This window comes from Camelimonas sp. ID_303_24, from assembly GCF_053543495.1.
Genome location: NZ_JBLLJM010000033.1, coordinates 1 through 53,206 on the forward strand (window position 1 = coordinate 1; position 53,206 = coordinate 53,206).

Below are 53,206 nucleotides of genomic sequence, written 5' to 3' on the forward strand. Positions count from 1 at the left end.
GAGGTAACAAACGTAACGATCAGTAACCCATTGGAATATCGAAACACTCTCGCATCTGACCTCCCCATTCGGCTTGCATGTTTTCGTTCAGGCCGATGCATCCTGGAGCCCACGCCAGCGACATGCGCCTTATCTTTCGCGCAACCCGGGCGCGTGATTACCCCGCGTTCATCCGGAAATGTGCTTTACCGCCCTCCTCCCGCCTGCCAGGAATTCCTTCCGGGGCGCAGTTCCGGTGACGCGCGCCCTGTTAGCGAAAGGAGCAATCATGGCAGTGCTGGTTTCTGGCGGCGCAGGCTATATCGGCAGCCACATGGCGCACGCCCTGTGTGATGCTGGTGAGCGCGTCGTTGTGGTCGATGACCTGTCAACCGGCGAGCGCGCGGCTGCTCCCGAAGCGGCGACGTTCATCACGGCCGACATTTCCGATCAGGCCCGCATGGCGGATGTGCTGCGCCAGCATCAGGTCACGGCCATAGCCCATTTTGCCGCCCGCATCGTGGTGCCTGACAGCGTCGCGGATCCGCTGGGCTATTACCTCGCCAACACGGTCAAAACGCGCTCTCTTATAGAGACGGCGGTCGCCGGGGGCATCAGACATTTCATCTTCTCCTCCACCGCAGCCGTTTATGGCGACGCTGGCGACGGCGCTGTTGATGAAGACGCGCCGCTGGCCCCTGTCAGCCCCTATGGGCGGTCCAAACTCATGTCGGAATGGATGCTGCAGGACGCCGCCCGCGCCCATGGCCTGAAGTATGCCGCGCTGCGCTATTTCAATGTCGCCGGCGCCGATCCTCAGGGTCGAACCGGCCAATCCACGCCGAACGCAACGCACCTCATAAAGGTCGCCTGCCAGACGGCGCTCGGAAAGCGCGACCAGTTGCAGGTTTTCGGGACCGACTATCCCACGGCGGATGGATCATGCATCCGCGACTACATCCATGTTACCGACCTGGCGCAGGCCCACGTCCAGGCGCTGCGGCATCTGCGGAATGGCGGGGAAAGCTTCGTCGCCAATTGCGGCTATGGCCGGGGCCTCTCCGTGCTTGAGGTCATCCGCGCCGTCGAGCGCATCACGGGACGTCCCCTGCCGGTTGAAACCGCGCCGCGCCGCGCCGGTGATCCTGCCCGGATTGTCGCGAGCACGGCCCGCATCCAGAGCTTGCTGGACTGGCGGCCACTGCACGATTCCATCGACGAAATCGTGGGGTCCGCCCTCGCCTGGGAACAACGGCTGACAAATTCAGCATCCGGGTGAGATCCGGCATTGCGCAGCGGCAAGATGGCGCTTGCGGTTTCCACGCCCATGCCGACAATGCCATTTCAGCCAGTGCACATTCTGGGTAGCTGGCGCTCTGGAGACTTTGGCCATGACCCCGGAGACCGTGGGCGGACGATCCGCCAGCGAGCAAACCCAGCCCGCCGCTTCCGGTGCGGACGCCTCCACCGAAAGTCCGGCCAGACCTGCAGCTGATGCTTCGGCGCCCGTTGCGGAGGTCGAAATCAAACTGCTCTGTGATGCGCGCACGCTGAAGGCCGCCAGCCATGCATCCGTGCTTGCGCGACACGCTGCGGGTCCAGCTGAGACGACACAGCTGGAAGCGACTTATTTTGATACGCCCGACAACATCCTGCTGCGGCGCAAATGGGCGTTGCGCGTGCGCCGCGGCAAGGCTGGCGCCTATGTGATGACTCTGAAAACGCCTGGGGCGGACGATACGTCAGGAGCCTTTGGCCGCAACGAATGGAATGCGCCTGTTGGCAGCCCTGACCTGGACAGGGAGCAACTGGCGGCCTGGCTGGTCCGGGTCGGCGGCCAGGATGTGGACCTCAGCGCCCTGCGTCCACTGTTTTCAACGCTTGTGACCCGCCAGACGCAGCGGCTGCACACGCCAGACGGCATTGTCGAAATCGCGGCCGACAGCGGCGAGATCGTTTCTGGCGGCCGTAGCGCACCCATTTGTGAAATCGAGATGGAGCTGGTTTCCGGCGCCCCGGCGGTAATCTTCGAACTCGCAGAGGCCCTGACGCGTGAACATGCCTTGCGCCTGGCGATCCGCTCGAAGGCTGCCCGGGGCTACGATCTGGCGCTGGGCAGGGCGCCTGGCGCGGCCAGGGCCGAGCCAGTGGAAATCGACGCCGGAGCCAGCCTTGACGCGGCGCTGGGCGCGGCGCTGCACGCCATGTACGCCCACGCCATGAGCAATCTGGAGGCAGCGTCAGCTGGCGCGAGCCCGGAAGGCGTGCACCAGTTGCGCGTGGCGCTACGGCGCATCCGCTCGCTGCTGGGCGTGATCCATGGCATCGCCGCCCCAACAGGCCTGGCGGAGCTGCGGGCTGAAGCCAGATGGCTGATGGCGGAGCTGGGGCACGCCCGCAATCTCGACGTTTTCGCAACCGGCGTTCTACGTGAAGCCCAGACGGTTTGTGGAGCGGACGTGGACTTCACGGCGCTTGTCGACCATATCGACGCCATGCGAAGCCAGGCGCAGGAGCAGGCTCGCGCCGCCATCGCCTCCAGGCGTTGCGCCCTTTTTCTCATTGCGCTTGGCGGATGGATCGTCCGGCGCGGCTGGCGCGACGGCGTCGCCGATAATGTGATTGCCGAATTCGATGCGCCCGCCCGAAACGCAGCCCGCCGCATGTTCCGCCAACGCTACCGCAACGTCCGCAAGAAGGGGCGCGGCTTTGCGCGCCTCGATGCGGCCGCGCTGCACCGGGTCCGCCTCGCACTGAAAAAGCTGCGCTACATGGCGGAAGTGTTTCAGCCGTTCCTGGCCGGCGGGCGCCAAAACAGGCGCTTTGCAAAACGGCTGGCCCAGCTTCAGGATGCATTCGGCCATTACAACGATCTCCATGGCGCGGTCGTTTTGCTCCATGGCTTGCGACGCGAGAACGCCAGCATGGGCGACGAGCTGGCGCTCGCGGCGGGCGCGACGCTCGGCTGGCAAGCCGTCGCGCAGCAGGCGACGATGGCCGACCTGCGCCGCCAGTGGAAGAAGTTCCGCGTTGCCGGAACGCCTGGGGACTGAGCCATCATCACCGGGGGTTGTCATGGCTCCCGTCACAACGCAGGCGCCCGACGATGACAGACACGCCCCCTGGTTCTGCCCCCCTCCTGCCTGCAGCCACAGTTGAGGCGGCGTTGGAGAAAGCCGCGCTTCGGGCAGCCGTTGCGCTGGACCAGGCGTGGGGACCCGAGGCGCTGGGCGTGGCGATGCGTGAAACCGCGCACCAGTTCAACAATCTGCTCACCGTGCTCCAAAGCTCCGCAGAACTGCTGGGGATGCCAAATCTCCCCGAAGCGCGCCGGGGCCGCTATCTGCTCGCCATTCACGACGCCACCGACCGGGCCGCGAAACTCGTCGGCTCCTTGCAGACCCTGGCGCGCAGCGCTGCGCCGAAGCGCACCACGTTCGCCGTGGCTGATCGCCTCGCCGGGCGGGCGAAAGCCGCACCGGGCCTGTCCGTCTGCGCCGACGCGGCCGGCTTCGACGCCGCCATCGCAACCCTGGCAGCCAGCCTCCGGGCATCTGGCGCGCAGTCTGCGCCGGACATTCGCGTTGCGCTGGCCGACGGGCGACCTGCCTGGCATGATCTGCCGGTCAGCGTGGATCCGCACGTCACGATCACACTGTCGGGCGCTGCCGACAGCAGCGCCTTCACCAGCCATTTGCGCGCCATACTGGAAGCTGCGGAACTGGCGCCGGAATGGGTGCAGTTGTTCGCGTTTCTCGCCCGCAGCGCCGGAGCGCTGCATGTCCGGACCTCCGGCGAGGACGCGCCGGCGTTTGTGCTCTCGCTGCCGGCCACCAGAATGCCGGACGCGGCGTGACGCCTGGGAGCTTCGGCAGAGCGCCCGCCACAGGAAGCGGGCATGACCGCGCAAACAGCGCGCTCGACGGCCAGGTGAACTGGCGCTGGCTCAACGCCATGCGTGCGGCTCACTCGGCGTAAATCATGCGCCGGCTCATGCCGCCGTCCAGGGTCAGCGTTTCGCCGGTGATGAAACCGGCGCCGGCGAGAAACAGCACCGCGCCGGCCACATCCTCGGGCCGCCCCACCCGGCCAGCCGGATGCTGCTCATGATCGGCGGCGGCAAGATCGGGCGAGTCAGAAATCCACCCCGGCGCGATGGCGTTGACGCGGATACGCGGGCCAAGGCTGACGGCCAGCGCGTGGGTCAGCGCGACAACGCCGCCCTTCGCCGCAGCGTAAGCCTCGGTAAACGGCTCCGACATGAAAGCGCGGGTCGACGCCATATTGATAATGGCGGCGCCTTCCCGCAGCAGCGGCGCGGCGGCGCGCGTCATCAGGAAAACGCCTGTCAGATGGCTGTCTATGACGCGGCGCCATTTGTCGAGGGAAAGGTCGGCCACCGGACCAGTCACCGGCGCGGCGACGCCGGCGTTGTTTACCAGCAGGTCGAGGCTGGTCCACTCCAGTTCGGCGAAAGCGTCCGCGACGGCGTCCTCGTCGCTCACATCGCAGGGAACGAAGCGGGCATCCTCGCAGCCGCCATCTTCCAGGTCGAAATTGGCGACCTCCCAGCCGGCGGCGGCCAGGGCAGCGCATATGCCCGCGCCGATAAGACCCGAACCGCCCGTCACAATCGCCCTGCGCATCTGGTTCTCCGCAATACGCATTCCGCGCGCGTCACATCGTTCCCCAGGCGATGACGACTGGCAAGAGCCCAAAGACATGAGCCCAAAGACAGCTCCGCCAGACGGCGTCGCTGCTCATCCTTCATCACCGGCGACCTGCATCCGGCGTTCGCTCCGATATTGGCGCCGGCGCACCCTGTAACCGACGCCAGCGCCGGGGGGCGCGGCAGGTGATGAAGGCGGCGGCGCAGGCGCTGGTGCGCAGCCGCCGAGGCCGGCCCGACGCCCACCTGGCGAACCGCGCCCGGACCCCAGATCGCCGTTTGGTCATCGACGCGTTTGTTTTCCCTGTGATCCGCTGGGCTTCCGGCCTGCCGCCGGGCGGCGGCGACCTGCGGCATGTACCGGCGCGGCGCGACCAGCTGGCGGCGGACGCCAGCGTGCAAAAAGCCCTGGCGCGCGAAGCCGCCTGACCCGGGCCCGGTTTTTCGCGCCCGCGTCCCAACCCGATCGGCCCGCTGGACCGTAATTTGTCATCGCGCGCGCGGAACAACTGTTCCACGGCGCCGACCTGTGCCATCTTCGCGCAATAACAGATAACAGAATGTATCCGGGAGGAAATTGATGACCCAACCCACCAGGCGCCACGTCCTTGGCGGCGTGGCTGCGTTGTGCGCCATGCCGTTTGCGGGCAGGGCCTTCGCTGGCGATCTGACCGGCGTCACCGACAGCGAAATTACGATCGGCACCACCACGTCGCTGAGCGGGCCGGTGTCGGCGCTCGGCACGCAGGCGCGCTGCCAGGCCGCCTATTTCAATATGATCAACGAACAGGGCGGCATTGCGGGGCGCAAGATCCGCTTCATCATCTATGATGATGGCTTCAGCCCACCGAAGACGGTGGAGCAGACGCGGCGGCTGATCGAGAACGACCGCGTGGCGTTCCTCTTCGGCATGCTGGGCACGGCCCCCAATTCCGCCGTGGTCAAATACATCAACCAGAAGAAGACGCCGCACCTTTTCCTCGCGGTAAACGGCGACAAATGGGGCGACTACAAAAACCACCCCTGGACGATGGGCTTCGCGCCCAATGCCCGCATCGAGGCGCAGGTCTACACAAAATACGCGCTGCAACAGAACCCCAACGCCATCTTCGCGATTCTTTACCAGAACGACGATCTCGGCAAAGACTATGTCGCCGGCGTGCGCGACGTCCTCAAGGACAGGTTCGACACGCAGGCCAAAGCCATCTCCCATGAGGTCACGGATCCCACGATCGATTCGCAGCTGGTGGCGTTGCGGGCGACGGGAGCCAACGTGCTGCTCTCTGGCACGACCGCCAAATTCGTCGCCCAATCCATCCGCAAGGTGCATGAACTGCAATGGAAGCCCATGCATTTCATGGCCAACGGCGCGGCTTCCATCAAGGGCGTCATCAATCCGGCGGGGCCTGAACGCGCCCTCGGCGTGATTTCGTCCGGATATATGAAGGATGTAGCTGATCCCATGTGGGCTCAGGACAAGTCCATTATCGACTATATTGCCTTCATGAAAAAATACTTCCCGGAAGGCGACCCACTCGAAGGCTACAACCAGTACGCTTATCTGGTGTCCGAAGCGCTCATGACCGTGCTGCGCCAGTGCGGCAATGATCTTTCGCGGGAAAACGTCATGAAACAGGCGACCAATCTGAAAGACGTCGCCCTGCCCATGCTGCTGCCTGGCGTCCGCATCAATACCAGCCCCACCAACTACTTCCCCATCCGCGAAGTGCAGCTCATGCGCTTCGACGGCAAGGGCTGGCAACGCTTTGGCGAAGTTATCGAGGGCGCCGGCTAAAGCGCTTTCCGCCCGGAATGCGCGCAATACAAAAGAAACTGGAGCGGCTCCCGATTGATATCGATCGGGAGCCGCTCCAGGCCAGAACCACCGGCACTGAACCGGGCGCCTTCTGCGCAACGGCAGGGCGGCCCCTTCCGGCGAAACGCGCCGCCTGGTTTCAGGCGCCGGCCATGGCGGGCGCCGCCGCGCCCGCGCCGGCATCCCGGGGCGTCCCCACCGGCACGCCATCAACGGCGGCCATCAGCCCCAGCCAGGTTTCAGCCACCCCGCGCCAGGTAAACAGCCGCGCCCGCGCCCGCCCGGCCGCCACCATGGCCAGGCGCTCAAACGGATTTTCCAGCAGGCGAATGATCGCCGCGGTCCATCCATCGGGATTATCCGGATCGACGTGGATAGCCGCGCCGCCGCACACTTCCATCAACGCGTCGGCGGTGGAGGCGATGACCGGACAGCCCCGCGCCATGGCTTCCACGGCAGGCAGGCCAAATCCTTCGATCCGCGTCGGAAACACGAAACAGAGCGCCGCCTCCATGGCCGCCGCCAGCTCATCGTCGCTGATGCGCCCCAGGGCCACGATGTTCGGCCCATGGCGCAACGCTGCGGCGTCGCCAGCCTCGCCCGCCACCAGCACCTCGATGCCCCGCGCGGCGAGCGCCGGCGCGATCGCCCAGATCAGATCCATGTTCTTGTACGGCTGGTTGCGGCCGATGCAGAGCACGAACGGGCGGCGGTTGCGATAATCGCGCGGCGAGCGCGACGCCCGCCAGCGCAAAGCGTGATCGCAACCATTCCAGGCCACGGCGATCTTGTCTTCCGGGGCGACGCCGAGCGCCGCGAGTTGCCGGCGGGCATGCTGCGACACGGTGGCGACAGCGCGCACCCGGCGGCCAAGCACTGGCATGATGGCGCGATGCGCCAGGCGGAACATGCGTCCATAGCTCTCAGGCATCAGCCAGGTGTGGGCGTCGTGCATGCAGACGATCTGCCGCGACACCGCCACCGGCGCCAGGTTGCAGAAGCTCAGCAGGCCGCCTGGCGCATGACGCGGCAGCTGCAATTGCACCCAAACCTGGGGGAGCCGCGGGCGGCGGAACTCGGGGACGTGAACCGTCCGGATATGACGTAACGGCAGATCATGCCCGTCAACGGGCGTCGCCAGCGTCACCTCAAGCCCGTCGGCAAGCGGACCGCCCGCCGCCAGCAACTCGTCGATGGCTGTCGTCACCTCGCGCGCATAGCGCGCCACCCCGTTGGGCGACAGGGTCAGAAAATCGCCGTTTATAGTCCACTTGCGCATCGGGGGCATCGCGTCATCCGCTGTTCCTGCCCTGTGATCGGGTTGAATCGCGCGCCAGGCAAGCTGGCCTTGCGATGCCTGCTACGCCGGCCGGAACACGCCTGTCGCCGGAAGACGTAGAAAGGCCATCCCCCCTTACGTCCAATGCCAGCATGGCGAAATCCGGGGCTCGGGCCAACAGTGCGCACGTCGGCGCGCGTTGCGTCGTCAGGCGGGACGGACACTTATGGCGCGCACCTGGAAGATCAACGGTCGTTTTCTGGGGCAACCCCTGACGGGGGTTCAACGCTACGCCACAGAGATACTGGCGGCGATGGACCGCCTGATCCAGCAGCGTCATCCATTGACCGAGGACCTCGCCGTCGAAATCATCGCGCCAGGGGGCCTCGACAGCGCCATTTCCGGGGACCGCTTTCCCAACATACCGGTGCGGCGCGCCGGTCCCGGCTCAGGCCATCTGTGGGAACAGGCCATCCTGCCCGGCCAGGCGCGCGACGCTGGCCTGCTTTGCCTGTGCAATACGGCGCCGCTGCTGCACCCCAGAACCATCCTCTGCATTCACGATCTGAATACGCGGCTGTTTCCGCAGAGTTATTCCCTGCCCTTCCGCCTCTACCACCGCTATGTCACGCCCCTCGCGGCGCGGCGGGCGGCCCGCCTTGTCACCGTTTCGCATTACGCGGCCGGGCAGATCGCGGACTGGGGCCTCGCGGAGGTCGACCGCATCAGCGTGATCCCGAATGGTCACGAGCATGCGCTGCGCTGGACCCCACGCCACTCCGACGCAACCCGCAAGGCGGCGGGCGCCGACACCATTGTCGTCATCGGCAGCCCGGCGCCGCACAAGAATGTGGGCATGCTGCTGGCGCTGGCGCCGCGCCTTGAAGCCTTTGGCTTCAGGATAGCCCTTGTCGGCTCCCTGGATACCCGGGTGTTTCAGGGGAGCGGCGCGGCGGCGACCTCCAGCAATGTCATGGCGCTTGGGCGGCTGACCGACAACCAGATGGCGGCGCTGACAGGCAGCTCGCTCTGCCTCGCCTTTCCCTCCTTCGCCGAGGGCTTCGGCCTGCCGCCGCTTGAGGCAATGGCGCTTGGCTGCCCGGTCGTCACCTCGGACCGCGCCAGCATGCCGGAGATCTGTGGCGACGCCGTGCTGTATGCGGATCCCGATCAGCCGGAAGCTTGGCTGGAAGCCTTCCGCATGCTGCGCGCCGATCCTGGCCTGCGCTTCAAGCTGACGGGCATCGGCAAGGCGCGGGCGGCGCTGTTCAGCTGGACCGATTCGGCCCTCGCCTGGCTCGACCTGATGGCGAGGCTCGATGGCGTGAGCAACCCGGAGCAATTGCGGGATTGAGCGGGGACGGACGCAAACGTCTGCCCGATGCGCCGCAAGGGCGCGGCGAAAACAGCCTCACCGGACGCGCGGGGACTTTCTGATCTGACGCGGCGGGCGCGCTAACGCTCGCCGCGCGTGGCGTTCCTGGCCGTTTCCTGGGCCATGTCGAAGGCCCGCTGGATTCCGGCCTGAAAACGCGCGACGGAGAAGCGGTCGGCATTGTCGCGACAGGCGGCGGGCGCGAAGCGGGCGCGATCCGCCTCAAAGGCTTCAACGGCGCCAATAACCGCCGCCTCCTCCTGCCGGCTGAACAGCAGGCCCGTCGGATCATCCGTCTCGTCTGGCGTGCGCACGATGTCGACGGCGCCGCCGCGCCCGAAGGCGATCAGCGGCGTGCCGAGCAGTTGCGCTTCCGCCAGGGCGATGCCGAAATCTTCGCAGCCGCCGAATACCAACGCCCGCGCCCGCGCCACCGTCCGGAAATAGTCATCGCGCGGCAAAAAGCCGGTGAAAACGACGTTGGGGCCCGCCAGATCACGCAGGGTCCTGGCCTGCTGCCCCTCGCCCACCACCAGCAGACGCCGCTTCGGCATGGCGTTGAAAGCGCGAATGACGAGATCGGTGCGCTTGTAAGGCGCCAGGAACGAGGCCGTGACGTAATAATCGTCCTTCTCCGCGCTCCACGCCTCATCCGGCGCGCTGACCGGGGGAAACACCACTTCGGCGTCGCGCCCGTAGATCCGGCGGATGCGGGCGCGGACATAGCTGGAGTTGGCCGCCATCACGTCCGGCCCCCAGGCGGTGCGCGTATCCCAGTTTCGCAGGCGGTGCATCAGCACCCGGTAGAGCAACCCCTTGGGGCCGTTGCCCAGCCGGAGTTGCTCCATATAGGAAAATTGCTCGTCCCACGCGTAGCGCACCGGGCTGTGCACGTAACACAGGTGCGGCTGGTCCGGCCTGGTGATGACGCCGCGGGCGAAGGCCGCGGACGAAGAGATCACCGCGTCATGATTCGTGACGTCGAACTGCTCCATCAGCAGCGGGCAAAGCGGAAACAGATGACGGTAATATTTGCGCACGCCCGGCCAGCGATTGGCCGCCGACGTATGAAAGCGGACGCCGTCGAAATGCACCGCCCGGGTGTCGCTGTCCAGAAAATCGAACAATGTATACAGATCGCGGGCGCCAAAGGTCCTGCCCAGTTCAGCCAGCACGCGCTCGCCGCCCCGGAATGACGGGCACCAGTCGTGGACGAGGGCGATCGACTGGTCGCCCGGAAGGGGTCGCGGCTGCCGCCAGCCAGCCGCGCGCGCGCCCTGGACAACGCCGCGATTGTCGTTTCCAGGTTGTGTCGTCGCCGTCACTGGCATGGGAATCAAGGTCATGAACGCCTGCCGCGTCTGATCGCCAGATGCAGGGCCCGTCAGGACCCGGAGAATCCGGTTCTGGTCCACATCACGGATCGCGGAAGCCTTCGCAAACGCCCGGTGATCCGGCCCGCGCTTGCCGGCGCGGGTCCCCGAACTATCGGGATGACGGCGCATTGCCCAAACTCATCCAAAAGCGGGGTCTGCCGCCCGGGCATACAACTTTTGCGCCTTGCCAGCGTCGGTTGGCGCCTCGTCCGGACCCATTTCGGTACTCGGCCCGGTGACCGGCCGTGCGCACTTTGAGAGCAATCCGGGCGCCCACGCGCCGCAGCGTTATGCCGGAGCGCCAGTCGCCGGCGAAAGCCGCCTGAACGCACGCGGCGGGACGGGAGGCGCGGCGCGGGCGTCCGGAGGCTCCAGACCGGGTTTCGCACATGCAGGACACTGTCATATTCGCCATGATCAAGCCGCAGCGGCTGGCCGCCGGAACGCCGCACCGCCAGGCGCAGCGGCGACCTTTGTCCCGCCTGTCCCGCCAGATCATGCTCCAGGCGCCAGGCCCGGCGCATCCTGACGCGAACCCGCTGACGCCTGCGCCGGACAGCACCGGCATACACATTGAGACGCTGCGCCCCCTGCCGGCGCCATGGGGCAACCGCCGCGACCAGGCCGCCCCCCGACATACCCTCCAGCTTCAGGACACATGCTCATGAAACGGCGCGCCATCTGTTCCACCCTGGCGATCGCCGGCCTGCTTCAGGCCACGGCTTTCGCCGCCTCGCCGGCCCTGGCGGCCGACTATCTGCTGGGACCGCAGGACCGCCTTCGCGTGAAGGTGTACGAATGGCGCCCGGCCCAGGACAAGATTGTCGAGTGGGAAGGCCTGAACGACGAGTTTCTCGTCGGCGCCAACGGCAAGGTGTCCCTGCCGCTGGTGGGCGAAATCGACGCCGGCGGCCTCACGCCATCCGCCGTGGCCAATGCGGTCGGCGAGGCGTTGCGCAACCGCATGCAGCTGGTGCAAAAGCCCGACACCACGGTCGAAGTCATGCAGTACAGGCCGTTCTACATCACAGGCGACGTCATGAAGCCTGGCGAGTTCCCCTTCCGTCCGGACCTCACGGTGCTTCAGGCCCTGGCCCTTGCTGGCGGCGAGGTGCGCTCGATCGACTTCAACGCCCGGCAACGGGAAGCCATCTCGGCGCGCGGCGAACTCGAAAACCTCAACCTGGCCCGCACCGCGCTGCTGATGCGCCAGGCGCGGCTGAAGGCGGAAGCGGCCGAGGCCGACTCCTTCGCCATGCCGCCCGAGCTGGCGCAGGAAGGCTCCCGGGCGCGCGACGCCTTTGAGCAGGAAACGCTGATCTTCACGACCCGGCGCGACGCCTTTCGCACCCAGACGAACGCCCTGAAAAGTCTCAAGTCATTCCTGGAGAAAGAAGGGGAATCGCTGGCCGCGCAGCTCGACACCGAGGCCCGGCAGACCCAGCTGGTGCAGAAGGAGCTGGAGGGCGTCGCCAGCCTCGTCGGCAAGGGGCTTGCCGCCGCGCCGCGCCAGTTCGCCCTGGAGCGCACCATGGCGCAATTGCAAGGCGACAGGCTGCGGCTGGAAACCAGCATTCTGCGCGCCAGGCAAGAAGTGTCGCGCGCGGAAATCAGCCTGGTCGAACTGCGTAGCAAGCGCGAGGGTGAAATCGCCGTTGAACTGCGCGAAGCCGACCAGCGCCTGCGGGAGCTGGCAAACCGGCGCGTGGTCAATGAGGACCTGCTGCAGGAAGCCATGACCGGCGGCGCCAGCGGCGCGCGGCGCGACGCCATGCGGCAGGGACTGATCTTCACCCTGGTCCGCGCCGCGACGCCCGGAGAAACCGTCGTCGCGACGGAAAGCACGCCCGTCGGCCCTGGCGACATGGTCAAGGTCACCATGCCCTCGCCTCCGCAACGCGACCCTGCGGCAGCGGCGGCGGCGACCTATGGTTCACCCGCCGCGCCTGCAAGGGCCGCCAACCGCCCGGAGCGGGCGCCCGTGGCGCTCAACTGAGGGACGCGGCCATTTTGCGCAACGACGCCTGACTGGCGCAAACTCAAGCCTCACGAATGGAGTTTGCGCCGCGCTTCCAGACTGCGCATGCAGGGGGCGCCATACGGCGGCAACATCTCCCCCGTTCGGCGGCGCATCGCGTGACGCCACGGCGCCTTCGCCCATCTCACCCCATCGCCACGCCCGCCCTGCCTGCCCGCCACACCCGTGGCGGGCAGCGTCGTTGCGGACTGATTGCAAGAGGAACTGGAGCGCCCTGCGCCTGCCCTGGCGTTCGCTCCCGAAGCCCCTGGCCCGCCGCGCGTCAGGCGGCCCGGTTTCGGGCGCGGCCCGGAACGCGCGGGCAGGAGCAGGAGCTGTCATCCCTGACCCGGAGCCCGCGCCTTGCTGAAACGGAAATCAGGCCGGGTCGCGAGGGCGCTGGCGCATCCAGGACCCGCAGGCGCCATATCAGCCTGACGCGTCCTTGCGGACACGCCACGCCCGTCCGGAATGCGCTTCCCGAGGGTGAGGCCAAACGGCATCCGGCATGACGCCGCCCGATGCCAGGCTGGACAAGGATTGGACTTATTTGCAGGCGGCGGGACGCCCGATCCCCTCGCCGCCAGGGCAGCGCCAGCGCGCCATCCGGATCGCAGCGGCCGGCCGGTCAGCGACGTCTGGCGGCCCTGCCTGGATGCCCAGGTTGCACGGACGCACAAGGGAGGCCACGCCAGACAGTGCTGGCCGCTCCCTGGCAGTCGCAGCTCAGGCGGCCGCCTTGTTGAGGATCGAGCCGATAATGCGGCCGCCGGCGTCGCGCAATTCCTCCACCGCGTTCGCCGCCACATCCGCTGGCGTGCTTCCCCACTGCACCACCATCAGCAGGCCGCTGAGCAGCGGCGCCACGGCCATGGCGCCGGGGCTTTCCTCCATCGACGGCAGATCGACAATCACCAGATCATGCCCTGCGAGCGCATCTTCCAGACAACGCGACATGGCGCCTGATCCCAGCAGGGCGTCGAACGTGGCGCCGGCGCTGGCCTCCGCCGGCAACAGCGCCACGCCAGAGTTGGGCGCCATGACCACGCTGTCGCGCACGTGCGCCCGCCCCAGAAGGACATGAGCCAGGCCATTGCCGCTGTCGCTGAAGCCGGCGGCCCGGCTGATGGCGCCGCGCCGGAAATCCGCGTCGATCAGCAGAATCCGGAAACCTGATCCCGCCAGCAGGCAGGCCAGATTGCTGGCGATCGTGCTTTTGCCCTCGCCGCGCCGCGCCGAGGTGACGCCGATCACCCGCACATTCTCATGCCGCTCCAGCGTCGCCATCAGGGTCATGACATTGGCCATCGCCTGCTGGAAAGGATCAGGCCTGACGAAGTCCCATTTGCGAAACAGGGTGATCGCCTGCGAACGGCGACGGCTGATCAGGCGCAGCAGCAGGAAGCGCAGGCGCGCCCGCCAGCTGCGGCCCATCAGCCAGCTCCGGCGCAGGGCCGGGCGCCACTGCATGGGCAACAGGCCAAGACAAGGCGCCAGTAGCGCCTCGCGCGCCGCTGCTGTCGAGCGCAGGCTGGAGTCGAGGTTCCAGTGCAGCACCGCCGCTCCCACGCCGCCGAGCAGGCCCATGAGCATGCCCAGCGCCATGATCAGCTTGGTGCGCGGATGGCTCTTGCCCAGCGGCTTCGTCGCCGGCGTGAGCATGCGCGTCTCGATCAGCGGGTTGGACTGGCGCTGCACCGCCTCCGCATAGCCCTGAAGGGCGGTTTCATAGATCTTCCGGTAGGATTGCGCCGTCGTCTCAAGCTCATCCAGGGTGTTGCGATCAAATCGCACGTTCTGCTCCGCCCGCGCGTCGCCGGGACCTTGCGCTCCTGGCGCCTGATTCTGTCCCTGCGGCTGGCGGCGATAGATGCGGTAGTCGCGGCCGGCCTTGAACTCCTGCAGGGCCAGCGCCGCTTCGTTCATGTTCTGGCGCAATTGGGCGACGCGGCGCTCCAGCCATTCCGAGCCAACGCGGGCGGCTGCGGTGCGGGCATCCCGGGCGTCATCCACATAGGCTTCCGCGACCGCATTGGCGATTTTCGCGGCGAGGACCGGCTCGGGGCCCGTGAATGAAACGTCAATGACGTATGACAGGCCCTGACGGCGCACGTCGAGTTTCGGCGCGAAAACGCGAATCGCCACCTGCGTCGCCACCGTGGGCGATTCAATGCCACGCACCGCGCCGGCGAACATCGGCTCCTTTGTCAGATTGAGCCGGTTGATGACGAGTTCCGCAATGCGGTCCGAGCGCATCACCGCCATCTGGCTTTCAACCTGCGCCGCCTCAATCGAGCCCGACTGCTCCCGCGCCTCTTCACGGGAAAGCTGCACCGCCTTCGGATCAATCACCAGCTGGGCGGTCGCCGTGTAGGCGGCGGGCGTCATCAACGCCCATATGGCGCCGAGGATCAGCCCCGCGAACGCAGCGCCGCCGACCAGCGGTCCATAGCGGCGCAGCAGCGCGCCAATTTCACGCAATTCCAGGAACTCACGCCTGCCTGGCGCACGGGCCTGCTCCCGGCCGCCAGACTCGGGGACAACAGCGGGAATGTTTCTGCGGTCTGCAGCCATGACATCGTCCATCACCCATATGCGTGATCCCGTCACGGCTGGCGTGGGTGAGCCAGCCCTCCGACCAGGTCAATCGGCGCCGGCAAATTCTAGGTTCACCCCCTTCCACGCCAAACACGCCCAAACGAGGTAGGCGGTTGATGGACCAGGGCGCGTCAGCGGCGGGCGACGCCTTTCGCCAGGCGCACAGGGGGCGCAAGCTTTGACATGACCAGTCTCCGCGGGGGTTTCCCCAACCCCATGCGGCGGCTTCGCAACTTCTGATGAGACGACGTCGCGTCAGACTGACCAAAGGGATAGGAGCGTCTGCCCGTTTTGGCGCGGTGACTTCGTCCACCTGGCCATTGAACATAACGGACCGGGCGGCTGCGTCGTCGCAGCTCTCCCGCACTGGTCAACCACGGGTCTCCCAGGAGTCGCGCATGTTCTGCGTCCTGCTCAACCGCGCCATCCGGCGCGACCTGCAACTGGCGCGAGCCAACCGCCCGCGTCGCGGCCCGGGCGCGCCCGCCGGAGCACGCCAATGATTCCTTATGGCGTCCTGGGAACCGTGGACCGGCCTGGCGCCAATGGCGCCGCGACGGAAAACAGGGGGCATGGCGATGGCATGACAGTGCTGATCGAACCCCGCGCGCTGGTGCGCGAGTGCATTGCCCTTTCCCTGACGGCGTTCGACCCCGCCACGCCCATCGAGACTTATCCGGACGTCGCCACATGGGCGCTGGAAGGCGCGCCCCACGCGACCTCCCTGATCCTGTTTTGCAGCAGCGTCCCTCCCGGAGCCTCCCTGTCAGACCAGCTGTCGCCGCAGATCGCCGCGGCCCGCGAAGTTGCGCCTGACCTGCCGTTCGCGGTTTTCGCGGCCCATGACGATCCCCACCAGGCCAGCGAGATCATCCGTCTTGGCGCCCGGGGCTACCTTTCACCAGGCGTTTCCCTGGAAGTCACGGTGCATGCGCTCAAGCTCATACGCGCCGGAGGCGTCTATGTGCCCGCCAACCTTCTGGCCGCCGGCCGCCCCCACGACGCCGGCCCTTCCGACAAGCAACTGCTGAACCTGTTCTCCCCCCGGGAGCTGGAGGTCGCCCGCGCGATGCGCAAGGGCCAGCCAAACAAGGTGATCGCGGTGGAGCTGAACATGAGCGAAAGCACGGTCAAGGTTCATGTCCGCAATATCATCAAGAAGCTGAAGGTAAAAAACCGGACAGAAGTGGCGTTTCGCACGCAGGGCCTGTTCCTCGACGGCGCATGAACCACCGTCATCTTCAGTCTCGCCCTGCCTGGCGTCACTGTCCCGCCGGGCGTCATGAAACGGATCGATCAGTGCGTGAAATGGACCGGCCGCGAGCGCCGCATCTTCCCATACGTCAAATCAGCTTCAACGGGGCGCGCGCCCTGGCGCTCGTCCGGATCGCGGCGCGTGCTGGCGGCGTTCTGGCAATTTGTCTGATTGTCGGGCTGTCGCTGATTCCTGGCGACATGCAAACCCGCACGCCGCTGCCCAAGCAGGGCGAACATTTCCTCGCCTATTTCCTCACCGCCGCATGCATTGGCCTGGCCGTGGAACAGCCCCGCGCGCGCCTGTATCTGGCTGGCGTGCTGATGGCCCTTGCTGGCGCGTTGGAGATCAGCCAGGCCCTGGTGCCCGGGCGGACGCCCGGTATGGCGGATTTTTTGGGGAGTTGCCTTGGCGCATGGGCTGGCGTCGGCATGGCGGCCCTGATGACCGGACTGTTGCGCCGCCTCCCCGGCGGCGCCGGAAGGCCCTGATCCGCAACCCCGAGGCTCCGGACCTCAAGGCGCCTGGGCTTGTATCCGCGCTGGCGGGCCGGGCGCGCGCATCAGCTGCGCCCGGCAAGAACCCGCGCCGGCTCCGTCAACAGAAGCCCGCCGTCCTCGCCGGCTCCCTCAGAAGGTCGCCGCATCCGCCCGGACGAAAGTCAGACCGGAAAATGACGGCACGCAAAGCTGCGGATGGAAAGGGATGTCGCAGGACAGTTCGGGAACGTCCCAGGCGTCCACCAGGGCATAACCGTGACCTGTAACCGCCGCGATAAAGTCCTCCCTGCGCCACACGCGATATGGACAGACGGCAGGCCCAAAGTTCTGCAAGGTCCAGTAGCTCGCGTCATCTGACAACGACAGCTTGTTCAGCACGACGGCCCTGGGCCGCTTCGCCAGCGCACTTTCCAGCCTGCCAAGACCGTCAGCCATGTATTGCATGGCCCCGGCGGAGAAGAACACGTCACACGGCCCCGCCGCGTCGAGATCATCGACAAAAGTCACGTCGCGCAATTCGCCCGCTTCAACCAGGCTGGCGCCGAAACGCGCCACCGCTGGCGTTTCCACGACAGTCCAGCTGGTCCGCTCCGGCAGGGGGGCGCGCGCCGCATATATCCGCTGCGTGATGGCGGCGCCGCCGCCAAGGTCAACAACCCGGTCGCCCGGCCGCAACAGCTGCGACAACCAGAAAATCGCGGCGTAAACGCTGGGCTGTCGCGACAGCGGACCGTCAAATATCGCGGCGGCCGCGTCATTGTCCCAACCCGCCAGCCGGCCGGGCGGGATGGCTTCCATCGCCTCATCCCAGGAATCGTAACAGCCGCTGAACATGCCGCCGACGTCCCGCCGGTGCAACGCCCAGCGACCATAGGCGGCGCGGGCGCCAGGCAACTGGCCGATGAATCCGCCGACGCTGGTGCGGCACAATGAAATGCGCGCAACGGATGATAGCGCCGCCATAGATATCCCCCCAAAGATTGCCGAGAGCTCGCAGACCGGCGCGTCCCGGGACATTCCAGAGCACGGAAGCATTCCGCCTGGTCCGCTTCAGGACAGTTTTCCTGTATGCGCGCCGGTATGCGTGCGAGAAAAGACACAGCCCGCCGTCAGATCCGGACACAGGCTCCCAGCCGGTCAGACGCGCCCATCCGGCATGCCCGACCGGCGTATCCGTCAGGTGGTCGCGCCCAGGCTCTGGGTCAGGAACGCCACTTCAGTCCGGTTGCGCGCCTTGAGCTTCTTCATGATTGTGCGGACATGCACCTTGACCGTGCTCTCACACATGTTGAGTTCATAGGCGATCAGCTTGTTCGGCATGCCCTTGCGCAATGCGCGGGCAACCGCGAGCTGCTTTGGCGAGAAGAGGCCAGCCAGCTCCGCCGAGCCGGGCGCCTGCGCTGCCTGCGGACGCGCCGCCGAGGCAAGGCAGGAGGCCGGAATAAAGGCGCCGCCGGCCCGCACCAGGTCAAACACCCTGATGGTGGCCTTCAGGCCGAGGCTGGTGGGAATGAAGGCATTGGCGCCGACATCCATGACTTTCTGAACGAAATCCAGATCTTCATGATTTGACATCAGGGCCAGGGGCGCATCCGGCGAGGCCTGGCGAACCGCCGCGACCTGCCTGGCGATATCCTCAATGCCGCCCGAGGACGCCTCGTCCGCCGCGCGCCACAAAACCACGAGGTCTGTCGCCAGCACGGCATCGCTGCCAGCCCATTCCTCAACCGACCCAAAGGCCAGAAAGCGGGTTGCCGGCGCGACATTCTCGAGCGAAGCCAGCACACAATCCCGGAAGAAGATCCGCGGCTCGATCACCACCGTACATGGCGCAGCCGGCTCCATCGCATAATCTTCCGCCAGGTCAGCGCCGCGCGGGGCCGCCAAACCATTGCGCCGCCCGGCGTCGGGTCGCATTGCTGGCGACCAGCCATTCGTCATGGTGGGCCGCTTCCGGTCGTCGATCATTGCAGCAGTTTCTGTCACGGTTGCCTCCTGTCGCCGCCATACTCCCGATGCGCGCGCTTCACCCTCATTCGCGAGGCGCGTCAGCAACCGCAGGCGCAGATGTCCCGTCCCAAAAGCAGCAACTGCCCGGACTGAACGCATGACTGCACGCAGCAATTGCCAACATCGGAAACCCGTCCCACAACGAACGGATGCACGTCCCCGAATTGCCTGCACATGAGAAGATTTGTGTATTGATGAGATCATCCCGCCCCGGAGTTCCCGAAGGTCGACGCTGGATACCCATCCCCCTCTGTGTGCGCATCTGGCCTGTGTTGGCACTTTATCATCGTCAGAAACAGAAAGCACCGACGGAACCGTTTGTTCCATGCAGGACAACTGTCAAGTTGTAGGAAATTTGCCGTAACGGCCATGCTTCTGAGATATAAAACAGCATGAATTAGTACGAATAATTTGATACACCCTCACTGGTTGACAAGAAATATCTTGAGATCGCGAGAATTTTAATAAATAATTAATCTGGTTATGCAAATTATATTGATTGATTTTTTATAATCACGAATATGTTATCAGTCATCGTTTCATGCCGCGCCCCATCCAGCCCGCACGAAATCCGCCGCATAACAAAACGGTGATCGCTCTTTCTATTGAATCCGCGCAGACAAATCGGCAGGACGCGCACTACCCCCAGACGGTCAGGGCCCTATCCTTTAGGTGTTCACGTTTTCGTGATCATAGCCAAGTCAAAGCTTTTCAGCTGTTGGAAAATTTGACGCCATGCATTCGTAATAGTTGAAAAATAACGACTTTTCCGTAATTTTGCCTAAATATTTGTCAGGCAACCGAAGTTCCAGACACAAAAGCGGCGCCAATCAGGCATATTCGCGATCAATATACGACTTTTGACGTCAAGTCTGTCAATCAACATTCGAGCGCATACGTCCTTTTGCGCACATCAACATAACCCGCATGCAACGCATCGCGACGAGGCCACGCGCCTCCGGGCGCCGTTCGGCAATGTTCATGCATGCACAAGGCGTCAGGGCGCGGTGGTTCCCGCAGTTGCGCCGGTCATGGTCCCGGATCGGTCGATACGCCGCCAGACGCGCCAGACATGGCTCCGCAACGACATGGCCGCGCTGGCGCACGACAGCCCCTGTCCATACGGCTGGCAGCGCCAGGGCGCAGCATGTCTTGCCGCTGAGTTCAGATCAAAAGGAAGGCTTCCACAATGGGAGCCGGGCTGGCGTCGCATCTGCCCTGCCCAGACCGGGGACAGGACGCGCCCGCGCCTCAACGGGCCCGGCCGCCGCGCCTGCGGGCGCATCAAGGCGGCGGACGGCGGAGCGCCCTCCCCTGCAAGACGCGCGTTCTGCAAGGCGCAGGGCGCTCGTCACGGCCAGGCGACCGCCGCCGGTAATTCAGGCGATTGAAAGCAGGGCGGCGAGAGATCCCCACGCCATGGCGCAGCGGATGGCGAACTCCGGACTGACGGCGCCAAGTCCCATCAGCAGCGGCAGGCTCGCTGCAAGTTTGACCGGGTTCAGGGATGCAGGCAGAGGCTTGCCAAGCTCCTGATGGATGCGAATGCGCGAAACGCCCTCCCAATATGCCCGCTGCCTTACCCATGGAACCGTCATGCGTTCCGGGGAAATGCAATGGTCAACGCCAAACCGCGCATCATAGCGCACGCGCAGCCCTTCCTGGCGCAGGCGCTCGATCACGAACGATTCCTCGCCGCTTATCAGGCGCTTGCCGATCCTGCCAAGTCGCGTTGGAAAACCGCCAACCGCCTGCAACGCCGCGCGCCGGACCGCGAGATTGGCGCCAAATACGTTGAAGCCCGGCACGGGCCCCGATCCAGGCTGATCGGTGCATGACAACAGCTGTTTCCAGCGTTGACCGATGTGACCGTGCCTGACGTCCATGGGCCAGAGCGCCCGCACCTGACCGCCAATCGCCACGACATCGTCAGGCGCGGCGCGCAGGCAGGCCGCCAGCTCCTCCGCCCAGTCGGGGAAAGCGAGGATGTCATCATCGACATAGACAATCCATTGGCCCTGCGCCTGCGACGCGGCGAGGTTCCGCGCCCGCGACAATCCCGCCTCAGCACAGCGGACCAGTTCGGCCCCCGAGGCTGACGCTATCGCCCGGAGCGCTTCGGCTTCAGCCGGGGACGAGGCGCTGTCCACCAGCAGAACCGGAAACCCGGCCTGCGCCGCCTGGGCTGCGAGCGAAGCCAGACACGCCGCCACGCTCCCGGAGCGGTCGTGCGTGCAGATGGCGATAGTTGCCAGGGGCGCGCCCGCCATCATGCCCACGGCGCCTGAACCATGGGCGCAACATTGTCGACGCTCCATGAGAAACACTTGTGTTCCATCATAACCCCTGCGTGCATTGAGGCGCTTCCGACCAATATGGATGGGAATTGCTTCAGTTTTCCGTGTCTTGAGCGCGTTCTGATCGCCTTTACGACGCTGTCTGGCCCAGAAAGCGCTCCAGGCGACATGAAAGCGCATTGGTCACGCGCCCTGGCGGGCAACGCTGCCAATGAGGGTCCGCCAACGCTCGAAAATGGCAGCCTGCCCGAAGTTTTTCATATGCTCTGCCGCGCCTGCGTGGCGCAGCGCCCGCTCTTCTGCTGACATTCCGGCAATCGCCTGCATGCCTGCTGCAATCGACGCCGGATCGAGCGGATCGGCCTGCAACATGGTCGCGCCGCCGATTTCGGTCAGTATGCTCGAGGCGGAGACGAGGCACGGCAAGCCATACTCCGTTGCCTCGATGACAGGCATGCCAAACCCTTCCATGAGGCTCATCAGGACGAACCCCGCGGCGTGGCGATACAGCCAGCGCAGTTCAGCGTCCGTCCCGTATCCAGGCGCCATGACGCCTGGCGTGCGCTCCGCCAGCTGGCGGGCCGCTTCGGCTCCAGGCTCGTCGCCCCCAATCAGGACATAGCGCCAGCCTTTGCTGGCAAGACCACTGGCTGCGAAAGCCTCAATGCAGCGAACCTGGTTCTTGCGATCGCCAACGCTGCCTACCGTCAGGAGAAACGGGGCCGCAATGCCCGCGGGCTGCCGTTCGGGTCCGGCCTGCACCCCGGGACGGGTCGGAATGTAGATTACCTGGGATGACGCATAGTCCTCACCGTACAGGCGGTGAAACTCCTGTTGCGACGTTTTGCTGACGAACACCATGTGAGGGCGCGCCCGCTGGATGAGCCCATATGCATGGGCATACAGCCTGTCGACATTCGGCGCGTAGTACTGGGGATGGGTGACTGGACCGACGTCGTGACAGAGCACGATGTCCTGGCGCTCAAGGCGGTGGCGAACGACGCTGAGCGGGTCAAGATGCAATGTCGGATGCGGATCGCGCACCGCCGGCAACGGCGCCAGCAGCGCAGGCCGGAACACGCGCGCCAGCGTTTCCTCATGGGTTAGCCGTCCGGCCAGGCGCCGGATGAAATTATTGGCGGGGCAGGCGCGCAGACGCCCGTAATGCACGACGCCGACCTTGCCGCCCAGCGCGGCCATAATATCCCGCCCCAGAAACAGCTTCCCGGTGCGATCGTTCAGCGCCAGCGAAAAATCGACGTCTACCTGCATTCCGCGCTCCAGACGATCCGGGATCTGCTGCGGATCGCCCTGAAGTACCATGGGGCTTCTGATTTCCGGCACATATCAAAACGGGGAGTAAGTACGACGTGAGGGCAAAAAGGAGGGATACCGCCCCTATGACCGATGGCGTTTCGGTCATGCGGCCGGGAGGCGCGGCGGCTGGCGCCTGCCAGATGCCGGCGCTTTGAGGACAGCGCACAACGCGGCTATGTTATCGCGCCTGACGGCGATGCATCATGGAGCGCACAGTGACGTTGGACCAACCCGCTTCCCGGCGCGGCGTCTCCATCTGGCTATTCAGCCTTCAGGCCACGGCGCATGCGCGCGACATGCTCGCCAGCCTGCTGTCAGCGGACGAGCGGGAGCGCGCCGCGCGGTTCGTATATGACCTGCATCGCGACCGTTACATCGTCGCGCATGGCGCCATGCGCCGCATCCTGGGGGAGACGCTCGGCCGCCCTCCAGCAGACCTTGTCTTCGTCAACAACGCCTGGGGAAAGCCGGAGTTGGCCGGCGCCGGCGCGCCCTTCTTCAATCTCAGTCATACAGCGGACCTTGGGGCCCTCGCCATCGGCTGGCGTTGCCCCATCGGCGTCGATGTGGAGCAGGTGCGGCCCGTGGAGCAGGAGGTGGCGCGCCACTCCTTCTCGCTGGCGGAACAGGCCGAACTGTCGCGCCTGTCGCCGCAGGACTGGCTGCAGGGCTTCTATCGCTGCTGGACGCGCAAGGAAGCGGTGATCAAGGCGCTGGGGCTGGGCCTGGCGCAGCCGCTCGACGCCTTCGATGTCACGCTGGCGCCAGACGCTCCGCCACGGCTGCTGCGGCTGGCCGGGCAGCCCGAAGCGCCCTCACAATGGCAGCTTGTTCACTTCGCGCCGGCGGACGGCATTCTCGGCGCCTTCGCCGCGCCGTTGTCAGGCAACGAGCTCCGTTTCAGGAGCTGGGCGCCGGAAGGCGCCTTGCCTGGCGCCTCAGGCTGGGCCGCGACATAACGGTCGAAGAAAGCCAGCAGCCGCCCATTGATCTGGCGCCAGATTTCGGAACGGTCGCGCCTGGAGGGATGGAACGTCTGGGCAAAAGCCGGCATCAGCAGACGATCCGTAAAGTCCAGATGACTGGTTTCCTTGATGAAGAACGTGAAATTATCCGGCTTGGCAGCCTGCCGTTTCTGAAACGCCAGAACCTCGCCGTCCAGCATGCGGTCGAACCGGGCCGCGAGATCAGGCTGGTTCAGCTCCCCGGCGGTCGGCGGCTCGATATCCGCAGACAGGAAGAGATAAGGCGCCAGCACGCCAACGCGCGCGGCCTCGCCCAGAACCAGGCCATCGAGGTTGGCCACGGCGCGGATGCGCGGATCGGCGAGACTGAGCTCCAGGGCCGCGGCGCCGCCGAATGAAAAACCCGACGCGCCGATGCGGTTCGCGTCGATATGCGATCCGGTCAACGGATGCGCCAGCAGCGCGTCGAGCACATCCTGGCCAAAGCGCGCCTCGAGACCAGCCCGCTGCGCCGCCGGAGCCTGGGACGCCCTGAACGCTGCGGGCGACGTGACGTCGAATGACGCCGTCTGGAGCTTGCCGGCAACGCCCTCCCGCCTGTTCAGGTGAATAATGTCATCCAGCGCCGCCACCACGTAGCCGTGGCTGGCCAGTTCCGCCAGATTGAAGGAGGTTTCGGGCGCGCGCCCGAACCATGATGGAAAATGAACGATCAGCGGAAACGGCCGCTGCGCCTCCGCCCAGGGCGCATTTTCCGAGAAGGGCGCGGATGTCGGATTGCGGAGGCGAAGCCACGCCCGGTCGATAGACCCTGCCTGGGAGGCCGCCGCAGGATACCAGAGAACCACGGTCACGCGGCCCCAGGACGGCAACGTCAGGGCAACCTCACGACGGCCGACCGCGAACGGCCCGTCCGGCGCCGGGCGCGGCGCTCCCATGAACCAGAGCGCGCGCGCATATTCCTTGACCTGCAACGGCGCCGCCATCGCCATGGCGACGCCGGCAATGCCGACGGCCACGGTTGCCGCAACCACGGCCCTCCGGGTGACGCCGCCGCTGAATGGGCCATTGCCAGGCATGCTCTACCCCTGTGCGCGCCCTGCCGCGATCATGCGCCCGAAGTGCGTCACGATGCAGGCGGCGCCTGGATCATCGGGACCAGGTTTTGCGGGCGGCATGTGGTGAACCTGGATGGGCCCATCAATGACCGACTTCCACCCCAGCGTGCGATCAATGCCAGGCCACTTCGGCGTATCAGGGCCGAGGAACTGCATCACCGGGCCCCTGACGCCGCGCGGCTCGCAAGCGTCGCGCGCCTGCATCAGGGTCAGCAGGAAATCGTCATTGAATTCGGAGCCCGTGCGCGTCGGCTCCCTGTCGATCAGGCCCAGGCGGGCGGCCAGTTGCAGCACCCCGGTGCTGCGCGCCAGACGATAGTTGCCAAGAAACTCCACAAAGGTCTTTTCCCGCCTGAACACCCGCCGCAGATTCCACGAAACGTCGTTCAGCCGCACCAGTTGCCGGTTCAGAAAGTTCAGTCGCCGGGCGTAACCTGGATGCCATGCGTTGACGACGCACACCATTTCGACCTCGTCCCCGGCCTCGCGCAGCTGTCGCGCGATCTCGAGGGCCAGCACGCCATGGACGCAGAGGCCGAACAGGATGTAAGGCCCCTTTGGCTCGACCTGCCGGATCACCTCGATGTAAGCGGCGGCGATTTCGGGAAAGGTCTTGCCAGCAATGCCATGGGGCCTGCCTGGCTCGAACAGCCGCACGCCAAAAATGTGCCGGTCCTCGCCAAACTCACGGGCCAGGGCGAAGAGGGTCTCCACGCTGTTGATGCCGATGACCGGCGTCCTGGAGCCGCGGGGACTGACCTCCATGATGCGCCAGTCCTCATCATCTTCCTCCATCACCGGCGCCGGCGCACTGTCGAGTTCGACGCCAAGCCGCTCCGCCAGACCCGCGAGGGTCGGCTTCTGGAAGAACCGCGCCAGGCCGACGCGTTGCCCGAAGGCGTCGTGGATGCGCGCCACCAGACGGGCTGCCCGCATGGAATCGCCGCCCAGCTCGAAGAAACTGGCGCCCGGCGGCGGGTTATCGCTGCGCACGGCCTCGCGCCACAACTGCTTCAGACGCTCCGCCCGCGCGCTGTTGTCCACCGCCGGCCCGGATGGCGCACTGGCGTCCATGACCTCGACCCTGACAGATCTGGCGGACGCAACCCGGGGCGCCATCTCCCCGGCGCCCTGCGCCCCTCCCGGCAGGGAAAACGGCAGATCGGCCAGCTTCCGCGCCGGATCGGCGCTGACAGCCGCCAGCAATTCGACGAATGACCGCACCACCCAGGCGACGGTCGCCTCGTCGAACAGGTCCGGATCGTATTCACACTGGGCGCGCCAGCCGACCTCCCGCTCCACCAGATAGACGTCGAGATCGCGCTTGGCCCCTGGCGACAGGCTGGGGAAGCCCCGGAGCGCCATGGCGCCGGCGCGGGTGTCCTTGAGGAATGCGCTGTTCAGAACCTGGAAATTGACGCCATGCAGGGCGCCGCGGCGGTCGCTGGCTGGCAGGGTGATGCGGTCCGCCAGTTTCTCGAATGGCAGGACGCCATTCTCCAGCGCCTCGCCAACCGTCGCCAGCGTCTGGTCCAGCAGGTCGCAGAAGCGGGTTTCCGGCGCGCAGGCCATGCGCAGCGCCAGCGTATTGATGAACGGGCCGACGACAGTTTCGAGCTCCAGCTCATCGCGCCCGGCGATCTGGGTCGTGACCAGAATATCCTGGTGTCCGCTCCAGCGGTGCAGCAGGGCGGCGAAGGTCGCGAGGCCAAAGGCGAAGAAGGTCGCGCCCCGGGCCCGCGCCGTGGTCAGGGTCGCCTCCGCGACGTCAGCCGGCACCATCATGCCGAAGATGTCGCCGCGCCGGGTCGGATTGGCCGGCGGCGCGCGGTCTGTCGGAACCATGAAGTTCGACAGACCGTCCAGCTGCTTCAGCCAGTACTGCTCCGCCACCGCCGCGCCGCCAGCTTCCAGCCAGGCGTTCTGCCACGAGGCGAAGTCGCCAAACTGCATCGGCGCATCGGGCAGTTGCGGCGTCGCCCCCAGCGACAGGGCGTCGCAAATGGCGGCGAACTCCCGCACCAGCGTCAGGTTGGCCCAGCAGTCGCCCGCGAGATGATGCGTGGTCAGCAGCATATGGGCCCTGTCGTCCGCCTGCTGCAACACCGTTATCCGGAGCAGGGGCGGCTCGAACGGGTCGAAGGGCATGGCCGCTTCCTCCCGCCCCAGCCGCTCGCTCAACGCCTCCTGCTCCGACGGGGGGGCTCCACGCAGGTCGACATGCCGGATGCGGAATTGCGCATGGGGAAGCACGCGCTGCACCAGCTGCCCCTCCCGCTCGACGAACGCCGTGCGCAGCGCCTCGTGACGGTCGACCACCTGTTGCCAGGCGCGCTCCATCAGCGCAACCGATACCGGCCCTTCCAGGCGCCACCGCGCGGCGATGTTGAGGCACGGGTCGCCCGGATGTCGCTGGGCCCGACGCCAGTAATAGGACTGGGCGCAGGTCGCTCCGAATTCGAGTGGCTCAGGCAGGCTCAAGGCGGCGCTCCCCTGATGGCTCATGTTCATTGGATCACCTCCGGCGGAAATCGGCGAGGCGGGGCAGCGGACCCGCTGGCGCCGCCGCCATGTCGCCGGGCGTTGTGTCGATGGCTTCCGCGAGCGCGGCGATGGTGCGGCAGCGCAGCACGTCCCTGGCGGCCAGATTGACGCCAGCGCGGCGGGCGCGGGCGACAATCTGGAAGATCTGGATCGAATCCGCCCCCAGATCGAGGATGTCGGCGTCAATGCCGACGGCTTCGCCGCCGAGCACTTCCGACCAGACCCCGCACAGCAGTTTCTGCGTCGCGTTCTGCGGCGGCGCGACAACCCGGGCCGCCGGTTTTGCCGCCACGCGCTCCGGCTGCGGCAACGCCTTGCGGTTGAGCTTGCCATTGGCCGTCAGCGGCAGGGCGTCGAGACGGCTCCAGATCGCCGGAACCATATAGTCGGGCAGCGCCTGACGGGCTTTCTCGCGCAGCATCGTCTCATCGAGGGGCTGCCCCCCCGCCATCACCACCCAGGCGGCGAGGCGGCGCTCCGGCTCCACCCCCACCACGCCAGCCGCCGCGTCGGCGACGCCAGGGATGGCCCGCAGGGCGCTTTCGATATCCTCCAGCTCGATGCGGAAGCCGCGCAGCTTGATCTGCAAATCGCGACGGCCGAGGTGCTGGATGCGCCCGTCGGGCAGGCGCCGCGCCATGTCGCCGGTGAAGTACAGGCGCCGCGACGCGCCGTCTTCGAGCGTATGCGGACGGAAGGCGGCGGCGGTCAGGTCCGGCTGGCCGAAATAGCCATTGGCGAGGCCAAGTCCGCCGATCGCCAGTTCGCCCGCCGCGCCAGGCAGCGCCAGCTGGCCGCTGGCGTCGATGACATACAGCCCGGTGTTGAGCACCGGCGCGCCGATGGTGATGGGATCATCATCCGGCCGGACCTCGCCGGCGCTCGACCAGATCGTCGTCTCCGTCGGACCATAGACGTTCCAGAGCGCGCCGGCGCCGCCCGACAGCTCCCGGGCGAGATCGCGCGGCAATGGCTCGCCGCCGCACAGCATGGTCAGACCGGGCCATGGCTGGAAACCGGCCTCGGACAGCATGCGCCACAGCGACGGCGTCGCCTGGATATGGCTCGGCCGCTTCTCGGCGATCAGCCGCGCCAGGGCGAAACCGTCCTGCACCGCCTGGCGGTCGGCGATGATCACCCGCCCGCCCGTCACCAGCGGCATGAACAGCTCAAGCATGGCGATATCGAAGGTGGTGGTGGTCACCGCCAGCATCGAATCCGCCGCCGTGAACCCCGGGCGCTCCGCGAATGACCACAACAGGTTGGCGAGCGCCGCGTGGCCGATCTCCACGCCTTTCGGCGTCCCGGTCGAACCGGAGGTAAAGATGACGTAGGCGGCGGACGCATCAGCGCAATCCGGCAGCTGCGCCGCGCTGGCGTCCGGGGCCGCGCCGGCCCGCACGTCCACCAGCGGCGCGCCGCCGGCGATGCTGGCCCGCGCCGGGTCATCACAGACCAGGGCGCAGATGCGCGCGGCGTCGACCACCTGCTGCAACCGGGTTTCCGGATGCGCCGGATCAAGCGGCGTGAAGGCGTGGCCGGCCCGCATGGCGGCAAGCATGGCCACCACCATGGCCGGCGAGCGCTCCACCAGCACGCCAACCCGGCCGCCGCCGCCAGGCGCGACGGCGGCAACGCGCGCCGCCAGCGCGCCAGTCGCGGCGTCGAGCTGGCCATAGGTCATGATCTGGTCGCGCCAGATCAGGGCGATGGCGTCCGGATGGCGGGCCGCCATGTCCGCCACCTGCAGGGGAACCGGCCGCAGGTCGAGACCGTCGCGCGCGGTGGCGTTCAGGCCATTGACCAGTTGATCAACCGTTGCGGCGTCCATCAGGCGCAGGGCTTTCGCCGGCTGGGCCGCGTCAGCGACGATGGCGCGCAGCGCCTGCTCGAAGTGACCGATCCAGCGGGCGATGGTCGTCGCGTCATACAGCCCGGTGCTGTAGTCGCAGGCCAGCCGCAAGCCATCGGCGCCCTCAATGATGTTGAGGAAGATGTCGAAATTGACAAACGCCTTGGCGTTGGTGGCGACGCTGGCCGTCACCTCGCCAAAATCCAGCCCTTCGCCAACGCGCTCCAGGTTGAACTGCACCTGGGTCAGCGGCAGGCGGGAGGGATTGCGGGCGACGCCCAGCTCCCGCACCAGCGCGCCGAAGGTGTAGTCCTGATGCTCGTTCATATCGAGCATCGCTTTCTGCACGGTCTTGAGCAGGGCGGAGACCGGCTCCTCAGGATCGATCCGGGCGCGCAATGGCAGGAAGTTGACGCAATGGCCGACCAGCGGCCCGCCCTCCGTCAGGCTCTGGCCCGCGGTTGGGATGGCCATCACCTGATCGGTTTCGCCGGTGAGCCGCCACAGCACCACATTGAACGCCGCCGCAAGGGTCGAGAACAGGGTGGCGCCCTGTTTCGCGCCGGCCTGCTTCACCTGCCTGAGCAGGTCGCCCGGTATGTGGGCGCAATAGGTGTCGCCAGACCAGTCCTTCACGTCGCCACGGGGGCGGTCGGCCGGCAGGTCGGCATCCGGCGGCAGGGCGCGGAACTGCGCCATCCACCAGTCGCGGGTCGCCGGGTTCACAGCCGTGGTCTGCTCCAGCGCATAGCTGCGGAATGGCAGCGGCGCGGGCAGATCGGCCTGGCGGCCCGTGCGCCGCGCCTGGTAGACCTGCGCCATTTCATCAAGAATGACATTGGTCGACCAGCCGTCGCAGACGATGTGATGCGCCGTGAACACCAGCACATGCTCCGACGGCGACAGCCGGACCAGCGTCGCGCGCATCAGCGGGCCGTTGACGAGGTCAAACGGCGTGCGGGCTTCGTCATCCTTCAGCTCGGCCAGCGCGGCCGGATTGGCGGAGAAGTCCCGCTCCGCCAGCGGCGCGGCCGCGGGCGCATCAATGAACATCTGCGACCCGTCCGGCGCGAAGCGCGCCCGCAGGGCGTCATGACGCGCCACGACCGCGTCCAGCGCCTGTTGCAGGGCCTCCCGGTCAAGCGGGCCCGACAGATCCAGCGAAATCGACTCGTTGAAGGCGCAGGAGGCTTCATCGCCCAGCTGCGCCGCCAGCCAGACCTCGATCTGCGGCTCGGTCAGCGGCGACGACATGGGCCAGGAAACAGGAGCTGAAACGGATGCGGAAACGGACGCCGTCGCCGGCGCCGCAGCGGAAGCCGCAACGCCTGATCCGGTCAGGATGCCCGCGCCCTGGAGCGCATCGAGTGTCTTCACGAATGCATCGTAGATGAACGCCATGTCGGCGTCGGAATGCTCCGTCGTGAAGTAGCAGGGGAAGCCTTCCTGCCAGTGCACGCCCAGCAGGCGCATGTGATGGTAGAACAGGCTGGCCAGCCGGTCTTCGCCGCCCAGCGCCAGATAAAACCAGCTGCTGTAGCTCTCGGCCCGGGCGCCAATGCCGCGCCGCGCCAGCTCGGCGTTGATGCGGTCCGCCAGCCCCTGGGCGCGGGCAGCCAGCTGCTCCTGCAGGGCCGGGCCCTGCTCCTTCAGGTGCAGCAGCACCGCCTTCGCCGCCGCCATCACCATCGGGTGGCGCACGAATGTGCCGGCGAAGAAGGTCGGCGCCACCTCGGGAACGGAATCGTCGCCATAACGCCAGGCGCCGCCATCGAGGGCGTCCATGAAGCTGCGCTTGCCGGCAAGCACGCCAACCGGCATGCCGCCGCCGACCACCTTGCCGTAGGTCGCCATGTCGGCGCGCACGCCGAACACCGCCTGCATGCCGCCCGGATGCACCCGGAAGCCGGTCACCACTTCGTCGAATACCAGGGCCGAGCCGGCCGCCTCGGTGATGGCGCGCAAGTCCCGCAGGAATTCGGCGGGCTGCACGTCCGGATGGCGGCTTTGCACCGGCTCGGCGATCACGGCGGCGATGTCGTCGCCATGCGCGCGGATCCAGTCGAGGCTTTCCGGCTTCGCCCATGGCAACACCACCATGTTGCCCACCGAGCCGAAGGGAATGCCTGGCGCGATCGGCAGGCCGCGCGGATCATCGTCCTGACGGGCCTTGCCCTTCACCAGCACCTCGTCGAACTGGCCATGGTAGCCGCCATTGAACACCACGATGCGGTCGCGCCCGGTCACAGCGCGCGCCACGCGCATCGCCGCCATCACCGCCTCGGAGCCGGTGTTGCAGAAGGTGACGCGCTCATTGCCGGTCATCTCGGCGAACAGCTCGGCCACCTCGCCGGCCAGCGGCGATTGCGGGCCGATGGCGAAGCCGTCGCGCATTTGCCGCTGCATGGCCTCCAGCACGAAATCCGGCGCATGGCCGAACGCCGTCTGGCCGTAGCCATTGACGACGTCGATGTATTCATTGCCATCGACGTCCCAGATCCGGCTGCCTTTCGAGCGGCTGCACACGATCGGATAGACCATTTCCTTCCATTCGGGCCGGAAGCCGGCGGCGGTGCGCGGGTCAGCCAGAACGTCGCGGCGCGCATCGGTCATGCGCTTCGAACCAGGGGTGCGCGCCGTATAGCGGGCAATGAGATCGGCCAGGAACGTCGCCTGCGCCGCGGTGATGTCGCCCGCTGTGGAAGCGCCGCCAGGGCGGTAGAGCTGGTGACGCGATCCGCCGGCGTCTTCCGCTGCCGCCGCTGGTTGCGCCGCCGTGGCGGCGGGGGCAACGGGGGCGGCGGCTGACGGGGCGGCGGCTGGCTGCGTAGCGATAGCCTGGGGCGCGGCCGGCGCCGTAGCGGCGCTCACCAGCGGCCCCGGCGCGATGCTGGCCTGGCCAAGCAGGATCTGGTTCTGCTGGGCGATGAGCCCCTGCAAGGCCGCGAGCTGGTCGCGGAACAGGCCTTCGACGCCCACGCCGCCGGCCATCTGTGGCGCAGGCAGGACAGGCGCCGCCGGAGCCGGAGCCGGCGCGGCGATCTGGAACACGGCCTGCGCCTGAGCCGGGGCGGGCGCCGCCTGGGCCGGGACAGCCGCCGCCGGCGCGGGAACCTTGTCGGCCAGAAAATCGGCCAGCCTGGCGATGGAAGGCATGTCGTTCAGCAATTGCCGGAACGTCACCTTGACCTTGAAGGTCTTCTGCACCTGGGTGGCGACCTGGGCGAGGAACAGGGAATCGAAGCCCAGTTCAAGGAACGGGCTGCCGAAATCCGCCTCGGCGATGCTCTCGCCGGAAAGCTCCTCAAACAGCCCGGCGACCTTGCTGGCGAGCCCGGCCCCGGTGTTGCCGACGCTGACTACTGGCGTATGCGTATTCATCTGGACTGGATCCGCTTGCATGGGGGCTGGGGATGGAAGTGGCGCAGCCTGGGTGGCGTTCGCCGGCTCCGCTGCCGCAGTGACGGCAGGGGCGGTGGAGGCAGGAGCAGTGGAGGCAGGGGCGGCGACCCAGTAACGCTGCCGTTCGAAGGGAACGCCGGGCAGCGAAACCCGCTGGCCCGGGCAGGCGCTGGCGCGGTCAAAAGCCGCGCCATGGCGCCAGAGCTGGCCGAGGGCGCCGTAGAACGTATCCATATCGACCTGATCGGCGCCGGGATCAGGCAACGAGGCGACCGTGGCGACGCTACGCCCCTTGCCGGCGCCTTGCCGGCACAGGGTCAGCAGGGTCGAGCCCGGACCAACCTCAAGCAGCACCGGCGTTTCGAAGCGCTGCAACAACGTCGCGACGCCGTCGCTGAAGCGCACGGCGGCGCGGCAGTGACGCGCCCAGTAATCGCTGGCGCCGGTTTCCGCTTCCGTGATCCAGTCGCCGGTGACGCATGACACGTAAGGGATCGTCGCGGATCCGGGCCTGACCCGCGCCGCTTCAACGGCGAGATCAGCCAGCACTGGCTCCATCATCGCCGAATGGAAGGCATGGCTGGTGTGGAGCCGCCGGTGCATCGCGCCCATGCCGGCCAGGGTGTTTTCGAGCTGCTCGATCGCTTCGAACGGGCCCGCCGCCACCGTCAGGCCAGGGGCATTCACCGCCGCGATATCGACCCCCTCGGGCAATACGGCGCGCACCTCCGCTTCCGGCAATCGCACCGCCAGCATGGCGCCGGCCGCGACTGCCTGCATCAGCCGGCCGCGCACGGCAACCAGCCCAAGCGCTTCCTCCAGCGTCAGCACGCCAGCGAGGGTCGCAGCGACAAATTCACCAATGCTGTGGCCAATCATCGCCGCCGGCCGCACGCCCCGGCTGAGCCAGAGCTGCGCCAGGGCGTATTCCACCGTGAAGATCGCCGGTTGGGCGAGGATGGTCTGGCGGATGGTTTCCGCCCCATCTCCGTCACGGGCTTCGGGGCCATACAGCGGCTGGCGCAGGTCCAGACCCAGGCTCGGCTTCAGGATTCCGGCGCAGCGGTCGACGGCGTCGCGGAACACCGGCTCGCGCTCGTACAGGCCGAGGCCCATGGCGGGATATTGCGCGCCCTGACCCGGGAACATGAAAATCACGGGCCGGTCGGCGACGGCGGCTTCACCCACGACAATTCCCGCGCCCTCGCCAGCTTCCAGACGGTCGATGGCTGTCGCGACGCTGTCGGCGACAATCGCGGCGCGATGCGCGAAGGCGCCGCGACCCGTCGCCAGCGTATGGGCAACGTCGCCCAGGGCAGTCGCCGGAGCATGCCGCAATGCGGTCGCCAGCCCGGCGCGGGCGCGCTTCAGGCCGTCCTCACTGCGCGCCGACAGCATCAGCACGGCGCGGGCGGCTTCCCCGGTTGCCAGGGATGGACGCTGCGGCGCCTGCTCCAGGCAAACATGCACGTTGACGCCGCCAACGCCGAGCGCCGACACGCCGGCGCGGCGGGCGCCATCCGGCTCGCGCCAGTCCACCAGCCCGCCGGCAATGGCGAACGGCGTTTTCTCAAGTTCGAGACGCGGATTGGGCGTGGTGAAGTGACAGGTGGGCGGAATGACGCCGTGGTTGACGGCGAGGGCCGCCTTGATCAGGCCGGTCACGCCAGCGGCGGCGTCCAGATGGCCGACATTGCCCTTCACCGAGCCAAGCCAGGTGCGGCCGGCGCCGCCACCCGCGCCAAAGGCGCGGGCCAGCGCCGCGACCTCGATTGGATCGCCCAGCGGCGTCGCTGTGCCATGGCACTCAACGTAGCCGACCGTCGCCGGGTCAAAGCCGGCGATGAGTTGCGCCGTCGCCACCACCTCGGCCTGGGCGTCAACGCTCGGCGCCGTGAAGCCAACCTTGGAGGCGCCGTCATTGTTGACGGCCACGCCGCGGATCACCGCATAAATGGGATCGCCATCGGCGACGGCGTCTTCAAGACGCTTCAGCAGCACCACCCCGGCCCCGGAGCCAAACAGCGTGCCATTGGCGCCGGCGTCGAACGGCCGGCAGACGCCGTCAGTCGACACCATGCCGCCGTCCTGGGAGAAGTAGCCGCGCTTCTGCGGGAAGGTGACCGACACGCCCCCCGCCAGCGCCATGTCGCACTGGAACAGCAGCAGCGACTGCACCGCCTGGGCCACCGCCGTCAGCGACGTGGAGCAGGCGGTGGCGATGGTCATGCTGGGGCCGCGCAGGTCCAGCTTGTAAGAAACCCGGGTCGCCAGAGCGTCGGCGATGGCGCCGGTGAGCGCCTCATACCCCCCCACCTGGAAATCATTGGTGAACCGCTCCGCCGCGGTGCGGTCGCCACAGACGTGCCGCAACAGATAGGTGTTGTGGCTGCAGCCGGCGAACACGCCGACGGCGCGCCCGGCGAGCGCCTGCGGGTCGTAGCCGGCGTCCTCGATCGCCGACCAGGAAATCTCAAGGAAAATCCGGTGCTGCGGATCGGTCAGCGACGCCTCGCGCGGGCGCATGCGGAACAGGTGCGCATCGAACTGGTCGACATCGTCCAGCACCGGCCGCACGGCAACGAAATCAGACTGCGCCCGCTCCTCCGCCGTGAAGCTGTCCTCCAGCTCACCCGCGTCAAACCGGCTGGCGGAATCGACGCCGGCGCAGATGTTCCGCCAGAACGCCCCGACATCACTGGCGCCGGGAAACCGCCCGGCCATGCCGATGATCGCCACGCCCTCCAGATTGTCCGTCATGTCTGCCGTCGCGGGGGCGACGTCTTGATCGCTGTTCATCTTCCCCCTCCCCTGACCTGCGCCATCCGGCGCAGCGCCTCGGCCTGGCGGAGACCGGCCGCCGGCGCGACTTTTCGCCCGCCCGTGTGATCGCCCGCGTTCTGACCGAGCAGCCGGGCGAGACTTGCGATGGTTGGATGCGCAAACAGCTCGACGACCGGCAGATCCCGGCCGAGCCGCGCCTTGATCGCGGCCTGGACCCGCGCCAGGCCGACCGAGGTGCCGCCAGCGTCGAAGAAATTCTGATCCGGGCTTGCCGGGACCTGTCCAAGCACCTCGCGCCAGATGCCGAGCACGATGCCCTCCATGCCCTGGGCGCCGGACGCCCCATCGCCCGGTGATGGCGGCAACCCGGCGGAGCCTGGCGCGACGATATCCGGCAGGGCCTGGCGATCGATCTTGCCGTTTGGCGACAGCGGCAACGCCGGCAGGGCGGCGAATGCGGCCGGAACCATGTGTTCGGGGAGCTTCCCGGCCAGATGGCGCCGCAGGGCGGCCTCCGGCGGCATGGCCGCGCCCTGATGCATCACCAGCCAGGCCAGCAGCCGTGGTTCGGCGTCGCCCTCGCGGCGCACCGCCACGCAGGCCTCGCGAATGTCCGCGTGGCTGCAAAGCGCCGCCTCGATCTCGCCCAGCTCGACGCGGTGGCCGCGGATCTTGATCTGGTGATCAAGACGCCCGAAGAAATCCAGCACGCCGTCGGCGCGCCAGCTCACCCGGTCGCCCGTGCGGTACATCCGCCCCTCGTGGCCAGGAAGCCGCAACGTCATGAACCGTTCAGCGTTCAGTTCCGGGCGGCCGAGATAGCCAAGGCCGACGCCCACGCCGCCGATCCACAATTCGCCCTCCACGCCCGCCGCCACCGGCTGGCGCGCCTCATCGAGAACAGCCAGGAAGACATTGTCGACCGGCCGGCCAAGCGGCGCGGGCTCCTCCCAGTTCGCGGCGCCAATCGCCCAGGCGGCGCAGATATCCGTGCACTCGGTCGGGCCATAGCTGTTGAGGATTTGCCCCTGGCACGCCGGATGGGTGAGCCAGGGCAGCAGGCGGCGGACAGGGATCGGCTCACCGCCCAAAACCGCCCAGCGCAACGACGCCAGCCGCTGCATGCGGCCGGCCGCCGCGCCCTCCACGAGGGGCAAGAATGTGCTGGGCGTGCAGTTCAGGAAGGTGATGGACCGGCTTTCAACCGTCGCCACAATGGCTTCGGGATCGAACACATCGAAATCCGGCAGATACAGCGTTCCGCCGGTCAGCAGCGGCGCATAGATATTTTTCTGCGTCAGATCGAAGCCCAGCGCGCTGACCAGCAGCGTTGAGTCATGGCCACTGAGCCCGAGCGTCCGGATGTACCACTGCAGCAGATTGGCGAACGACCGGTGCGTGACGGCGGCGCCCTTGGGCTGGCCGGTCGATCCGGAGGTGTAGATGACGTAGATGGCGTCGTCCGGTCCCGCCACCGCGGGCAGCGCGTCGCCCGGCGTTTCGGCGATGGCCTGCGCCTGGGCGTCCAGCGCCAGGCTGGCGATACCCGGCGGCAGCCTGGCCACGCCAGCCATCGTGGTGATGGCGACGCGGCAGCCGCAGTCCCTGATAATGAAGTGGATCCGCGCTTCGGGGTAGGCCATGTCGACCGGCACATAGGCCGCGCCCGCCCTGAGCACGCCAAGAATGGCGACAACCGCGTCGACGTCGCGCGGTAGCAGCAGCGCCACGCGGTCACCACGCGCGACGCCTTGCGCCATCAGCTGGCGCGCCAGCCTGTTGGCGGCCGCGTCGAGGCCCGCGTAGGTCAGCAAGACGTCGCCGCACCGCACCGCCGTGCGATCGGGCGTGGCGCGCGCCTGCCGCGCGAAGTCCGACGTGACCATGTCCCAGGCCATGTCGCGCCGCGGGCCGGCGCCCACAACATCCGCCCCCAAGGGGTCCGTCGCGATGGGAGCCACGGCGTCAACGACGCTTGCGGACGGCCCCTCCATCCTGACAGAACCAGCCTGTTGCATCGCCTGCTCCATCATCCCGAGACATCGCTGTTTGTGTTGCCATTGTCCGCAGGGGTGGTGGTTCGCCAGGGAATGCCCCGCCCCGCATCCGGCCAGCCCGGGCGCGCGGCGACAGGAAAATCCCGCCGCGCTGGAACGCGGCCTGGAAACGCGCCATGCAGCGGCATGGCCCCGGCCCAATCCCCAACCTGCTTAACCTGTGTCCAGTCTGCGCCAGGTCAGTCGGCGCGCGATGGGGCGCAATAGGTGGACGCGCCTGCGCCCTTTGGAGAGGTTTCCGTATTCCCGGCGGGCCTGATTAACGCCTTTGGCGGTAAGTCCCGGCTGTTTGGCCGCCTGTTCCCCGGCGGCAGCCGGAGTCAAACTTCCGGCCCAGGAGCCGGAGGCCCGGCGACAGGAGCCGGACGTCAGGCGAAGGGTCGGGCGCCTGGCGCCCGGTTCACTGGCAGACAGGAGAACAGGCGCGTGTCGGCCACATCAGCATTATCCCGCCCCACGCCCCCAGGCGCCGCGTCATCAGGACTGACGTCATCAGGTCTGACGCCCACTGGCCGGCTGATCGCCGCTGTCATCCTCGTCCTTGGCGGCCTGGGCGCCCCGGCGCAGGCGGCGGAGAACGCCGCGCCCGCGCCCGCGCCCCGGGCCAACATGGTCTGGGGCGCCAATGGGCATCCCCTGGTTTCCTATCCCGGCGTATCCATGGAACAGCAGGCGACATTACTGAGCGAGATGAACGCCCGCTCCTACAGGGTTGATGTCACCAGCCTGAATCAGATGGAGACCCTGGCGCGTCTGCACGAGACGCTGGCGGCGCGCGGCATTGAAACGCTGCCCGTGCTCAACCCCCCGGTGAATCTCAAGGAACAGGACCAAGCCACCCTGAAGGCCCGGTCACGCGCCTTCGCGGAAGCCTTCGTCCGCCGGCTGCCCAATATCCAGGTCTGGGAACTGGGCAACGAACTGGAGAACTACGCCATCATCCAGCCCTGCGAGATGCGGGACGACGGCACGAAATATCCCTGCGAGTGGGGGCCCGCGGGCGGTGTCGGCGAACTGGACTATGTGGGCGCGCGCTACAAAAAGGTGGCCGCGGTGCTTTCCGGCCTGGCCGAGGGCGTCGCCGCCGCCAATCCGAAGGCGCGCCGGGCGCTCGGCTCGGCCGGTTGGGGCCACACCGGCATTTTCGGCCGGCTGGCGAAGGATGGGGTGCCCTGGGAGATCTCGGTCTGGCACTGGTACGCCAACGATCCCGAATGGGCGTTCAAAATTCTGGCGGGTTACGGCAAACCGATCTGGATCACCGAATTCAACCATGAATACGGGAGCCAGCGCGACGGCAAGGAAGGCCAGGCCAAAGGGCTTGCTTCCATGATGGAAACGCTCAAGCGGCTGGCCGGCCCGTACCGTATCGAGGCGGCGCACGTTTACGAGCTGCTGGATGAAACCTATTGGGCGCCGCATTACGAGGCCTACATGGGCCTGGTCGAGCTTGAGCGCGGCGGTGAGCATGGCTGGCGCATCGGCGCGCGCAAACCCGCCTTTGACGCTTTCCGCAAAGCAGCGACGCCATAGAGCCTTTCCGATCAAACTGGATCGGAAAGGCTGCGGCCTCATGAAGGCGGCCGCCGCTTCCCAGGCGCCCCCGGCGCCATGGACCAGCCTATACCGCAACGCCATGCCGCGAAGATGCGCACGCCAGCGACCAGCAAAGCACACGACGGCGCCAGCCATGGCGTGGCGGCGCATGCTTTGGCGGGACATGCTTTGGCGGTATGCGCCGCGCGCCGCCTGGGCTACGCCACAGCCCGATGCGCCCTGGCCCCGTCCACGCTCCCCCGATCGACCAGCCTTGCGCCGGCAGTGGTATCCGTCAGCCCGACCAGGCAGGCCGGATACGCGCAAAGGTATTAAACGGGCGCCCGCAAATCCGGCGCTCATACGCCTTCTAACACCTTGGAGCGGCGACGGATTGGACGCACCTCTGATCAAGGATGTTGCAGAGGGCGACTCACGGTGCTGAACGAACCCACTACGACGCGCGCAGGCGCATCTTACACCGCTTCCCGTGTTATCGACGGCAAGCCGGCGATTGGCGGAGCGTGGAAACGCGCGCTCGATATCGTCGTGGCCGTCATCGCCCTGGTTGTGCTGTCACCGCTGATGTTGCTGACCGCGCTGGCGGTTGTCATCACCATGGGACGGCCGGTCTTCTTCGCCCAGCGACGGGTCGGTCACGGCGGCGCGCCGTTCTTCTGCTACAAATTCCGCACCATGTCCCGCGACGCCGAACGGCGGCTCAATGACCATTTGCGCGACAATCCCGCGGCGGCGGCGGAATGGCGGGAGAACCGGAAGCTGCGCCACGACCCCCGCGTGACCCTGGTCGGGCAGACCCTTCGCCTCACCAGCCTCGATGAACTGCCGCAGCTGTTCAACGTGCTGGGCGGCCACATGAGCTGCGTTGGCCCACGTCCCGTGGTTCCGGACGAGCTCGCGCTTTACGGTCGCCATATCGATGACTACCTGGCCGCCCGCCCCGGCATGACCGGCCCCTGGCAGGTCAGTGGCCGCAACGCCCTCTCCTACGCTGATCGCGTGGCGCTCGATTCCCAATATGTCCGCAACTGGAGCCTGTGGACCGACGTCACGATCCTCGCGCGCACCATTCCGGCGGTGGCGCGTTCAAACCAGACCTCGTGAGGCTGGCGTCGTGGGCCGGCATCTGACTTTGGGCGCGGCGAGCTGGTCTGGAGTGACTTCACGCTCCACGCTACCGGAGGTCGCGGCGCGAAATGGCGGTCTTCGCCAGCGCGCCGAGGAAATAGGCCGCCTGAAGCACGATCCATGCGCCAATAGCCATCCCGGCGGCGACATTCCAGCCATCATGTCGCGCAAGGCCCGCACCCACGGCGGCGGTCAGAACGCTGGCAAGGAACGCCGCCGGATAGCCGAACCCCATGCCAAGCAAAAACCCCACCACACCGCTCACCGCCATCCAGACCGCTCCCATACACTGCTCCCAGGGGCGTTCCAGCCCGGATCAGATCTGCGGCGGCCCGGGGCGCGCGCCCTTCCGGCGCGCCGGACGGCGACAGTAGCGCGTTTCCCAAAGCCCGTCCCGCATGAAAATACGGTGGGAGGCGATTTAATCATATGATCCCGTCGCTTGCCGGAATACTGGTGTGCATCGCCGTCGCCATTGCCGGGCGCGCGTTGGGCTCCACCGTCCTGGTTGGCCTGCCGGCTGCGCTGGCGTTTGGCGCGACGGCGTTCGCCACCCTGCCGGCGCTCGGCGGATCATCGCCCCAGATCTATACGATTTTCGCGATTTGCCTGGTCGCCGCTCCATTCCTGCGCTCCGGCGGCCTCGCGACGGTTGCTTCCGGCGCGGTCCAGACGCCCGTTTCCCTGGTGCTGCTGGCCATGATCGTCCACGTTTCGGCGTCCGCGCTGATATTGCCGCGTCTGTTCGCCGGCGAAACCAGCGTGTTCGTTCCCTCACGGGACACCGGCGGAATCGTCGAAACCCTGCTGTCGCCGGTTTCCGGCAATATCTCCCAAACCGCCTATTTCGTGCTCGGAGCCCTGGCCTGCCTGGTGTTGTGCGCCACCCTGCCAACCGGCGGGCGGCTGACCCTGATCCGCAGGGGTTTGATGCTGTGGGCGGTGCTGAACGCGGCCCTGGGGGCCATCGACCTGCTCGCCAAGCTCGGCGGCGCCGGCGACGTGCTCGACATCATCCGCACCGCCAGCTACGCCATGGCCACGGACGTGGAGCACGCCGGCTTTTTCCGGATCGCCGGCGGGCATTCCGAAGCGTCGGCGTTTGGCGCGGCGACGTTCGCCAGCATGGTGTTCTGCATGACGTGGGCCCGCATGACCGGCGACCGGCGCGTTGGTCTGCTCGCCGCCATGTCGCTTGGCCTGCTGCTGCTGTCCACCAGCACCACCGCCTACGCCTGTCTGGCGGTTTATGGCGCCGGCCTCGCCGCGCTGGCCATTTTCAACCTGCTGAAAGGCCGGGTGCGCACATCTGATCTGGCGCTGCTCTACGCCGCGCTGGCCGGCGTCGCCATCGTGCTGGCGATCTATCTTTACAACAACAATGCGTTCGACGGCGTGCGCAAGCTGCTGGACGCGGCGATCTTCAACAAAGCCAGTTCATCCTCTGCCGCCGAGCGTGGCTACTGGAACATGCGCAGCCTCGAAACTTTTCTTGAAACCGGCGGACTGGGCGTCGGCATGGGCAGTTCCCGCGCCTCCAACTGGCTGATCGCCGTACTGAGCCAGACCGGGGCCATTGGCGCCGCCCTGCAATTGCTGCTGGCGCTGTCCCTGCTGCGGCCGCTCCCCCGCAACCCGGCGTATGATCCGCAGTTGCGGGCGCTCTATGAATCAGCCCGCGCCACCGGCCTCGCCGGCATCACCGCAATAACGCTAAGCGGCGGCAGCGCCGATCCGGGCATGCTCTTCTTCATTTGCGTGGCGGTTACCCTGAGCAGCCGTCGCGTACTGCTGTCTCAGCCGGCAGCCCAGGGCGCGCCGCGCCCCCGGGCGTTAGCCTGGCGCGATCCCGCCCGGCCACCGGGCCGGCTTGCCCACGATCGTGGATGAAACTGGCTCCAGCTTTTCCTGATTTGCGCAAATTCTGATCGGTCCGCAGGCTCCTGCTGACCGGAACGGCTCCAGCCCGAGCTCAGAAGGCGATCTGCACGCCGGCAATGGGACCATGCACGGCGACGTCAAACAGGAAGCCGGCCTCCCGGAACTTCACCTGCTGGGCGCGGTAGCCCAGGGTCGCCGAGAACATGGAATTGATGCGGTAGCCAACGCCGCCCATCAGGTCCCACATGTAGTCGGAGCCACCACCGCCCGCGAGGGCCCAGCCGCTCAGGAACAGGCTGTCGGTCAGGAAGGCCTGGCCGCGCACGCCGCCAACCGCGTCAACCCATGTCCTGGTGCGCTGCGCCTCATGATCGCCAAAGCGCGCGAATTCCGCGCCGATGATGGTCTTGACCGACCAGACCCTGGCGCCCGCCACCAGTTCCAGACGGCTGCGCCCGTCGTCATGGACGGCGTAGCCCGCCAGCGGCGTCCACTGCAGCAGGCCGACGCCGACCCGCGACCGCTCCAGCCCGATGCGGGACATGGCGACATGATCGGTGATCCGCATGTAAATCAGATCGGAAGACAGCGAAAACCGGCCATAGCGCGCCTCCGCCATGCCCATGGCGGCGAAGTTCAACGTGTTGATGACCTTCGAAAAATCGTAGTGCAAATGCGCAAGCGTGCGGTCGCCATGCCCGACGTCGCCGCCAATGCCGGCCGCCCACATGTAGGGCGTCAGGCTGAACTGCCATCCCCCGCTCAGCACTGCGGGCGCGACGGGCTCCACGGGGGCCTTCGACGCCGGCAGGTCCGCCGCCATGGCCGACGTTCCGGTTAGCAGGCTGATTGCAACAAACCGCAAGAGAAACCGCAACATATCGCCCCCAATGCGTCCCGAAAGCTCTCGTCCTGACCATCCCCCAACCGGATCATCCGCCGACATCAGCCATGGCGCGGCGGCTCCGGCCCCGCCTGCGCCATGACATCCGCCCAGGCGCCCCGCGCGGGCCGCCGTTCCGGGTAAAGCAGCTCAGTTCATGAAATGTAGGCGAGTTGGATGCATGAAGTCATGCCCTTTCCGGCGCTGCGATCCGTTTTCCTGGCGGCGTTACGGATTGGCAACGGTTTATTCATGTATCAGTCCACCACATATTCAGGCGTTGTGAGGGCGGAATAAACGTCCACGCTCGGTTATGATCACAACAATCAGGATCAATACGCCGCATATGGCGAAACCTGCCGTCATCGGCACGGTTGTTCCATTGAAATGCTGGCCGATCCAGAAGCCGGCCAGCGCCCCGCCGACCGTGGTGACAAAACCCTGCACGGAGGACGCCGTTCCGGCGATGTGGCCCAACGGCTGCATCGACATGGCGCCGAAATTGCCGCTCATCATGCCGAAACAGAACATGACGCAGGCTTGCAGCACGACAAACGTCACCAGGTTCTCGAAGCCCGCCAGCGCGATGATAAAGTGGGCCATCGCGACCAGGATATAACCCAGCAGCGCGGTATGTGAGAGCAGGCGCATGCCGAAGCGCTCGACCAGCCTGGCGTTCAGCAACGACGCCACGGCCATGAAACCGGCTGTCAGGGCGAACATCGTGGTGAACAGATGTTCGGCGTGAAATACGTCAGAGAAGATCTGCTGGGTGGAATTGATGTAGCCGAACAACGCCCCCAGCGCCAAAGTGTTGCCCAGCATGTAGCCCACAGCCTCGCGGGAGGCGAAACACTGGCGCATGGCGGCAAGCACGCCCGCCGGGTCGATGGAGCGACGATCCCGCGGATGCAGGGTTTCGGGCATGCGGAACAACATCCAGACCAGCACGACGGCGCCGAAAATCGCCAGCAGGCCAAACACCCAGTGCCAGGGCGCGAACAGCATGATCGCTTGGCCGAACGACGGCGCGAGGATCGGCACCAGCATGAAAATGATCATCGCCATCGACATGACGCGCGCCATCTGGCGCCCGGCATAGCAGTCGCGAACAATGGAAACCGCCAGCACCCGCGTCGCGGCCGCGCCAACGCCCTGGGCGACGCGGGCGATAATCATGGTCTCGAACGTATTGGCCAGACCGGCCAGCGCGCCAAAGATAAAATACATCGCCAGGCCAAAGATCAGCACCGGCCGGCGGCCGAAGCGGTCAGCCGCCGGGCCGTAGAAGATCTGCGCCCCGCCAAAGCCGAGCAGATAGGCGGTGATGATCCACTGGCGCTGGTTGTCGCTGCTCAGGCCAAGGTCACGCCCGATCTCGGCAAGGGCCGGCAACATCGAATCGATGGCCAGGGCGTTGGTCGCCATCAGGGCGGCGATGAATGCGACAAACTCCCGGTAACTCATACGTCCGGGGGGATGCGATTCGCGTGTGGTGGTTTGCATGGCAGTGCCTGGGGTAGCGGGCGCAGGAACGCGTCCTGACGCGGAGCGCTCCCCGAACGCCGCGTCTCGATACGAAGAAAAACAGCTTCACTGTCCAGACAGACGGCCATGGCGACGCATCCGGCGGAACAGTCAGGGCGCGCCCGGAAAAACCAGGGTGCGGACACGCCCATATCGCTTTGGCCGGACGCTTTTTCCTGACAGGAGGGAGCGTCCGTAACTTGTGGCGTCATCGCGGCGACGCGCCTCTGGCGCGGCGGAGGCTGGTGCATTCGCCGCTCGCAGGGCCAGAACGCCGCCTGAAGCAGCTTGCCCTGCCCCTGGCGAATTCTGCGCTGCCCGACGACGCGGGCGAGCCGGAAAGCGTCCGGGGATCTACCAGAATCCGATGGGCCTCACCGGCTTTTGGCGCGAGGCATGTCATGCATGGTCACGACGTCCGCCCCGGATGACCGGCGCCCGCGAAAAAGGGCGCTTTCATCCCACTGAACACAACAAGTTGCAAGGGGATGACAGGCATGCGCCCGCGGCATGATCGGCGGTGAGGCGCGAACGCCACATCCGGCCGGGCCAGACTCAGGCCCCCGCCGGTCCACGATCGCGCGCCCGCCGCTGGCGCCAGCGGCTGGCCAACATGGCGGCGATGAACATCACGGCGAGGCACAGCACGATCGTCGGCCCTGGCGCGCTGTCGATATGATAGCTGGCAAAAACGCCGGCCAGCGCCGCCAGCATGTTGGCCGCCACGGCGATCAGCAGCATGCGCGACAGGCGGCGGGTGAGCAGGAAGCCGATGGCGCCGGGGGCGATCAGCAGGGCGATGGCGAGCACCAGACCCGCCGTGCTCAGGGCGCCGACGATGGCCAGCGAGATCAGCGCCAGCAGCCCATAGTGCAGCACCCGCACGGGCAGGCCGACAACGCGCGCCTGCACCGGATCGAAGGCGTGCAGGGCCAGATCGCGCCAGCGCAACGCCATCACCAGCACGACCACGGCGGCGATCGCCCCTGAAAGGACCATGTCCTGCGGACCGACGCCGAGCAGGTCGCCGAACAGGATGTGCTCCAGATGCACATCGGTGTCGACGGCGCGATACAGCACCAGACCAAGACCGAACATGCCGGCGAACACCACGCCCAGCAGGGTGTCCTGGCGGATGCGGCTGTTCTCCTGCAAATAGCCGGCCGCCAGGGCGCAGCCCATGCCCGCGGCGAAGGCGCCCACGCCGAACGGAATGCCAAGGATGTAAGCAAGAACCACGCCGGGGAAGACGGCGTGGGAAATGGCGTCGCCCAGCAGCGCCCAGCCGCGCAGCACCATGAAGCAGGAGAGCAGGGCCGTCGGGATCGCCACCAGTTGCGCGACGAGAAAGGCCTGGCGCATGAAGTCGGCGCTGAACGGCTCGGCGAGAAAAGCGGGAAACGCGGCCAGGCCCGTCATGGCGCGGGCCTTTCCGGCGCATCCTCGCCAGACGCCGTTGCCGCGCCCGACGACGCGGCCAGCCGCCGCGCGGCGAGCAGGCCATGTTTGGGCGCGAACACAAAGGCGAGCAGGAACACCAGCGTCTGCAACACCACGATGACGCCGCCGGTGGCGCCGTTGAGGTAATAGCTGATCCAGGCGCCGAGAAAGCTGGTGATGGAGCCGATGGCGACGCTGATGACCAGCACCCGGCCAAAGCGGTCGCTGAGCAGGAAAGCCGTCGCGCCTGGCGTCACGACCAGGCAGATCACCAGAAAGGCGCCCACGGTCTGCATCGCCGCCACCGTGCAGGCGGCCAGCAGGGTGAAGAACATCAGCCGCAGGGCGGTGACCCGCAGCCCGACGGCGCGTGCGTGGGTTTCATCGAAGAACATGGCGGCCAGGTCGCGCCAGGTCAGCAGCAGCGCCGCCAGCGATACGCCGGCGATGATGACCAGTTGCACCGTGTCGCTGCGGGTGATGGCCAGAATGTTGCCCATGATGATGGTCTGGATGTCGACCGGCGTCGGCGACACCGAGGTCATGAACAGGCCAAGGGCGAAAAAAGTCGAGAACGTCAGGCCAATGATGACGTCCTCTTTCAGCCGGGTGCGCTGGTTGAGAAACAGGATGGCCGCGGCGGCCAGCCCGCCGGAAAAGAACGCGCCGATGGAAAACGGCAACCCCAGCATCCAGGCGCCGGCGACGCCAGGCACGATGGCGTGCGACAGGGCGTCGCCAATCAGCGACCAGCCCTTCAGCATCAGGAAGGCGGCGAGAAAGGCGCAGACGCCGCCCACCAGCGCCGACACCCACATGGCGTTGACCATGTAGGCGTATGAGAAGGGCTCGAGCAGCGCGCTCACGGGGGCCCTCCCCGCGCCGGGTCATCGCTGTCAGGCGATGTCGCCGGCAGCACCAGCGCGCGCTCGTCGTCGGAGACCACATTGACGGCGCGGCCGTCTGCGCCCGGCAGATCGATGCGGCGCAGACGGCCGCCAAAGGCGTTGCGCAAATTGTCTTCGGTGAAGACCTGGCCGATGGGGCCGCTGGCCAGCACCGTCTGGTTCAGCAGCACCGCGCGGTCGCAAAACGTCGGCGCGCCGCCGAGATCGTGGGTCGAGACCAGCATGCTGCGGCCGCCGGCGCGCAGGTCGCGCAGCAAGGCGATGATCGCCTCCTCGGCCCCGACGTCGACGCCGGTGAATGGCTCGTCCAGCAGGATCAGCCGGGCGTCCTGGGCCAGGGCGCGGGCCAGGAACACCCGCTTGCGCTGGCCGCCGGACAATTCGCCGATCTGGCGGCGACGGAAGTCCAGCATGCCGACCCGGCCGAGCGCCACGGCAACCGCCTCCCGGTCCTCGGGCCTCGGGCGGCGCAGGAAACCCATGTGGCCATAGCGGCCCATCATGACCACGTCGTCGACCAGCACCGGAAAATTCCAGTCCACGTCTTCGCTTTGCGGCACGTAGGCAACCGCATGGCGCCGCAGGGCCTCGCCCACCGGCGCGCCAAAGATGCTGATGGCGCCGGAGGCCAGCGGCGCGATGCCCATGATGGCCTTGAACAGGGTGGACTTGCCGCTGCCATTGACGCCCACCAGCGCCGTGATCGAGCCGGAGGGCACAACGAAGGTGGCGTTATCCAGCGCCCGCCGCCCATTGCGATAGACCACGGAGGCCCGGTCCACGCGGATCGCCGCCCCGATCATCGCTGCGTCGGCCGACGCCATGTCGCTCATTTCTGCGTCCCGCCCGCGCCGGTCTTCTGGCCGTCATTTTGCGGACCCGCCAGCCCATCGGCAATCGTCGACGCGGTGACTTTCAGCAGATCGAGATAGGTCGGCGCCGGCCCGTCCGGCTCGCTGAGGCTGTCGACATAGAGCACGCCGCCATAGCGGGCGCCGGTTTCCTGGGCCACCTGGCGCGCCGGCTTGTCCGAGACGGTGTTTTCACTGAACACCGCCGGAATCTGGTGCTGGCGCACGGCGTCAATCACCTTGCGCACCTGTTGCGGCGCGCCCTGCTGGTCGGCGTTGATCGGCCACAGGTAGATTTCCTTCAGGCCGAAGTCGCGCGCCAGATAGCTGAAGGCGCCCTCGCTGGTCGCCAGCCAGCGCCGGTTTTCCGGAATCGCCGCCAGCCGTTCGCGGATCGGCGCCGCCACGGCGGCGATCTTCTGCTTGTAAGCTTCGGCGTTCGCCTGGTAGGCGGCGGCGTTGGCGGGGTCCTTGCGCGCCAGGGCCTCGCGGATGTTGTCGACATAGATCGCCGCCGCCGCCGGCGACATCCAGGCATGCGGATTGGGTTTGCCGTTATAGGGCCCCTCGCCGATGCCGATGGGCGTGACGCCGGCGCTGACCACCACCTGCTCGGCGCCCTTGAGGTGCTGCAGGAATTTCTCGAACCAGATTTCGAGATTCAGGCCGTTGTTGAGCACCAGATCCGCGTCGCGGGCCCGCACGATGTCCTTCGGCGTTGGCTGGTACTGGTGAATCTCCGCGCCAGGGCGGGTGATCGAGACCACGTCCGCATGGTCGCCGGCGACGTTGCGGGCCATGTCGGCGAGGATGGTGAAGGTCGTCGCGACCTTGAGGCGGTGTTGCGGCGTCGCAGAAGCGGACGCTGCGCCAGAGGCAATGGCCAGGGCAAAGGCCAGCACGGGCGCCAAGGAGCGCCAGAAGAACTTCCGCTTCATCATGTACCGTCGCCTCACCGCTTATTAGATGCAGATGCGAATGAATTGCAGATAATGGCGCCATGAACCGCCGTCAAGCACCAGCCGGCTGGTCCGGCGCCAGCGGCGGCGTCATCCCGGTCACCCGGGCCGTGACCGCCGCTTCCAATTCAGGATATGGCGCCCTATATGAACGGGCGATGGCGACGCAGCGCCGTTTTTGCATTTCCGGAGTTTTTTCGCGTTGGACCAGTTCTGATCCTGCGGGCCCCAGGGCCCGGACCCAAGGACAACAGCCCCGGACGGCGCCCGGTTCCTGAAACCGGCATGGCCAGGCGCGGGGCTGCAGAAGCTGACGCACCCCGGATCTCCCTTCCATGTTTATCACCTACGATTCCGTGTCGGCGGCGACGCCGGATCATCACATCCTGTTCCGCGATCTGAGCCTGTCCGTCGGGACGGAGCGGGTCGGCCTTGTCGGCCGCAACGGCGCGGGCAAATCAACCCTGCTGGCAATGGCTTGCGGCGCCCTCGCCCCGCTGGCCGGCGCGGTGACCCGGCGCGGCTCCGCCGGGCTGCTGGCGCAGGACTGGCCACCGGGGCAGAGCATCGCCCAGGCGCTTGGCGTCGCCGGGGCGCTTGCCGTGCTGGCGCGCATTCTGGCCGGCAACGGGACGGAGGAGGACTTCAGCGCCGCCGACTGGGGCCTGGAGGGACGGCTTGGCGACGCCCTGACCCGCGCCGGCATGGCCGGCATGGCCGTCGATCGCCCCATCAGCTCGCTGTCAGGCGGCGAACGCGTGCGCATCGGCGTTGCCCGCCTGCTGCTGGAAGCGCCGGACCTGCTGCTGCTGGATGAGCCGACCAACAATCTCGACGCCGACGGTCGCGATCTCATTCACAGGCTGGTTCGCGACTGGCGTGGCGGCGTTCTCGTCGCCAGCCACGACCGCGCCCTCCTCGAACACATGGATCGCATTGTCGAACTGACGCCGGTTGGCGTGCATGTGGTTGGCGGCGGATGGTCCGCTTTCGTTGCCGTGCGCGAGGCTGAACGCGCCCGGGCGGCGGCGGAAGCAGAGCGGACCAGCGCCGCGCTGCGCGAGGCGGAGCGCGAGGCCCAGCGCCAGCGCGAAGCAAAGGACCGGCGCGACAAGGCCGGACGCGCCTTCGCGGCAAAAGGCTCCGCGCCGAAAATTCTGCTCGGCGCCCGCGCCAACCGGGCCGGGAACAGCGGCGGGCGGATGCAGCGCATCGGCGAGCGCCTTGTCAGCGATGCCTCAGCGCAGGCCGACGCAGCCCGGGCGCAGGTGGAGGTTGTGACGCCGCTGACGATCAGCCTGCCAGCCACGCGCATGCCGGCGGACGCGGAGGTCCTGAGGCTGGAGCAGGTGACGGCGGTGCGGGGCGGCCGCGCATTTGGTCCGTGGTCCCTGCATCTGCGCGGCCCGGAACGGGTGGCGATCAGCGGGCCCAACGGCGCCGGAAAATCCACATTGCTGGCGATCGCGGCTGGCTTGCTGCCGCCCTCTGGCGGTCACGCGCTGCGGGCGGAGGGGCGCATTGCCCTGCTCGACCAGCATGTCAGCCTGCTCGATGCGCAGGCCAGCATTCTCGACAACTTCCGCCGGCTCAATCCGCAAGGCGAGGTCAACGACGCTTTCGCCGCCTGCGCCCGCTTCGCTTTTCGCAATCGCGATGCGCTGCGGCTGGTCGGGACCTTGTCCGGCGGGGAACGCATGCGCGCCGGCCTTGCCTGCACCCTCGCCGGGGCGGAGCCGCCATGGCTGCTGGCGCTGGATGAGCCGACCAACCATCTGGACATCGCCTCGGTCGAACTGCTGGAGCAGGCGCTCCGCGCCTTCGACGGCGCGCTGCTGGTGGTCAGCCATGACGCCGCCTTTCTGGAGGCGATTGGCGTTGAACGCCGCATGGAGACGCTGCGTCCGTCATGACCACGTGAAAACGGCGGCCCAGGGGCCGCCGTCCAGAACTGGTGAAGGCTTCCCGGCGAACGTCAGGCCGGGAACATCTCGCGCAGTTTCAGCTTGTAGAACTTGCCGGTGGAGGTGCGCGGAATCGCGTCCAGGATCTCATAGCGGTCGGGCATCTGCCATTTGGCGAACTGGCCCTCGAGAATGCGGTTCAGCTCTTCAGCCGTCGCCGTCTGTCCCGGCTTCAGCACGATGCAGGCCAGCGGCCGCTCGTTCCACTTCTCATGCGGAACGGCGATAACCGCCGCCTCGGCCACCCCTGGATGGGACATCAGGGCGTTTTCCATATCGACCGAGCTGATCCACTCGCCGCCGCTCTTGATCAGGTCCTTGGTGCGGTCGGTGATGCGCATGTAGCCATGGGCGTCGAAGACAGCGACGTCGCCGGTGCGCAGCCAGCCGTCCGGCGTGTGCTTGTCCGCATCGGCGGGCACCCGGAAATATTCGCCGGTGATGTATGGCCCGCGGATCTGCAGTTCGCCTGGGGTTTTGCCGTCCCACGGCGTCTCCTGGCCCTCGTCGTCGATGAGACGGATTTCCACCAGCGGCGCCGGAACGCCGGCGCAGGCAGCGCGCCGGAACTTTTCGTCATCGCTCGCGTCGGCCAGTTCGGGCTTGATGTAGCTGATGGTTCCGAGCGGCGAGGTCTCGGTCATGCCCCAGCCCTGGAACAGGGTGACGCCGCGCTCGGCGAAGGAGCGGATCAGGCTTTCCGGCGCGGCCGAGCCGCCGACGAGGCTGCGCATGCCGTCGGGCAGCTTCCACTTGCCAGGGTTGGCTTCCATGAACTGGATCAGCGACAGCCAGATGGTCGGCACGCCCAGCGACAGGGTGGGCTGCGTCGCGACGATCAGGTCAAGCAGGTCGTCGCCATGCAGGTGCGGCCCCGGCATGATCAGGTTCGCGCCCGTCAGCACGGCCGCGTAAGGCATGCCCCAGCAATTGGCGTGGAACATCGGCGTCACCGCCAGCACCCGGTCGCGGCTGCTGAGGTTGCAGTGATCCGGCAGGCTCATGCTGAGCGAGTGCAGCACCGTGGAGCGGTGCGAATAGGCGACGCCCTTGGGGCGTCCGGTGGTGCCGGAGGTGTAGCACAGGCCCACGGCGTCATTTTCATCATGCGGCGCGGGCGTGAAGGCCTTGCCCTTGTGAGGCGCCAGCAGCGTCTCATAATTGTGCAGACCGTCCGGAATGGCGACATCGCCGCCGAACGGAAACACGATGACATGGTCGAATTTGTAGGCGCGCGCCACCTGCTCATACAGCGGCAGCAGCACGTCATCGACGATCAGCACCCGCGAACCCGCGTGATCGGCGATCCAGCCGATTTCCTCACCGGAAAGGCGCAGATTGAGCGTGTGCATGACCGCGCCAACCAGCGGAATGCCAAAATAGCACTCCAGATGGGCGTTGTGGTTCCAGCACAGGGTGGCGACGCGGTCGCCTGGCTTCACGCCAAGGCCCTGCAGGGCGTGGGCCAGCGCCCGGGTGCGGTCGGCGACCTCGGCGTAGCTCTGCACGCGCAGCGACTTGTCAGGAAGGCGCGAAGTAATGGTCTGGCTGCCAAACAGCCGGTCCAGCCGCGCGAACATTGTGTTCAGCGACAGCTGCGTCGACATCATCGTGGATTTCATCGCGCTGGTGCTCCCATGGCGGGCGTGGCCCGCCATGCGTCAGCGGCGCCGATTCCCTGCAATAATCGCATAGCGGAAGTGGGGTTTTCCCCGCAACTGTTCCGGCGCCCGACTTTCGCCGCAGGCCGCGCGACGCGACGTCGCCCTGCTGGCGATGCGCCAGAGCCGCCGGCGCATTCCGGCGATCTTCCGACAAACAGGTTTGCAGGCGCGCCGGAATTGCGTAGCAACGCGGCAACCCATGTTCGCTGAAACCATCACCGGACATGCAACCGGCCAGGCCACGACGCCTGGCTGAATTCAGAAGGAAACGCCATGAGCGCCGCGACCGACTTCCCGCTTCCCCACGTTTCGAACGACCTCACCGGCCAGGTTGCCCTTGTCACCGGCGCATCTTCCGGGCTTGGCCTGCGCTTCGCCAGGGTGCTCGCCGCCTGCGGCGCCAAGGTCGCGATTACCGGCCGGCGCATGGACCGGCTCGAGCAGGTTGCCGAAGAAATCCGCGCCGCCGGCGGCGTCGCCCTGCCGCTGCAACTTGACGTGCAGGACGCCGACCAGTTGCTGGCCGTGGTGAAGAAGGCCGAGGCGGAGCTGGGAACGGTGACGATCCTCATCAACAACGCCGGCATTCCCGACGCCCAGCGCGCGGTCAAGATGTCGGTCGAACTGATCGACTCGGTGCTCGACACCAATGTGCGCGCCCCCTACATCCTCTCCTGCGAGTTCGCCCGCCGCCTGATGGAAGCCGGCAAGCCGGGCCGCATCGTCAACATCGCCTCGGCCGCCGCCTATGAATACGCCGGCAACGGCGCAGCGCTTTATTCCGTTTCGAAGGCCGCCGTGGTGCGCATCACCGAGACGCTCGCCGTCGAGTGGGCGAAGTTCAACATCAACGTCAACGCGATTGCTCCTGGCGCCTTCCACTCCGAGATGATGGACGGCATGCTGGCGCGCATGGGCGACATCGCCCAGCATTACCCGCGCAAGCGCCTTGGCCAGCCCGCCCAGCTCGACAGCACCCTGCTGTATCTGGTGTCGCCCGCCTCCGACTGCGTCACGGGCACCTGCGTGCGCGTCGACGACGGCCAGCACAGCCGCTGAGGCCAACGGAGCGACGGCGGGCCCGTCACCAACGCCCCATTCAAACACAACAAAGGCGCCGCGAGGCGCCTTTCGTTTTGGCTGTCGCCCAGAAAAACCTGCGGCGCCCCTGCGCCATTTTCGGAACCAGGGGCAGCGATCATCCGGTCATTTGATCTAGGACTGATCGACATTC

At 67.0% G+C, this 53,206-nt stretch carries 35 protein-coding genes and 1 pseudogene; 16 read left to right on the plus strand and 20 right to left on the minus strand.

Translation table 11 applies throughout. The annotated features are described in order from the left end of the window. The first annotated feature begins 268 nt into the window (after window positions 1–268). The 3 genes from galE to ACERNI_RS16930 all read left to right on the plus strand — a co-directional run bounded on the left by galE (window position 269) and on the right by ACERNI_RS16930 (window position 3,835). Window positions 269–1,258, plus strand: coding sequence for a UDP-glucose 4-epimerase GalE (gene galE / locus ACERNI_RS16920; RefSeq protein ID WP_448834418.1), 990 nt, complete (start codon window positions 269–271; stop codon window positions 1,256–1,258). Between the two features lie 112 nt (window positions 1,259–1,370). Beyond that, window positions 1,371–3,032, plus strand: coding sequence for a CYTH and CHAD domain-containing protein (locus ACERNI_RS16925; RefSeq protein WP_448834419.1), 1,662 nt, complete (start codon window positions 1,371–1,373; stop codon window positions 3,030–3,032). Window positions 3,033–3,211: 179 nt separating this feature from the next. Then, on the plus strand, window positions 3,212–3,835 hold the full coding sequence (locus tag ACERNI_RS16930) for a histidine kinase dimerization/phospho-acceptor domain-containing protein (protein WP_448834420.1): 624 nt from the start codon (window positions 3,212–3,214) through the stop codon (window positions 3,833–3,835). A gap of 109 nt (window positions 3,836–3,944) precedes the next feature. On the opposite strand, the gene ACERNI_RS16935 is transcribed toward ACERNI_RS16930, so the two are convergent. Then, entirely contained in the window at window positions 3,945–4,625 is a 681-nt protein-coding gene (locus ACERNI_RS16935) for an SDR family oxidoreductase (protein WP_448834421.1), read from the minus strand. Window positions 4,626–4,834: 209 nt separating this feature from the next. Here ACERNI_RS16935 and ACERNI_RS16940 point away from each other — a divergent pair, with 209 nt between their 5' ends. Together ACERNI_RS16940 and ACERNI_RS16945 are read left to right on the plus strand one after the other, a co-directional pair. Next, the gene (locus ACERNI_RS16940; RefSeq protein ID WP_448834422.1) at window positions 4,835–5,077 is read left to right on the plus strand and encodes a hypothetical protein; all 243 of its coding nucleotides are present in this window, start codon (window positions 4,835–4,837) and stop codon (window positions 5,075–5,077) included. 151 nt (window positions 5,078–5,228) lie between these two features. After that, complete coding sequence (locus tag ACERNI_RS16945) at window positions 5,229–6,443, plus strand: ABC transporter substrate-binding protein (protein ID WP_448834423.1); 1,215 nt, start codon at window positions 5,229–5,231, stop codon at window positions 6,441–6,443. Between the two features lie 160 nt (window positions 6,444–6,603). Here the strand turns inward: ACERNI_RS16945 and ACERNI_RS16950 are convergent, their stop codons facing one another. Further along, window positions 6,604–7,752: a glycosyltransferase family 4 protein gene (locus ACERNI_RS16950; RefSeq protein ID WP_448834424.1), complete on the minus strand. Its 1,149-nt coding sequence runs from the start codon at window positions 7,750–7,752 to the stop codon at window positions 6,604–6,606. A gap of 217 nt (window positions 7,753–7,969) precedes the next feature. Here ACERNI_RS16950 and ACERNI_RS16955 point away from each other — a divergent pair, with 217 nt between their 5' ends. Continuing rightward, window positions 7,970–9,097: a glycosyltransferase family 4 protein gene (locus ACERNI_RS16955; RefSeq protein WP_448834425.1), complete on the plus strand. Its 1,128-nt coding sequence runs from the start codon at window positions 7,970–7,972 to the stop codon at window positions 9,095–9,097. Between the two features lie 101 nt (window positions 9,098–9,198). On the opposite strand, the gene ACERNI_RS16960 is transcribed toward ACERNI_RS16955, so the two are convergent. Beyond that, window positions 9,199–10,449: a glycosyltransferase gene (locus tag ACERNI_RS16960; protein WP_448834450.1), complete on the minus strand. Its 1,251-nt coding sequence runs from the start codon at window positions 10,447–10,449 to the stop codon at window positions 9,199–9,201. Window positions 10,450–10,883: 434 nt separating this feature from the next. Here ACERNI_RS16960 and ACERNI_RS16965 point away from each other — a divergent pair, with 434 nt between their 5' ends. Next, window positions 10,884–11,162: a hypothetical protein gene (locus tag ACERNI_RS16965; protein ID WP_448834426.1), complete on the plus strand. Its 279-nt coding sequence runs from the start codon at window positions 10,884–10,886 to the stop codon at window positions 11,160–11,162. After that, window positions 11,159–12,490, plus strand: a complete 1,332-nt coding sequence (locus ACERNI_RS16970) for a polysaccharide biosynthesis/export family protein (protein WP_448834427.1) — start codon at window positions 11,159–11,161, stop codon at window positions 12,488–12,490. Before ACERNI_RS16965 ends, ACERNI_RS16970 begins: the two co-directional genes overlap by 4 nt. Window positions 12,491–13,237: 747 nt before the next feature. Here ACERNI_RS16970 and ACERNI_RS16975 read toward each other — a convergent pair. Further along, the gene (locus ACERNI_RS16975) at window positions 13,238–15,085 is read right to left on the minus strand and encodes a polysaccharide biosynthesis tyrosine autokinase (protein ID WP_448834428.1); all 1,848 of its coding nucleotides are present in this window, start codon (window positions 15,083–15,085) and stop codon (window positions 13,238–13,240) included. A 523-nt stretch (window positions 15,086–15,608) separates the two neighbouring features. On the opposite strand from ACERNI_RS16975, the gene ACERNI_RS16980 reads away from it, so the two are divergent. Beyond that, entirely contained in the window at window positions 15,609–16,337 is a 729-nt protein-coding gene (locus ACERNI_RS16980) for a LuxR C-terminal-related transcriptional regulator (RefSeq protein WP_448834429.1), read from the plus strand. Window positions 16,338–16,564: 227 nt separating this feature from the next. Beyond that, window positions 16,565–16,855, plus strand: a complete 291-nt coding sequence (locus ACERNI_RS16985) for a VanZ family protein (RefSeq protein ID WP_448834430.1) — start codon at window positions 16,565–16,567, stop codon at window positions 16,853–16,855. 138 nt (window positions 16,856–16,993) lie between these two features. On the opposite strand, the gene ACERNI_RS16990 is transcribed toward ACERNI_RS16985, so the two are convergent. The 4 genes from ACERNI_RS16990 to ACERNI_RS17005 all read right to left on the minus strand — a co-directional run bounded on the left by ACERNI_RS16990 (window position 16,994) and on the right by ACERNI_RS17005 (window position 22,494). Then, window positions 16,994–17,827: a methyltransferase, TIGR04325 family gene (locus ACERNI_RS16990; protein ID WP_448834431.1), complete on the minus strand. Its 834-nt coding sequence runs from the start codon at window positions 17,825–17,827 to the stop codon at window positions 16,994–16,996. Window positions 17,828–18,040: 213 nt separating this feature from the next. Beyond that, window positions 18,041–18,850 (minus strand): helix-turn-helix transcriptional regulator, encoded by an 810-nt coding sequence (locus ACERNI_RS16995; protein WP_448834432.1) that lies wholly within the window; start codon window positions 18,848–18,850, stop codon window positions 18,041–18,043. Between the two features lie 1,403 nt (window positions 18,851–20,253). Beyond that, complete coding sequence (locus ACERNI_RS17000) at window positions 20,254–21,147, minus strand: glycosyltransferase family 2 protein (protein ID WP_448834433.1); 894 nt, start codon at window positions 21,145–21,147, stop codon at window positions 20,254–20,256. A gap of 207 nt (window positions 21,148–21,354) precedes the next feature. Next, complete coding sequence (locus ACERNI_RS17005; RefSeq protein ID WP_448834434.1) at window positions 21,355–22,494, minus strand: glycosyltransferase; 1,140 nt, start codon at window positions 22,492–22,494, stop codon at window positions 21,355–21,357. Between the two features lie 386 nt (window positions 22,495–22,880). Here ACERNI_RS17005 and ACERNI_RS17010 point away from each other — a divergent pair. After that, a pseudogene (locus ACERNI_RS17010) lies at window positions 22,881–23,264 on the plus strand (4'-phosphopantetheinyl transferase family protein); the annotation flags it as partial. A 56-nt stretch (window positions 23,265–23,320) separates the two neighbouring features. On the opposite strand, the gene ACERNI_RS17015 reads toward ACERNI_RS17010, so the two are convergent. From ACERNI_RS17015 to ACERNI_RS17030, 4 genes are read right to left on the minus strand one after another with little or no spacing between them, the layout of a single operon-like run. Continuing rightward, window positions 23,321–24,532 (minus strand): alpha/beta hydrolase family protein, encoded by a 1,212-nt coding sequence (locus tag ACERNI_RS17015; protein ID WP_448834435.1) that lies wholly within the window; start codon window positions 24,530–24,532, stop codon window positions 23,321–23,323. A 3-nt stretch (window positions 24,533–24,535) separates the two neighbouring features. Continuing rightward, on the minus strand, window positions 24,536–27,052 hold the full coding sequence (locus ACERNI_RS17020; protein ID WP_448834436.1) for a condensation domain-containing protein: 2,517 nt from the start codon (window positions 27,050–27,052) through the stop codon (window positions 24,536–24,538). A 34-nt stretch (window positions 27,053–27,086) separates the two neighbouring features. After that, a complete protein-coding gene (locus ACERNI_RS17025; protein WP_448834437.1) occupies window positions 27,087–35,168 on the minus strand; it encodes an amino acid adenylation domain-containing protein in 8,082 nt (2,693 codons plus the stop codon). After that, on the minus strand, window positions 35,165–37,171 hold the full coding sequence (locus ACERNI_RS17030) for a non-ribosomal peptide synthetase (protein ID WP_448834438.1): 2,007 nt from the start codon (window positions 37,169–37,171) through the stop codon (window positions 35,165–35,167). Before ACERNI_RS17030 ends, ACERNI_RS17025 begins: the two co-directional genes overlap by 4 nt. Before the next feature lie 465 nt (window positions 37,172–37,636). On the opposite strand from ACERNI_RS17030, the gene ACERNI_RS17035 reads away from it, so the two are divergent. After that, a complete protein-coding gene (locus tag ACERNI_RS17035; protein ID WP_448834439.1) occupies window positions 37,637–38,743 on the plus strand; it encodes a hypothetical protein in 1,107 nt (368 codons plus the stop codon). Window positions 38,744–39,184: 441 nt separating this feature from the next. After that, on the plus strand, window positions 39,185–39,871 hold the full coding sequence (locus ACERNI_RS17040) for a sugar transferase (RefSeq protein WP_448834440.1): 687 nt from the start codon (window positions 39,185–39,187) through the stop codon (window positions 39,869–39,871). Between the two features lie 70 nt (window positions 39,872–39,941). On the opposite strand, the gene ACERNI_RS17045 is transcribed toward ACERNI_RS17040, so the two are convergent. Then, window positions 39,942–40,181 (minus strand): hypothetical protein, encoded by a 240-nt coding sequence (locus ACERNI_RS17045; protein WP_448834441.1) that lies wholly within the window; start codon window positions 40,179–40,181, stop codon window positions 39,942–39,944. 143 nt (window positions 40,182–40,324) lie between these two features. Here ACERNI_RS17045 and ACERNI_RS17050 point away from each other — a divergent pair, with 143 nt between their 5' ends. Next, a complete protein-coding gene (locus ACERNI_RS17050) occupies window positions 40,325–41,785 on the plus strand; it encodes a hypothetical protein (RefSeq protein WP_448834442.1) in 1,461 nt (486 codons plus the stop codon). An 82-nt stretch (window positions 41,786–41,867) separates the two neighbouring features. On the opposite strand, the gene ACERNI_RS17055 is transcribed toward ACERNI_RS17050, so the two are convergent. From ACERNI_RS17055 to ACERNI_RS17080, 6 genes are all read right to left on the minus strand, one after another. Continuing rightward, a complete protein-coding gene (locus ACERNI_RS17055) occupies window positions 41,868–42,599 on the minus strand; it encodes a hypothetical protein (protein ID WP_448834443.1) in 732 nt (243 codons plus the stop codon). 333 nt (window positions 42,600–42,932) lie between these two features. Then, complete coding sequence (locus ACERNI_RS17060; RefSeq protein ID WP_448834444.1) at window positions 42,933–44,165, minus strand: multidrug effflux MFS transporter; 1,233 nt, start codon at window positions 44,163–44,165, stop codon at window positions 42,933–42,935. Between the two features lie 576 nt (window positions 44,166–44,741). Further along, on the minus strand, window positions 44,742–45,605 hold the full coding sequence (locus ACERNI_RS17065) for a metal ABC transporter permease (protein ID WP_448834445.1): 864 nt from the start codon (window positions 45,603–45,605) through the stop codon (window positions 44,742–44,744). Then, window positions 45,602–46,456 (minus strand): metal ABC transporter permease, encoded by an 855-nt coding sequence (locus tag ACERNI_RS17070; RefSeq protein ID WP_448834451.1) that lies wholly within the window; start codon window positions 46,454–46,456, stop codon window positions 45,602–45,604. Before ACERNI_RS17070 ends, ACERNI_RS17065 begins: the two co-directional genes overlap by 4 nt. A 32-nt stretch (window positions 46,457–46,488) precedes the next feature. Beyond that, window positions 46,489–47,358, minus strand: coding sequence for an ATP-binding cassette domain-containing protein (locus ACERNI_RS17075; protein WP_448834452.1), 870 nt, complete (start codon window positions 47,356–47,358; stop codon window positions 46,489–46,491). A 5-nt stretch (window positions 47,359–47,363) separates the two neighbouring features. Further along, entirely contained in the window at window positions 47,364–48,326 is a 963-nt protein-coding gene (locus ACERNI_RS17080; RefSeq protein ID WP_448834446.1) for a metal ABC transporter substrate-binding protein, read from the minus strand. A 353-nt stretch (window positions 48,327–48,679) separates the two neighbouring features. Here ACERNI_RS17080 and ACERNI_RS17085 point away from each other — a divergent pair, with 353 nt between their 5' ends. Further along, entirely contained in the window at window positions 48,680–50,257 is a 1,578-nt protein-coding gene (locus ACERNI_RS17085) for an ATP-binding cassette domain-containing protein (RefSeq protein WP_448834447.1), read from the plus strand. Window positions 50,258–50,319: 62 nt separating this feature from the next. Here the strand turns inward: ACERNI_RS17085 and ACERNI_RS17090 are convergent, their stop codons facing one another. Continuing rightward, a complete protein-coding gene (locus tag ACERNI_RS17090) occupies window positions 50,320–51,918 on the minus strand; it encodes a long-chain fatty acid--CoA ligase (protein ID WP_448834448.1) in 1,599 nt (532 codons plus the stop codon). A gap of 327 nt (window positions 51,919–52,245) precedes the next feature. Here ACERNI_RS17090 and ACERNI_RS17095 point away from each other — a divergent pair, with 327 nt between their 5' ends. Further along, window positions 52,246–53,031 (plus strand): SDR family NAD(P)-dependent oxidoreductase, encoded by a 786-nt coding sequence (locus ACERNI_RS17095; RefSeq protein ID WP_448834449.1) that lies wholly within the window; start codon window positions 52,246–52,248, stop codon window positions 53,029–53,031. The last annotated feature ends 175 nt before the right edge of the window (window positions 53,032–53,206 follow it).

Excerpts from the sequence above, each read along its gene's own strand:
- galE (WP_448834418.1), top strand. The coding sequence starts at position 269 with ATGGCAGTGCTGGTTTCTGGCGGCGCAGGCTATATCGGCAGCCACATG.
- ACERNI_RS16925 (WP_448834419.1), top strand. The coding sequence starts at position 1,371 with ATGACCCCGGAGACCGTGGGCGGACGATCCGCCAGCGAGCAAACCCAG.
- ACERNI_RS16935 (WP_448834421.1), bottom strand. The coding sequence starts at position 4,625 with ATGCGCAGGGCGATTGTGACGGGCGGTTCGGGTCTTATCGGCGCGGGC.
- ACERNI_RS16945 (WP_448834423.1), top strand. The coding sequence starts at position 5,229 with ATGACCCAACCCACCAGGCGCCACGTCCTTGGCGGCGTGGCTGCGTTG.
- ACERNI_RS16950 (WP_448834424.1), bottom strand. The coding sequence starts at position 7,752 with ATGCCCCCGATGCGCAAGTGGACTATAAACGGCGATTTTCTGACCCTG.
- ACERNI_RS16955 (WP_448834425.1), top strand. The coding sequence starts at position 7,970 with ATGGCGCGCACCTGGAAGATCAACGGTCGTTTTCTGGGGCAACCCCTG.
- ACERNI_RS16960 (WP_448834450.1), bottom strand. The coding sequence starts at position 10,449 with ATGCCAGTGACGGCGACGACACAACCTGGAAACGACAATCGCGGCGTT.
- ACERNI_RS16965 (WP_448834426.1), top strand. The coding sequence starts at position 10,884 with ATGCAGGACACTGTCATATTCGCCATGATCAAGCCGCAGCGGCTGGCC.
- ACERNI_RS16970 (WP_448834427.1), top strand. The coding sequence starts at position 11,159 with ATGAAACGGCGCGCCATCTGTTCCACCCTGGCGATCGCCGGCCTGCTT.
- ACERNI_RS16975 (WP_448834428.1), bottom strand. The coding sequence starts at position 15,085 with ATGGCTGCAGACCGCAGAAACATTCCCGCTGTTGTCCCCGAGTCTGGC.
- ACERNI_RS16980 (WP_448834429.1), top strand. The coding sequence starts at position 15,609 with ATGATTCCTTATGGCGTCCTGGGAACCGTGGACCGGCCTGGCGCCAAT.
- ACERNI_RS16985 (WP_448834430.1), top strand. The coding sequence starts at position 16,565 with ATGCAAACCCGCACGCCGCTGCCCAAGCAGGGCGAACATTTCCTCGCC.
- ACERNI_RS16990 (WP_448834431.1), bottom strand. The coding sequence starts at position 17,827 with ATGGCGGCGCTATCATCCGTTGCGCGCATTTCATTGTGCCGCACCAGC.
- ACERNI_RS17000 (WP_448834433.1), bottom strand. The coding sequence starts at position 21,147 with ATGATGGCGGGCGCGCCCCTGGCAACTATCGCCATCTGCACGCACGAC.
- ACERNI_RS17005 (WP_448834434.1), bottom strand. The coding sequence starts at position 22,494 with ATGGTACTTCAGGGCGATCCGCAGCAGATCCCGGATCGTCTGGAGCGC.
- ACERNI_RS17015 (WP_448834435.1), bottom strand. The coding sequence starts at position 24,532 with ATGCCTGGCAATGGCCCATTCAGCGGCGGCGTCACCCGGAGGGCCGTG.
- ACERNI_RS17025 (WP_448834437.1), bottom strand. The coding sequence starts at position 35,168 with ATGAACAGCGATCAAGACGTCGCCCCCGCGACGGCAGACATGACGGAC.
- ACERNI_RS17030 (WP_448834438.1), bottom strand. The coding sequence starts at position 37,171 with ATGCAACAGGCTGGTTCTGTCAGGATGGAGGGGCCGTCCGCAAGCGTC.
- ACERNI_RS17045 (WP_448834441.1), bottom strand. The coding sequence starts at position 40,181 with ATGGGAGCGGTCTGGATGGCGGTGAGCGGTGTGGTGGGGTTTTTGCTT.
- ACERNI_RS17050 (WP_448834442.1), top strand. The coding sequence starts at position 40,325 with ATGATCCCGTCGCTTGCCGGAATACTGGTGTGCATCGCCGTCGCCATT.
- ACERNI_RS17055 (WP_448834443.1), bottom strand. The coding sequence starts at position 42,599 with ATGGCGGCGGACCTGCCGGCGTCGAAGGCCCCCGTGGAGCCCGTCGCG.
- ACERNI_RS17060 (WP_448834444.1), bottom strand. The coding sequence starts at position 44,165 with ATGCAAACCACCACACGCGAATCGCATCCCCCCGGACGTATGAGTTAC.
- ACERNI_RS17065 (WP_448834445.1), bottom strand. The coding sequence starts at position 45,605 with ATGACGGGCCTGGCCGCGTTTCCCGCTTTTCTCGCCGAGCCGTTCAGC.
- ACERNI_RS17070 (WP_448834451.1), bottom strand. The coding sequence starts at position 46,456 with ATGGTCAACGCCATGTGGGTGTCGGCGCTGGTGGGCGGCGTCTGCGCC.
- ACERNI_RS17075 (WP_448834452.1), bottom strand. The coding sequence starts at position 47,358 with ATGGCGTCGGCCGACGCAGCGATGATCGGGGCGGCGATCCGCGTGGAC.
- ACERNI_RS17080 (WP_448834446.1), bottom strand. The coding sequence starts at position 48,326 with ATGATGAAGCGGAAGTTCTTCTGGCGCTCCTTGGCGCCCGTGCTGGCC.
- ACERNI_RS17085 (WP_448834447.1), top strand. The coding sequence starts at position 48,680 with ATGTTTATCACCTACGATTCCGTGTCGGCGGCGACGCCGGATCATCAC.
- ACERNI_RS17090 (WP_448834448.1), bottom strand. The coding sequence starts at position 51,918 with ATGATGTCGACGCAGCTGTCGCTGAACACAATGTTCGCGCGGCTGGAC.
- ACERNI_RS17095 (WP_448834449.1), top strand. The coding sequence starts at position 52,246 with ATGAGCGCCGCGACCGACTTCCCGCTTCCCCACGTTTCGAACGACCTC.